56 protein-coding genes, 5 tRNA genes and 1 pseudogene (2 of these 62 cut by a window edge) are annotated in these 57671 nt (G+C 51.4%); 34 read left to right on the forward strand and 28 right to left on the reverse strand.

Annotated features, from left to right (window positions below; translation table 11 throughout):
• Nucleotides 1-1221, reverse strand: partial view of an ABC transporter permease gene (locus tag BZG72_RS02065; protein WP_077665970.1) — the 5' end (the start) only. It extends 1221 nt beyond the left edge of the window; 1221 of the gene's 2442 nt are visible here — the first part of the coding sequence; its start codon is at nt 1219-1221; the stop codon falls past the left edge of the window.
• Nucleotides 1211-1897 (reverse strand): ABC transporter ATP-binding protein, encoded by a 687-nt coding sequence (locus tag BZG72_RS02070; protein ID WP_074213144.1) that lies wholly within the window; start codon nt 1895-1897, stop codon nt 1211-1213. The genes BZG72_RS02065 and BZG72_RS02070 overlap by 11 nt, the downstream gene beginning before the upstream one ends.
• On the opposite strand from BZG72_RS02070, the gene tesA reads away from it, so the two are divergent.
• The 3 genes from tesA (at nt 1896) to BZG72_RS02085 (ending at nt 4652) form a co-directional block, all read left to right on the forward strand.
• A complete protein-coding gene (gene tesA / locus BZG72_RS02075; protein ID WP_077456891.1) occupies nt 1896-2510 on the forward strand; it encodes a multifunctional acyl-CoA thioesterase I/protease I/lysophospholipase L1 in 615 nt (204 codons plus the stop codon). The genes BZG72_RS02070 and tesA overlap by 2 nt on opposite strands.
• Nucleotides 2511-2539: 29 nt before the next feature.
• Complete coding sequence (locus BZG72_RS02080; protein WP_077666013.1) at nt 2540-3367, forward strand: SDR family oxidoreductase; 828 nt, start codon at nt 2540-2542, stop codon at nt 3365-3367.
• A gap of 430 nt (nt 3368-3797) precedes the next feature.
• Nucleotides 3798-4652, forward strand: a complete 855-nt coding sequence (locus tag BZG72_RS02085) for a co-chaperone YbbN (protein ID WP_077665971.1) — start codon at nt 3798-3800, stop codon at nt 4650-4652.
• 3 nt (nt 4653-4655) lie between these two features.
• On the opposite strand, the gene cueR is transcribed toward BZG72_RS02085, so the two are convergent.
• Complete coding sequence (gene cueR, locus BZG72_RS02090; RefSeq protein ID WP_077665972.1) at nt 4656-5117, reverse strand: Cu(I)-responsive transcriptional regulator; 462 nt, start codon at nt 5115-5117, stop codon at nt 4656-4658.
• 103 nt (nt 5118-5220) lie between these two features.
• On the opposite strand from cueR, the gene BZG72_RS02095 reads away from it, so the two are divergent.
• Together BZG72_RS02095 and BZG72_RS02100 are read left to right on the forward strand one after the other, a co-directional pair.
• Nucleotides 5221-8034 (forward strand): cation transporter, encoded by a 2814-nt coding sequence (locus BZG72_RS02095; RefSeq protein ID WP_077665973.1) that lies wholly within the window; start codon nt 5221-5223, stop codon nt 8032-8034.
• Between the two features lie 12 nt (nt 8035-8046).
• Nucleotides 8047-8484 carry a DUF411 domain-containing protein gene (locus BZG72_RS02100; RefSeq protein WP_077665974.1) on the forward strand — a complete coding sequence of 146 codons (438 nt, stop codon included), beginning with the start codon at nt 8047-8049 and terminating at the stop codon, nt 8482-8484.
• A 247-nt stretch (nt 8485-8731) separates the two neighbouring features.
• Here BZG72_RS02100 and BZG72_RS02105 read toward each other — a convergent pair.
• Nucleotides 8732-8808 (reverse strand) — tRNA-Pro (locus BZG72_RS02105).
• A 141-nt stretch (nt 8809-8949) separates the two neighbouring features.
• Nucleotides 8950-9026, reverse strand: a tRNA-Pro gene (locus BZG72_RS02110).
• A 308-nt stretch (nt 9027-9334) separates the two neighbouring features.
• On the opposite strand from BZG72_RS02110, the gene BZG72_RS02115 reads away from it, so the two are divergent.
• A complete protein-coding gene (locus BZG72_RS02115) occupies nt 9335-9472 on the forward strand; it encodes a DUF3149 domain-containing protein (RefSeq protein WP_046073685.1) in 138 nt (45 codons plus the stop codon).
• A 145-nt stretch (nt 9473-9617) separates the two neighbouring features.
• On the forward strand, nt 9618-10202 hold the full coding sequence (smrA, locus tag BZG72_RS02120; protein WP_077578581.1) for a DNA endonuclease SmrA: 585 nt from the start codon (nt 9618-9620) through the stop codon (nt 10200-10202).
• A 69-nt stretch (nt 10203-10271) separates the two neighbouring features.
• Here smrA and BZG72_RS02125 read toward each other — a convergent pair whose 3' ends face one another.
• From BZG72_RS02125 to hemA, 10 genes are all read right to left on the reverse strand, one after another.
• Entirely contained in the window at nt 10272-10889 is a 618-nt protein-coding gene (locus tag BZG72_RS02125) for a LysE family translocator (RefSeq protein ID WP_046073686.1), read from the reverse strand.
• Between the two features lie 17 nt (nt 10890-10906).
• Entirely contained in the window at nt 10907-11380 is a 474-nt protein-coding gene (gene ybaK, locus BZG72_RS02130; RefSeq protein WP_077658817.1) for a Cys-tRNA(Pro) deacylase, read from the reverse strand.
• Nucleotides 11381-11478: 98 nt separating this feature from the next.
• Nucleotides 11479-13152: a bifunctional UDP-sugar hydrolase/5'-nucleotidase UshA gene (gene ushA, locus BZG72_RS02135; protein ID WP_046073860.1), complete on the reverse strand. Its 1674-nt coding sequence runs from the start codon at nt 13150-13152 to the stop codon at nt 11479-11481.
• A gap of 272 nt (nt 13153-13424) precedes the next feature.
• A complete protein-coding gene (locus BZG72_RS02140; RefSeq protein WP_077665975.1) occupies nt 13425-14771 on the reverse strand; it encodes a Na+/H+ antiporter NhaC family protein in 1347 nt (448 codons plus the stop codon).
• Between the two features lie 256 nt (nt 14772-15027).
• The gene (gene kdsA / locus BZG72_RS02145) at nt 15028-15879 is read right to left on the reverse strand and encodes a 3-deoxy-8-phosphooctulonate synthase (RefSeq protein WP_077665976.1); all 852 of its coding nucleotides are present in this window, start codon (nt 15877-15879) and stop codon (nt 15028-15030) included.
• Nucleotides 15880-15910: 31 nt separating this feature from the next.
• Nucleotides 15911-16720, reverse strand: a complete 810-nt coding sequence (locus BZG72_RS02150) for a SirB1 family protein (protein WP_046073690.1) — start codon at nt 16718-16720, stop codon at nt 15911-15913.
• Between the two features lie 2 nt (nt 16721-16722).
• A complete protein-coding gene (locus BZG72_RS02155) occupies nt 16723-17106 on the reverse strand; it encodes a SirB2 family protein (RefSeq protein ID WP_046073861.1) in 384 nt (127 codons plus the stop codon).
• A gap of 31 nt (nt 17107-17137) precedes the next feature.
• Nucleotides 17138-17983, reverse strand: a complete 846-nt coding sequence (prmC, locus tag BZG72_RS02160; protein ID WP_077578584.1) for a peptide chain release factor N(5)-glutamine methyltransferase — start codon at nt 17981-17983, stop codon at nt 17138-17140.
• Nucleotides 17983-19071, reverse strand: coding sequence for a peptide chain release factor 1 (gene prfA, locus BZG72_RS02165; protein ID WP_046073692.1), 1089 nt, complete (start codon nt 19069-19071; stop codon nt 17983-17985). Before prfA ends, prmC begins: the two co-directional genes overlap by 1 nt.
• Nucleotides 19072-19082: 11 nt before the next feature.
• Complete coding sequence (hemA, locus tag BZG72_RS02170) at nt 19083-20342, reverse strand: glutamyl-tRNA reductase (protein ID WP_046073693.1); 1260 nt, start codon at nt 20340-20342, stop codon at nt 19083-19085.
• Between the two features lie 318 nt (nt 20343-20660).
• Between hemA and lolB the strand changes: the two genes are divergently transcribed.
• From lolB to BZG72_RS02220, 9 genes and pseudogenes are all read left to right on the forward strand, one after another.
• Nucleotides 20661-21251: a lipoprotein insertase outer membrane protein LolB gene (gene lolB, locus BZG72_RS02175; protein ID WP_158075434.1), complete on the forward strand. Its 591-nt coding sequence runs from the start codon at nt 20661-20663 to the stop codon at nt 21249-21251.
• Nucleotides 21244-22101, forward strand: coding sequence for a 4-(cytidine 5'-diphospho)-2-C-methyl-D-erythritol kinase (ispE, locus tag BZG72_RS02180; RefSeq protein WP_046073695.1), 858 nt, complete (start codon nt 21244-21246; stop codon nt 22099-22101). The genes lolB and ispE overlap by 8 nt, the downstream gene beginning before the upstream one ends.
• A 32-nt stretch (nt 22102-22133) precedes the next feature.
• Entirely contained in the window at nt 22134-23081 is a 948-nt protein-coding gene (locus BZG72_RS02185) for a ribose-phosphate pyrophosphokinase (RefSeq protein WP_046073862.1), read from the forward strand.
• A 193-nt stretch (nt 23082-23274) separates the two neighbouring features.
• A complete protein-coding gene (gene pth, locus BZG72_RS02190) occupies nt 23275-23865 on the forward strand; it encodes an aminoacyl-tRNA hydrolase (protein WP_077665978.1) in 591 nt (196 codons plus the stop codon).
• Nucleotides 23866-23889: 24 nt separating this feature from the next.
• Nucleotides 23890-24981: a redox-regulated ATPase YchF gene (ychF, locus tag BZG72_RS02195; RefSeq protein WP_077665979.1), complete on the forward strand. Its 1092-nt coding sequence runs from the start codon at nt 23890-23892 to the stop codon at nt 24979-24981.
• 269 nt (nt 24982-25250) lie between these two features.
• Nucleotides 25251-25327: transfer RNA gene (locus BZG72_RS02205), tRNA-Met, on the forward strand.
• A gap of 51 nt (nt 25328-25378) precedes the next feature.
• A tRNA-Leu gene (locus BZG72_RS02210) sits at nt 25379-25465 on the forward strand.
• A 17-nt stretch (nt 25466-25482) separates the two neighbouring features.
• Nucleotides 25483-25557: transfer RNA gene (locus BZG72_RS02215), tRNA-Gln, on the forward strand.
• 283 nt (nt 25558-25840) lie between these two features.
• A pseudogene (locus tag BZG72_RS02220) lies at nt 25841-26883 on the forward strand (IS256 family transposase).
• 75 nt (nt 26884-26958) lie between these two features.
• On the opposite strand, the gene BZG72_RS02225 reads toward BZG72_RS02220, so the two are convergent.
• From BZG72_RS02225 to BZG72_RS02240, 4 genes are all read right to left on the reverse strand, one after another.
• Nucleotides 26959-27843, reverse strand: a complete 885-nt coding sequence (locus BZG72_RS02225; RefSeq protein ID WP_077665980.1) for a DNA adenine methylase — start codon at nt 27841-27843, stop codon at nt 26959-26961.
• Entirely contained in the window at nt 27844-29379 is a 1536-nt protein-coding gene (locus BZG72_RS02230) for a ParB N-terminal domain-containing protein (protein WP_108743009.1), read from the reverse strand.
• Between the two features lie 1198 nt (nt 29380-30577).
• Nucleotides 30578-31189 carry an HAD family hydrolase gene (locus BZG72_RS02235; RefSeq protein WP_077665982.1) on the reverse strand — a complete coding sequence of 204 codons (612 nt, stop codon included), beginning with the start codon at nt 31187-31189 and terminating at the stop codon, nt 30578-30580.
• Between the two features lie 21 nt (nt 31190-31210).
• Nucleotides 31211-32371, reverse strand: a complete 1161-nt coding sequence (locus tag BZG72_RS02240; RefSeq protein WP_077665983.1) for a 2-octaprenyl-3-methyl-6-methoxy-1,4-benzoquinol hydroxylase — start codon at nt 32369-32371, stop codon at nt 31211-31213.
• 283 nt (nt 32372-32654) lie between these two features.
• Here BZG72_RS02240 and miaB point away from each other — a divergent pair, with 283 nt between their 5' ends.
• From miaB to BZG72_RS02270, 6 genes are all read left to right on the forward strand, one after another.
• Complete coding sequence (miaB, locus tag BZG72_RS02245) at nt 32655-34079, forward strand: tRNA (N6-isopentenyl adenosine(37)-C2)-methylthiotransferase MiaB (RefSeq protein WP_077599575.1); 1425 nt, start codon at nt 32655-32657, stop codon at nt 34077-34079.
• A gap of 54 nt (nt 34080-34133) precedes the next feature.
• Nucleotides 34134-35219, forward strand: a complete 1086-nt coding sequence (locus tag BZG72_RS02250) for a PhoH family protein (protein WP_077578592.1) — start codon at nt 34134-34136, stop codon at nt 35217-35219.
• On the forward strand, nt 35216-35686 hold the full coding sequence (gene ybeY / locus BZG72_RS02255; RefSeq protein ID WP_046073702.1) for an rRNA maturation RNase YbeY: 471 nt from the start codon (nt 35216-35218) through the stop codon (nt 35684-35686). Before BZG72_RS02250 ends, ybeY begins: the two co-directional genes overlap by 4 nt.
• Nucleotides 35687-35704: 18 nt before the next feature.
• The gene (corC, locus tag BZG72_RS02260; RefSeq protein WP_046073703.1) at nt 35705-36577 is read left to right on the forward strand and encodes a CNNM family magnesium/cobalt transport protein CorC; all 873 of its coding nucleotides are present in this window, start codon (nt 35705-35707) and stop codon (nt 36575-36577) included.
• Nucleotides 36564-38129 (forward strand): apolipoprotein N-acyltransferase, encoded by a 1566-nt coding sequence (gene lnt / locus BZG72_RS02265; protein WP_077665984.1) that lies wholly within the window; start codon nt 36564-36566, stop codon nt 38127-38129. The genes corC and lnt overlap by 14 nt, the downstream gene beginning before the upstream one ends.
• A gap of 74 nt (nt 38130-38203) precedes the next feature.
• Complete coding sequence (locus tag BZG72_RS02270) at nt 38204-38782, forward strand: YSC84-related protein (RefSeq protein ID WP_077578595.1); 579 nt, start codon at nt 38204-38206, stop codon at nt 38780-38782.
• Between the two features lie 95 nt (nt 38783-38877).
• Here the strand turns inward: BZG72_RS02270 and BZG72_RS02275 are convergent, their stop codons facing one another.
• The gene (locus tag BZG72_RS02275; protein WP_077665985.1) at nt 38878-40047 is read right to left on the reverse strand and encodes a DUF2066 domain-containing protein; all 1170 of its coding nucleotides are present in this window, start codon (nt 40045-40047) and stop codon (nt 38878-38880) included.
• A gap of 260 nt (nt 40048-40307) precedes the next feature.
• On the opposite strand from BZG72_RS02275, the gene BZG72_RS02280 reads away from it, so the two are divergent.
• Entirely contained in the window at nt 40308-41558 is a 1251-nt protein-coding gene (locus BZG72_RS02280) for a uracil-xanthine permease family protein (RefSeq protein WP_046073706.1), read from the forward strand.
• A gap of 71 nt (nt 41559-41629) precedes the next feature.
• On the opposite strand, the gene gltX is transcribed toward BZG72_RS02280, so the two are convergent.
• The 3 genes from gltX to zipA form a co-directional block, all read right to left on the reverse strand.
• The gene (gene gltX, locus BZG72_RS02285) at nt 41630-43054 is read right to left on the reverse strand and encodes a glutamate--tRNA ligase (RefSeq protein WP_046073707.1); all 1425 of its coding nucleotides are present in this window, start codon (nt 43052-43054) and stop codon (nt 41630-41632) included.
• A 168-nt stretch (nt 43055-43222) separates the two neighbouring features.
• The gene (ligA, locus tag BZG72_RS02290) at nt 43223-45238 is read right to left on the reverse strand and encodes an NAD-dependent DNA ligase LigA (RefSeq protein WP_077665986.1); all 2016 of its coding nucleotides are present in this window, start codon (nt 45236-45238) and stop codon (nt 43223-43225) included.
• Between the two features lie 111 nt (nt 45239-45349).
• Nucleotides 45350-46312 carry a cell division protein ZipA gene (zipA, locus tag BZG72_RS02295; RefSeq protein ID WP_077605828.1) on the reverse strand — a complete coding sequence of 321 codons (963 nt, stop codon included), beginning with the start codon at nt 46310-46312 and terminating at the stop codon, nt 45350-45352.
• Nucleotides 46313-46621: 309 nt separating this feature from the next.
• Between zipA and cysZ the strand changes: the two genes are divergently transcribed.
• From cysZ to crr, 5 genes are all read left to right on the forward strand, one after another.
• Entirely contained in the window at nt 46622-47380 is a 759-nt protein-coding gene (cysZ, locus tag BZG72_RS02300; RefSeq protein ID WP_077605827.1) for a sulfate transporter CysZ, read from the forward strand.
• Between the two features lie 171 nt (nt 47381-47551).
• Nucleotides 47552-48520 (forward strand): cysteine synthase A, encoded by a 969-nt coding sequence (cysK, locus tag BZG72_RS02305; RefSeq protein ID WP_077578599.1) that lies wholly within the window; start codon nt 47552-47554, stop codon nt 48518-48520.
• Between the two features lie 317 nt (nt 48521-48837).
• Entirely contained in the window at nt 48838-49095 is a 258-nt protein-coding gene (gene ptsH, locus BZG72_RS02310; protein WP_046073712.1) for a phosphocarrier protein Hpr, read from the forward strand.
• Between the two features lie 50 nt (nt 49096-49145).
• Nucleotides 49146-50873: a phosphoenolpyruvate-protein phosphotransferase PtsI gene (ptsI, locus tag BZG72_RS02315; RefSeq protein WP_077578600.1), complete on the forward strand. Its 1728-nt coding sequence runs from the start codon at nt 49146-49148 to the stop codon at nt 50871-50873.
• 39 nt (nt 50874-50912) lie between these two features.
• The gene (gene crr / locus BZG72_RS02320) at nt 50913-51422 is read left to right on the forward strand and encodes a PTS glucose transporter subunit IIA (RefSeq protein ID WP_046073714.1); all 510 of its coding nucleotides are present in this window, start codon (nt 50913-50915) and stop codon (nt 51420-51422) included.
• 68 nt (nt 51423-51490) lie between these two features.
• On the opposite strand, the gene BZG72_RS02325 is transcribed toward crr, so the two are convergent.
• A complete protein-coding gene (locus BZG72_RS02325; protein WP_158010026.1) occupies nt 51491-51940 on the reverse strand; it encodes a DUF2919 family protein in 450 nt (149 codons plus the stop codon).
• A 121-nt stretch (nt 51941-52061) separates the two neighbouring features.
• On the opposite strand from BZG72_RS02325, the gene BZG72_RS02330 reads away from it, so the two are divergent.
• Together BZG72_RS02330 and BZG72_RS02335 are read left to right on the forward strand one after the other, a co-directional pair.
• A complete protein-coding gene (locus BZG72_RS02330; RefSeq protein WP_046073715.1) occupies nt 52062-52412 on the forward strand; it encodes a DUF2956 domain-containing protein in 351 nt (116 codons plus the stop codon).
• A gap of 65 nt (nt 52413-52477) precedes the next feature.
• Complete coding sequence (locus BZG72_RS02335) at nt 52478-52858, forward strand: DUF1499 domain-containing protein (protein WP_158010027.1); 381 nt, start codon at nt 52478-52480, stop codon at nt 52856-52858.
• Here the strand turns inward: BZG72_RS02335 and BZG72_RS02340 are convergent.
• Nucleotides 52855-53133: a winged helix-turn-helix domain-containing protein gene (locus tag BZG72_RS02340; protein ID WP_025740011.1), complete on the reverse strand. Its 279-nt coding sequence runs from the start codon at nt 53131-53133 to the stop codon at nt 52855-52857. The two genes, BZG72_RS02335 and BZG72_RS02340, sit on opposite strands and share 4 nt — an antisense overlap.
• Before the next feature lie 224 nt (nt 53134-53357).
• On the opposite strand from BZG72_RS02340, the gene BZG72_RS02345 reads away from it, so the two are divergent.
• The 4 genes from BZG72_RS02345 to BZG72_RS02360 are packed head-to-tail and all read left to right on the forward strand — an operon-like array spanning nt 53358 to nt 55751.
• Nucleotides 53358-53702, forward strand: coding sequence for an ArsC family reductase (locus tag BZG72_RS02345; protein ID WP_046073717.1), 345 nt, complete (start codon nt 53358-53360; stop codon nt 53700-53702).
• A gap of 38 nt (nt 53703-53740) precedes the next feature.
• Nucleotides 53741-54874: a succinyl-diaminopimelate desuccinylase gene (dapE, locus tag BZG72_RS02350; protein ID WP_046073718.1), complete on the forward strand. Its 1134-nt coding sequence runs from the start codon at nt 53741-53743 to the stop codon at nt 54872-54874.
• Nucleotides 54802-55569: a M15 family metallopeptidase gene (locus BZG72_RS02355; RefSeq protein ID WP_046073719.1), complete on the forward strand. Its 768-nt coding sequence runs from the start codon at nt 54802-54804 to the stop codon at nt 55567-55569. Before dapE ends, BZG72_RS02355 begins: the two co-directional genes overlap by 73 nt.
• Entirely contained in the window at nt 55557-55751 is a 195-nt protein-coding gene (locus BZG72_RS02360; protein ID WP_077599589.1) for a DUF2897 family protein, read from the forward strand. Before BZG72_RS02355 ends, BZG72_RS02360 begins: the two co-directional genes overlap by 13 nt.
• A 68-nt stretch (nt 55752-55819) precedes the next feature.
• Here the strand turns inward: BZG72_RS02360 and purC are convergent, their stop codons facing one another.
• The 3 genes in view from purC to dapA are tightly spaced (at most 58 nt apart) and all read right to left on the reverse strand, a layout consistent with a single transcriptional unit that may run on beyond the window.
• On the reverse strand, nt 55820-56533 hold the full coding sequence (gene purC / locus BZG72_RS02365; RefSeq protein WP_046073721.1) for a phosphoribosylaminoimidazolesuccinocarboxamide synthase: 714 nt from the start codon (nt 56531-56533) through the stop codon (nt 55820-55822).
• A 58-nt stretch (nt 56534-56591) separates the two neighbouring features.
• A complete protein-coding gene (bamC, locus tag BZG72_RS02370; protein WP_046073722.1) occupies nt 56592-57620 on the reverse strand; it encodes an outer membrane protein assembly factor BamC in 1029 nt (342 codons plus the stop codon).
• Between the two features lie 15 nt (nt 57621-57635).
• On the reverse strand, nt 57636-57671 hold the 3' portion of the coding sequence (dapA, locus tag BZG72_RS02375; protein ID WP_046073723.1) for a 4-hydroxy-tetrahydrodipicolinate synthase. 843 nt of this gene lie beyond the right edge of the window; only the last 36 of its 879 coding nucleotides appear in the window; its start codon lies off the right edge, out of view; the stop codon is at nt 57636-57638.

Raw genomic sequence — 57671 nt, forward strand, 5'->3', positions numbered from 1 at the left:
AAACGCCCACAGCGCAAGCGCCCCCACCGGTATCGCAATCAAAACAGCCGCGGTGCCACGACGGCGACGTCCGATGGCAGCCTGCGATTGCACGGCGGCCAACGCGGGCGCATCCAGCAGTTTAAGCAGCGGCACCCCCAAGGCTGGCAGCGCCACCAACAGCGCGACACCGGGCGCAAGCACCCAAGGCACCCAGCCATAGCTTGGTAATGGCGAGGGCAGCACATCGGTCAGCGGCAACCGCAAGAGCACTTCGAGGGTGTAACCCGCCGCTAACCCCACGGCGGTGGCAAGGACAAACAATAAGGTTAACTGCCGAGCCAACCAGCGCCGCACCCATTGCTGGCTAGCGCCGAGGCTTTTTAGCATCGCCACCAAGTCCGCACGGCTTTTGGCATAGTGCTGACAAGTTAAGGTTAACGTCGCCGCGGCCATCACAATCACCAGCACCACGGTTAATGACAAGTACTGACGGCTGCGATCCAGCATATCGCCGGTGCGATCGGAGGTATTTTCATCCACCCAGCGCTCGCCATCTTGCAGCGTATAGCTGGCTTTAGCCGCACTTAGGCTGGGCTCGTCACCGGTTAAAAAGTAGCGATAACGCACGCGACTGCCTTCGCGCACCACGCCCGCAGCCGGCACATCGGCACGGTGCATCATTACCGCGGGCATTTGGCTAAAGGGGTTAAACGAGAGTTCCGGCTCGGCGGCCAAAGTGCCGCTCACATTTAAATCGAGGTTACCAATCGACACGGTGTCACCGGGTTTGACGCTCAACAAGCTAAACACCCGCTCAGACAGCCATAGCTCACCAGGTTGAATGCGTCGGTCACCGCCAATCGCTTGGCCGTTTTGCTCCAGCACCAAGTCGCCACGCAGCGGATAAAGGCTATCCACCGCTTTCACGCTCACCAGCTGCATTTTTTGCTCGCTAAACGCCATGGTGCCAAAGCGGGTTTGGGCAGATACCGTGGCGCCGGCTTGTTTAAACGCATCAATTTGTTCGGTGTTAAGCGGCTGGCGAGTGCGCAACACGGTGTCGGCGGCAATCAGGTTACGCCCTTGCTGGGTGAGCACATTTTCAATGCGGTCGGCCAATGCCGACAACGCAAACACACAGGTGATGATCAGTGCCAGCGCCACCGCCACTGGCCAAATTTGCCCGTGTAACAGTTCGCGCCACGCCCAGCGGTTGAGTAGTCCGTTTTTACTCGCCATTCACTCGCTCCTGTAGTTTGCCGCTGTCCATCATCAAGGTACGCTGACAACGCTTTGCCAGCGCCGGGTCGTGAGTGACCAACACCAAGGTGGTGCCATGCTTTTCGTTCAGCTCAAACAATAGGTCGATGATGGTCGCCGCGGTTTTTTGGTCGAGGTTGCCGGTCGGCTCATCGGCAAACAGCACGTGCGGACGAATAATAAATGCACGCGCCAGCGCTACCCGTTGTTGCTCCCCGCCAGAGAGTTGCGATGGCAAATGGCTTTCGCGTCCTTGCAAGCCCACCGAGGCCAGCAGTTGCTTGGCGCGGGTTTCATCTTCTTCCTCACCGCGAATGGTGAGCGGCAGCATCACGTTCTCAAGCGCGTTCAGTGACGGCACCAGTAAAAAACTTTGGAACACAAACCCCACCGATTCGGCACGAAGCGCCGCACGCGCATCTTCATCCAAGGTGGAAAGCTTGTGGCCGAGCAGATCGACCTCGCCTTCACTGGGCGTATCTAATCCTGCAAGCAAGGTCATTAAGGTGGATTTTCCTGCGCCGGACACGCCCATTAATGCAATCGACTCGCCTGCCTCGATTTGTAGCGAGACATCCTGCAGAATGGTAAGCGGCTGTTCGCGTGTCACGACATGTTTTGCAATTTTTTCGGCTCGAATAACAGGAGAGGCCATGTTACGCATCCTTACTTTGTTGTGTTTTTTGTGGGTGAGCAGTGCCAGTGCACAAACGCTCCTTGTCCTTGGTGACAGCTTAAGCGCTGGCTACCAAATGGCGGCTGAACAAGCCTGGCCTGCCAAGCTGCCGCGCGCGCTCAACGACCACGATGTCGAGGTTGAGGTGATTAACGCCAGCATTTCCGGTGACACCACCGCCAATGGCCTGCAGCGTCTGCCGCAATTATTAGAACGCCACCAGCCCGAATGGGTGCTGATTGAACTCGGCGGCAACGATGGCCTACGCGGTTGGCCATTTAATCGTATACGAGACAACCTTAAGCAATTGATCACTCAAACCCGCGCCGCCGATGCCACGCCTTTGTTGGTGCAAATCCAAATCCCGCCTAATTATGGTCAGCGCTATGCACAAGGATTTGCTGATATTTATCCTACACTGGCAGAGCAAACACAAACCCCCTTGCTGCCCTTTTTTATGGAGACTGTGATCCAAAAGCCTGAATGGATGCGTGATGATGGCATTCACCCGATGCCGGCCGCACAACCTTGGATTGCCGATTTTATGGCAGAAAAACTCGCGCCTTACTTGTCTGACGCAACCGAATCATGAATGAGGATCTTATGGACACTGCCTCACCGCTGAATAACGCCATTTTAATCACCGGCTGTTCTACCGGCATCGGCTATGCCTGCGCCAAAGCCTTGCATGAGCAAGGACACACGGTGATCGCCAGTTGCCGAAAGGCTGACGATGTCAGCCGTTTACAGCAAGAAGGCCTAACTTGTATTCAGTTAGATGTGTCAGACACGGCCAGCATCAACCAAGCGGTCGACACCGTCGAGCAAATGACAGGCGGCAAACTCTTTGCACTGTTTAATAACGGCGCTTACGGCCAACCGGGCGCGCTGGAAGATTTGCCCACCGACGCCTTACGCGCTCAGTTTGAGACCAATGTGTTTGGCTGGCACCATTTAACCCAAGCCTTGTTGCCGATGCTGCTTAATTATGGCGAGGGACGCATTGTGCAAAATAGCTCGGTGCTGGGTATCGTGGCATTGAAATACCGCGGCGCGTATAACGCCAGCAAATTTGCCCTCGAAGGCTGGACCGATACCTTGCGTCTAGAGCTCAGCGACACGCCGATTAAGGTGAGCTTGATTGAGCCCGGCCCGATTGAAACCGCGTTTCGTGCCAATGCACTCAGCGCCTTTAAACATTGGGTAGACCCTAATAAAAGCCGCCATCACCAGGCCTACCAAGCCCAACTTGATCGCCTTGCGGCAGACGAAGGTGGCAACAAATATACGTTGCCCGCTGACGCGCTTGTCGCACCACTGACGCATGCCTTGTTCTCACCTCGCCCCAAAATACGTTATCGCGTGACTCAACCGACAGTGTGGATGGCAATCCTCAAACGGCTCCTTCCCAGCCGCTGGCTGGATCGGGTCTTGCTCAAAGGCGGTTGATGCAACAGCGAAAAAAACGCCAAAAAAGCGTGGTTGCTGTCGCATTTGTCATACGTTTGTCATAGACGAGCGCTAATCTGACCGTCACTGGTGGAAAACGTCCGTTAGAACATTATCCGCCAATAACGCAACACCCTCGATAACAATCATAAAGGAGCCGGCTGATGACCTTGCATCAATTGAACTGGCTCTGCTTGAGCGTCGCTTTGTGCGTGGTGCTCGTGTTGTAACTCGCACTTGTTTTGTAATGACTTCGCTTGCAGACCGACGAAATGAGCCACCCTCCGGTGGCTTTTTCGTTTTTTCTCTTTTTAATCCCTTTCGCCTTTGGTCAGAACCGTAATAACACGCCCAAATACACGCCCAGTTGCTTGAATTTCTGCACGTTTGCCCCCACCCTTAAAGCAAATCCACTTGGTCAGGATCCATGATGAACGCAAACTATATCGTCGAATTAACCGAGCATAATTTTCAGCAGATTCTCGAGTCGTCGTCTCGCACGCCGGTGCTGGTGTACTTTTGGGCAAGCATGATGCCCGAAAGCGTGGAGCTTAAACCCACGGTTGAACAAATTGCTCACGACAGTCACGGCAACTTCACACTGGCGACCATCGATTGCGAAGCGCAGCAGCTGATTGCCGCGCAATTTGGCGTGCGTGCGCTGCCAACCCTGGCGCTGTTTAAAGACGGTCAACCTGTGGATGGCCTCGCTGGCCCGCAAAATGAAGAAACCGTACGCGAGATGCTGAACAAGCACCTTCCAAGCCCAGAAGATCAAGCGTTCGAGCAAGCGCGTCAGCTTATGGCCGAAGGCAATTACACCGATGCTTTGGTGATTTTAAAGCCGCTGGAAACCAGTCACGGCGATAAGGGTGAGTACAAACTGGCGATGGCGGAATGCTTGGTCGAGACTCATCAGTTTGATGCGGCGCAAGCGCTGCTGGATACCGTGCTGATGCAAGATCAAGATGCCACCTACAAAAGCTTGGTCGCCAAGATTGAGCTGCATAACCAAGCGATTGATGCGCCTGAAATCCGCCGTCTTCAAGCTCAACTCGAAGAAAACCCAGACGACGCCAGCGTCGCCTATGAGCTGGCAGTGCAGTTCAATCAGATTAATCGCAGTGAAGAAGCGCTGGAGCTACTGATGAACATTCTTCGCCGCGACATGAATCATGCCGAGGGTGAAGCTAAGAAAACCCTGATGGACATCCTTACCGCGCTCGGCCAAGGCAATGAGGTGGCGTCGCGTTATCGTCGTCAGCTCTATTCGCTGCTTTACTAAATGTTAGTTTGTCACGGGCGATTCATCCCCTGATGCACAACAACTTGAGGGGCTGGCGTCCAACTCGCCTAGCTCACTGTCACCGCGCAGTGCTTCGATAATCGGGCACTGCGCGTCACTATCGCCCGGACAAGCCTGCGTTAAGGCGTGCAGTGTGGTTTTCATTGCCGCCAGTTCTGCCATTTTCTCATCAATCTCTACCAATTTTGTCTCGGCGCGCGCTTTGACATCGGCACTGCGTAACGACGGATCGCGCGACAACGCTAACAAATCCGCACTTTCTTCTAAGGTAAACCCCACCAGTCGCGCCCGACGGATCATTTTCAGCTCACTCACGTGCTGCGCGCGATAGTCCCGATAGCCATTCTCCGCCCGATGCGGCGGGGTGATCAGCCCTTTTTGTTCGTAAAAGCGAATGGTTTTGCTAGTTAGGCCGGTTTTCTCTGCCACTTGTTGAATTTTCATTTTGCTCGCTTGACCTTCCAGTAGCTATAAGGTTTACAGTTTAGCCTAACGAAAATTGCGACAATCGCCAACATCGAATCATGTCAGGCGATAAGGAGAGGCAATGACTACCACCGACACTAATATCACCTACTACACATTGCCGCTTAGTGGTTTAAGCTGCCAAGGCTGTGTGAAAAAAGTGACAAAAGCACTTGAGGGTATCGACGGGATTCGTATTGAAGAGATTGACACCCAGTCAGTGTCGTTAGAGGCCCTGGGTGAAAGCACCGAGTACCCACTTCGCCAAGCGGTTACCGCGATTGAAGCGCTCGGCTATCAGGTCGGCGAGCATTATCACTTGGCCTTAAGTGGGCTAAACTGCGGCCGTTGTGTGGCCAAAGTCGAAGCAGCGCTGGACGAGCAGCCCACGGTGTTTTCTCATTCGGTGAGTAAAACTGAGGCTCATGTACACACCAGTTTAAGTGCTGATACGCTAATTAAGCTGGTTGACCAGCTCGGCTATCAGGCTGAGCTTGCCACCGACGATAACCAAAGCGCTCACACTGATCATGAAGCAACCTCAGACATGGACAGTGATACAGAGTCAGGGGCCGAGCCCAGTGACAGTGCACACAACGGCTCCGCCGCCTCTCACTCTGAACAAGCGCATTCATCCAGCGCTGACACCGCGAAAGCAACTTCCAACGTGAGCCGTCAGCAATACGTTTTATCGGGGATGACCTGTGCCAGCTGCGTAAGCAGTGTGGAAAACGCCATTAGTGGCGTTGATGGCGTGGCCAATGTGAGCGTTAATCTGGCCGAACGCAGTGCGATAGTAAAAGGCAATGCCTCACCTGATGCTATCGTTGACGCGGTGGAGAACGCTGGCTACGGCGCAGAAAAAGTCGAGGATGATAATGACCGCCGCGAGCGCCAGCAGCACCAACAAGCCGCCGAGTTAAAAAACTTTAAACGCAGTACGATAGCTGGCTTAGGTCTTGGTGGCCCAATTATGGCTTGGGGGATAGTCGGTGGCAGCATGACCATTCAATCCAGCCAAGATCAGTGGGCGTGGGGCGCGGTAGCCATCCTTACCCTCTTGCTTTTGGCTACGGGTGGCCGTCACTTCTTTGCCAATGCTTGGCAGGCACTGAAGCACAAACGTGCCACCATGGATACCTTGGTGGCACTCGGGACAGGCGCAGCATGGCTGTATTCTACCGCCGTCGTCGTGGCACCGGCATTATTCCCTGAACAAGCACGGCATGTGTATTTTGAAGCCTCAGCGATGATCATTGGTTTGATTAGCCTAGGCCATGCGATTGAGGCACGCGCACGTGCCAACACCTCCAAAGCGCTTGACCAGCTGCTTGATTTGCAGCCGCCCACGGCGCTGGTTATCGAGAACGGCCAGGAGACAGAGCGTCCGCTTGATGAAGTCAAACAAGGGATGACGCTTAGGGTAAAACCGGGGGCGAAAGTGCCGGTAGATGGCGAAGTGGTCGAAGGCAGCAGCTATATTGACGAGTCGATGCTCACAGGTGAGCCCGTGCCGGTCAGCAAACAGCAGGGAGACACGCTGCACGCGGGGACAGTCAACCAAAAAGGGAGCTTGACGTTTAAAGCCACCGGCGTCGGTAGCGATACCATGCTGGCGCGTATTATCGATTTGGTGCGCGAAGCCCAAAGCAGTAAACCTGAGCTGGCCAAGCTTGCCGATCGCATTTCCGCGGTGTTTGTGCCCATCGTAGTGGCCATTGCGCTGATCACGGCAGCTATCTGGTATGTTGTCGGCCCTGAGCCGTCGGTCAGCTATATGCTCGTCACCGCCACGACCGTGCTTATTATCGCGTGTCCGTGCGCGCTTGGTCTCGCCACGCCTTTATCGGTGACTGCTGCGGTGGGTCGCGCCGCCGAGGTCGGGGTATTAATTCGTGATGCGGACGCGCTACAAACCGCCGCCAAACTCCACACGATAGTGTTTGATAAAACCGGAACATTGACACGCGGCCAACCCGAAGTCACCCATGTAAAAGCGATTAACGGTGACCAAGAACGTTTAATGGCAATCGCCGCCTCGCTGGAGCAGCATTCTGAGCACCCGCTGGCGCAGGCTATTGTTAATTATGCCAAGGCACAAGATCTCTCACTGCCAACATCAAACGACTTTAATAGCGAATCTGGCAAAGGGATCCAGGCGCAGATCGATGGGGCGCGCTACTTCATTGGTAACCAGGCGTGGATGGACGCACAAGGGATCGAGACTGCCTCCCATCAAAGCGACATCGACGCCATGACCCAACGTGGCGAGACCGCCATCTATCTTGCCAATACAGACAGCGTGCAAGCGCTGATTGGCGTCAGTGACCCTATTCGTGACGATGCCATTGAGGCCGTTGCCAACCTGCAAGCGCAAGGGCTCGAAGTGATCATGCTCTCTGGTGACCATCCTGATACCGCCAATGCCATTGGTCGTCAGCTAGGCATTGATCATGTGATTGCAGGTGTGCTTCCCGATGGTAAGTCCGAGCAAATTCAAGCGCTACAACAGCAAGGCAAGCGTGTGGCGATGGTCGGCGATGGCATTAACGATGCCCCTGCACTCGCACAAGCCGATGTGGGTGTCGCCATGGGCAGTGGCAGTGATATTGCCATAGAAAGTGCGCAAATCACCTTGATGCACCAGCACCTGGGGGCATTGGCCAACGCGATTGCTTTGTCTCAAGCCGCCGTGCGCAATATGAAGCAGAACCTCTTTGGGGCCTTTATTTATAACACCTTAGGGATCCCAGTCGCGGCCGGCATCCTCTATCCCTTCACTGGCATGTTGCTCAGCCCAGTTATCGCAGGGGGCGCGATGGCGCTGTCTTCGATTACGGTTGTCACCAACGCCAATCGACTACGTTTTTTCAAAATAAAATCAGACGATAAGTAACAAGGAGCGATAATGAAGCGTTTACAATTACTTGCAGCAACCGTGGGCCTGATGAGTGCCTCAGCGATGGCCGCGAGCGGCGTGGTGTATAAATCGCCCAGCTGTGGCTGTTGCGACGATTGGGTTGAGCACATGGAGCAAGCCGGCTTTGAGCTGGAGGTTAAACCGCACAACAATATGGCGGCCATCAAACAAGAGATGGGCGTGCCTGCCGACATGCAATCATGTCACACTGCACGCATCAACGGCTACGTGATTGAGGGCCATGTCCCCGCGCAAGAAGTGAAAAAGCTCCTTGCCACCCATACAGGCTATGAAGGTCTCGCTGTCGCCGGCATGCCGATCGGCTCGCCGGGTATGGAATATGGCGATCGTCACCAGCCATATACGGTGATGGCATTTGACGAAACAGGTCATACTAAGGCTTTCCAGCACTATCCTAAGCCTTAAGCACTCACCTGCAATAAAACGAAAAAACCCCAGCCAAAAGGCTGGGGCTTCTTGTTGGTCGGTGAAGAGGGATTCGATTGGACCGGCTTCCGGCCCCCGACTAAATGCGCTCTCCACTACCCGAATAGTGGTCGGTGAAGAGGGATTTGATGCGACCGGGCTTCCGGACCCCGACCCTCTGCAAGCATAACTCCGATGCTCCATTTTGAAATGAAAAAACCCCAGCCAAAAGGCTGGGGTTTTGCGTTGGTCGGTGAAGAGGGATTCGAACCCCCGACCCTCTGGTCCCAAACCAGATGCGCTACCAAACTGCGCTATTCACCGTTAATGCTTTTTACGTCAACCAAGTAACCTTGGATCACTCAGTTTTAAAATAGTGGTCGGTGAAGAGGGCTTTGATGGGGCGGCCCCCGCGCGACCGGGCTTCCGGCCCCCGACCAAACGCGCTCTCCACTACCTAAATAGTGGTCGGTGAAGAGGGATTCGAACCCCCGACCCTCTGGTCCCAAACCAGATGCGCTACCAAACTGCGCTATTCACCGACATCTCTGACAAGTTTTACGAATAGGTACCAAACTTGTCAAGCAGCTTAGTATGCGTTTAAGTGCATCCTGCCTGCTGAGGTCGCCTATCATACTCAAGCACCGAGAAACCTCAAGCCCTCGCCGTGTATTTTTTCACTTAAGCGCATTAAACGGTGAAACTCGCATCAGTTGCGCGCAGTTTGTGATCGGATCGTTGTTAACAAATGTTGATAATTTGTTCGACATTTCTCTTGATCCTGATCAGTATTCAACCCGCTTCCTATTGGCATCCTGACCCTACATTAACGGACACGAGGGTACAGACTATGGACTTTTGGCTTGATCTACTTTTCGGCAACGCCGTGGGCTTGTCATCCATGATTGTCATCATCTGTACATTTGGCCTGATCAGCTTTTTCGGCGGCTATTTTGTCTACAAAGTGATGACTTCCAAACCTCAATAACCTGTTTTATTGCCTACCTATCTTTAAGCATAATTGCTTAACCTGGAGTTGCATGGTTGGTCACAGAGTGTGGCTCTAGGTTTCTTTTTTTATTTTCGTTTATACTGTCCCCAAATGACTCCACGACGCACATGGCACTGTAGTGATGAGTGATAAAAACGAGTTTGAGCTGTTTCGAGAAATGATGTCAGATGTGGCGCCCATCAAGCAGGACAAGGTTGAGGAGCAAACAGGCTCGCATCAGCCCACTGAGGCCCAGCTTGCACGCCAACAGGCCGCACAGAAACTGGCAAACAGCGATCCTGAATACCTGTCACTCGAGTACGCCCAGATGGTGAAGCCCGACGAGGTGATGGCTTACAAACGCGATGGCGTACAGGATGGCGTGTTTCGTAAACTAAGACTGGGAAAATATGACGTCAACGCAAGGCTCGACCTGCATAAGATGTCATTGGAAAAAGCCCGAGATGAAATTTTACGTTTTTTAAAACAATGCCAGCGTATGGATGTGCGCACCGTGATTATTGTGCATGGAAAAGGCGAGCGCAGTAACCCACAGGCAATGATGAAAAGCTATGTCTGTCAGTGGCTACAACAAATTTCAGATGTGCTCTGCTATCACTCGGCACTCCGTCATCAAGGCGGCACCGGTGCGTTATATGTGATGCTCAAAAAAAGCCAAGAGAAAAAGCTAGAGACCCGCGAACGTCACTTAAGCCACCGCCCTTAAAAGCAAAAAGACTGGCCACTTGCCAGTCTTTTTATTAACGCGTCCGTTTGTTGCTTCTGGCTCGCCTCACTATTGCAGCGTAACCACCACACGCACTGCCAGCGCAATCAATACCACACCTGACAGCTTATCGACCCACGCGCCGTGGTGACGTAGCTTGTCGACAATGGCAGGGCTGGATAACAAAAAGGCTATCAAGGTGTACCAAAGCCCATCAATCAATAATGGCGTCAGCACAATCACACTACGACTAAATAAGTCCGTGCCCACCGCAACAAACTGGCTAAACAAGGCAATAAAAAATAGTGCCAGCTTTGGGTTGAGCATCGAGATCATCGCCCCATCGCGTGCCGCCTCGCCTAAACTGGCGGGTTGTCCCGCTTCTAATTTAGCTGCCACCCCGCCTTTACTGAGCAATGATTTCACTCCTAGCCAAGCGAGATAGCCAGCGCCTGCGTAGGCAATGACGGTAAAAAGCAACGGGGATTGTTTAAAGATAACCGCCAACCCTAACATCGTAATTAGCGCGTAGAGGCCAACCCCCAAGGCATGCGCCCATGAAGCCACAATGCCATGTAAGCGACTATTGGCAAGGCTATGCTTTGCCATTACCACCAAGCTCGGCCCGGGCGACATCGCCCCAAGCATGCAAACCAACGCGAGCGACGCCCAAATGGTAAGAGTCATCTGTGTCTCCTTCTTATTTATTCGCCAATCGCGGCATATTGCCCCGCCGTCAAAGACAGCAGATCGTCCGGTGAGAGTTCGATTTCCAATCCACGCCGCCCAGCACTGACACAAATAGTCTCAAACTGCTGCGCGGAGCTGTCGACAAGCGTCGGTAGCCGCTTTTTCTGGCCTAGGGGGCTGATCCCTCCGACCAGGTAGCCTGTTGTGCGCTGGGCCACTTGCGGATCGGCCATGGTTGCTTTCTTGCCACCCGCGGCTTTGGCAGCGGCTTTTAGGTTGAGGCTACCTTTGACGGGGACAACCGCCACCGCCAGCTGCTTGCTGTCACCATTAATACAAAACAATAATGTTTTGAATACCCGAGCGGGGTCTTGCCCTAACGCTTGGACAGCTTCTTCACCAAAGTTAAGGTTATTGGGATCGTGCTGGTACTGGTGAACTTCAAACGCAATGCTTTGTTTTTCTGCTAATTTGATTGCAGGCGTCATCGTTTTTGCCACTTATTTGTAAACCCGTCACTAATGATTACATAAAAAAAGCGGCACCGCATCGGTACCGCTTTTTCTTCTGGCAATCTTACATCCGTTTATTTGTAAACGATCTCACCTTGTGGCGCATAGTCGTTGACATCGATTGGGCTGTTGTCTTCCAGATAGTCTTTCAATACTTCTGCATCAACAAAGCCAGTATTGACGTTACCAGGGTGGTTAGTCAGTTTTGGATAACCGTCGCCGCCCGCAGCGTTAAAGCTTGGCACGGTGAAGCGATAGGTTTTATCCATATCAATAGGCTCACCGCCAATCTTCACGTCATGGACTTTACCGTCTTCAACGACCATCGACAGACCCGCGAATTGCGCGTAGGCACCCGAATCAACTGGCTTGGTTCCCACCACATTGAGGTAATCCATCACTTCTTTACCGCTCATGTCGGTATAGGTGACCATATTGCCAAACGGCTGCACTTTGAGCACGTCTTTATAGGTGATGTCACCGGCAATGATAGAGTCACGCACACCGCCTGAGTTCATGACCGCAAAGTCTGCTTTGGCGCGCTCCATGTGAGCGGTGGCAATCAGACGGCCTAGGTTGGTCTGCTGGAAGCGCACAATGTTGCGGTCGCCCACTAGCTTGCCGTTGCTTTCGGCAATTTTGACGCTCAGCTTCTCTTGGCCTTTGTCCTGGTAAGGCTTCAAGAAATCATACAGCGCTTGGTCTTTTTCAATTTCATCTTGAATAAAGACGCGTTTTTTCTCGCCATCAACCTTAATTTTCTTCTTCAGGTTCACCGGGATTAGGTCATAGCTAACAAGGCTAAGGTCGCCGTTTTGGAATTCAAATTCCGCTTTACCTACGTACTTACCCCATTCATGGGCTTGCATAATCCACGCGCCATTTTGTTGGTCTGGTGTACATGCATCCCCAGGCTCGAAGCTCTTGTTATACATGTTCGGGCCTTCCATACACACAGGCTCTTGTGAGTGGCCGCCGATGATAAGGTCGAGATCACCGTCATCCATGTAACGTGCTAGCGCCACATCGCCTGGGGCATTCACGCCGCTCTTACCGTCGGCATAGTGACCCATATGGGTCGCGGCGATGATGATGTCAGGCTTCTCGGTTTCTTTCAGCTTGGCGATCACTTTTTTCGCTTCGGCTTTCGGGTCACGGAAGTCGAGCGAGCCAATGTATTCTGGATTACCAATTTTGGCAGTATCTTCGGTAGTCAGGCCCACAACCGCAATTTTCAGACCATTGCGCTCAAACATCTCGTAAGCCTGATACTTACGCTCACCGGTTTCTTTGTCGTAAATGTTGGCAGAGAGCATCGGGAAGTCAGCCCACTGCATTTGCTGTTCAAGCACGCTAAGCGGGTTATCGAACTCGTGGTTACCAATGGCCATCGCATCGTAACCAATTTGGGTCATCCCTTTAAAATCAGGCTCCGCTTGCAGCAAATCTGACTCTGGTACCCCGGTGTTGATGTCACCGCCCGACAGTAGCAGCACTTCGCTGCCTTCCGCTTTGGCTTCTGCGCGCAGATCATCAATTAGGGTTTTACGTGCTGCCATGCCGTATTCGCCATAGCGGTTGTGCCAGAAACGACCGTGATGATCGTTGGTATGAAGAATGGTGAGTTTATAAGTGGTATCTGGCGCCCAACCTTGCTCTTGTGTCTCTGAACCAGAGTTGGCACAGCCTGCCAATGATGCAATTAATGCAGCGCTGACCGCTGCCTTTAAACAAAGACGTTCCTTCATGATCATAGACCTTTTTAGCGATGGATAAACCACCATCGACATCATTGTCGGTGGTTATAAAACGCTATCTAGTCTAAAAGAATTGATGCTATGGTGCTGAGTGATTTCATATTTTTGTTGCTACGATCACCTTACAACGCCTAGATAAGGCGACTTTGGTGATCGAGACAAAATTTCTAGAGCCTGCACTCTAGACAGATCAAAAACGGCGCAGCCTTTGCTTACCTATCTAGACAAGAAAAGACAGCGCCGTGATGTGTCAACCGTCGCGATTAAGCGCGACGCGCTTGCCACCATCGGCGGCTAATCACCGCAATCAATGCAGACGCGGCGAGGAAGAAACAATAGTAAGAATGGCTAACAATCACCAAAGGCGACAAGCCAAAGCTCGCGCCGAGGAGCAGGATTTGTGCGCCATAAGGGATCAGGCCTTGTACCACGCAGGAAAAGATATCCAGCAAGCTGGCACTGCGTTTCGCCGGCACCGAGTGCTCGCTGGCAATGTTTTTCGCCACTTGCCCTGAGACCACAATGGCGACCGTGTTGTTAGCGGTGCACAGGTTAGAAAAAGACACCAGCAAGGCAATGCCAAACTCGCTTGCACGAGAGTGATGCGCGCCGCGGTTTTTCTCAAACCGGGCGATCACACGGTTGACGGCCTGGGTTAAAAAGCTCAGCCCACCCTGACAACGCATTAGCTCCGCTATCCCGCCAATCATTAGCGACAGGACAAAGATTTCTTGCATACTGGCAAAGCCCGCTTTGACCTCTTGGCTGAAGGTCATCACGGTGAAATCTGGGGTGCTCATTAAGCCCACACACAACGCCAATGCAATCCCTGCGGTGAGCACCACAAACACGTTTAATCCCGCTAGCGCCAACACAATGATCGACAAATAGGGTAATACCGCCAAATAGTTAATACTCTCTGGTTCGTCGACGGGTGCGCTTTGGTTGTTAAACACAAACAGAATAATCGCGGCGATTGCGGCGGGAATGGCTATCCCCACGTTCTCTTTGAACTTGTCACGCATGCTACAGCCTTGTGAGCGCGTCGCAGCGATGGTGGTGTCAGAGATAAAAGAAAGGTTATCACCAAACATTGCGCCACTTAGCAGTACTCCGGCCATCACGGCTGGTGCCTGCCCCGTGGCTGTCGCCATATTCAATGCAAACGGTGCCAACGCGGCAATGGTGCCCATCGAGGTGCCCATTGCCGTTGAGATAAACGCCGCAATCACAAACAACCCAGGCAAAATTAAGCTCTCTGGAATAAGGGCCAATCCTAGGTTTACCGTGGCGTCGACCCCGCCCGTCGCATCGGCCACCGCGGAAAACGCGCCGGCGAGCAAATAAATTAAGCACATGGCGATGATGTCACCGTGTCCCATACCACGAATAAACTGTTCGATGGCGGTGTTCAAACGTTCACGGCTCAAGCCAATGGCAAGCATCACGGCCGGCAGAATCGCCACATGCGCGGGGAGTTGATAAAACGCGTAGTCCGCGCCTTCTAAAGTGAAATAAACGCCCGCCCCAATAAAAAGGGTTAAGAATAATAGTAGGGGGAGGAGTGCAAGCGCAGAGGGCTGCGGTGTGGTGTTTGCTGATGTTGTCATGGCAGTTTTTGTAATACCTCTTTTAAAACTGTGATCAAGGTTACAGACCTCTAGCCGTCCAGTCAACAAATGGACGTCTAAACATCTAAATATCTTGATTGCTTGTCTAGATTGCYGACTCATTACTCAGCAACTGCTGACCTCCCCTTTTATCCTAGGGACCGCGCCCGTCACTGGCTGACCTATTATGTTTCAATACAGACAAAAAAAAGCTGCCATTTCGGCAGCTTTCTTATCGGTATCGATCGACCGCTAATTAGCGGATATCAATCTCTGCAAAGTGTTTAATCACATCATCCAGCGCTTTCATTTGTGCCAGGAAAGGCTCAAGCTTGTCCAGTGGTAGCGCTGACGGCCCGTCACAACGGGCATTGTCTGGGTCTGGGTGCGCTTCGATAAACAAACCAGCAATTTTGGTCCCTAAACCTGCACGGGCCAAATCAACCGTTTGCTGACGACGTCCACCAGAGGCGGCACCTTGTGGATCACGGCATTGCAACGCGTGGGTGACATCAAAAATAATCGGGCTGCCGTTTGAGGCTTTTTTCATCACGTCAAAGCCGAGCATATCCACCACCAAGTTATCATAGCCATGGCAGCTACCACGTTCACACAAGATCACTTTCTCGTTGCCACACTCGGCAAATTTGTCGACGATGTTACCCACTTGTCCAGGGCTCATAAACTGAGGTTTTTTAACGTTAATAACCGCATCGGTTTTTGCCATGGCTTCAACCAAGTCGGTTTGGCGCGCTAAGAAGGCGGGCAATTGAATGACATCCGCCACTTCCGCCACCGGTGCCGCTTGATATTGCTCGTGGATGTCAGTAATCACTTTTACGCCGAAGGTGCTTTTTAGCTCTTCAAAGATCTTGAGCCCCTCTTCCATGCCCGGGCCACGGTAAGAATGCACTGATGAGCGGTTCGCCTTGTCAAATGAGGCTTTGAAAACAAACGGGATGCCAAGCTTGTCGGTCACCTTGACGTAATGCTCACAAATTTGCATGGCCAAATCGCGTGATTCCAGCACGTTCATGCCGGCAAACAAAGTAAACGGGCGATCGTTGGCAACAGGGGTGTCACCAATGTGGACGGTTTTTTGCGTCATACAGGTATCCTTAGTCATGCGTGATCACGCATTAATGTAACGTTGGTTGCTCTTCGTTAAGCGCCTTTACTTGCATTTTTAGCAGTTCTGCCGCCGGATCGTCCGGGCATTGCTCAATAAAATACTCGTAGTCAGTCGCCGCCACACGATCGCAATCCAATTGTTGGAAAATATAGCCACGGTCGCGAATCTCGTAAGGATCATCAGGGCTAAAGGTTAGCGCCAGTTCACTACAACGCAGCGCCATGGCGTATTTTTCTTCCCGTAATAGCGCACTTTTCGCCACGGTGAGCCAACGCCCGATAATCGTGGGGTTGTCACTTGGCTGCAAGTGCGACGATTCAAGCTCGGCAAGTGGGCCTTGGCTCCCTTTTAGCCAGCCACGCAAAATACGTTCATTAACCCGTTCACCGTTAAACGGGTTGATGAAAACCGGCGCGTCTTCCAACTCATCAATACGCAGTACCAGCTGACTAGGAAACGCCATTGGCTTAACCGGCAGCGACAAGCGCTCGCACAGATATAAAAAGACAGCGCCCAATGAGGCTGGGATCCCAGTTTTTCGCTCTAATACTTTATTAATAAAGACGTTATCCGATGAAAAATACTGCTCGATGTCGCCTTTGAATTGCCACTGGTGATAAAACAGACGGCACAGGCCATCCAGACGTAATGCCATATCGGGCTCGGCACCAAGCTGGTGCTCCGCTTCGTCGGCAAGGCGATCCAGTGACGCTTTAACCTGATGCACATCGACTGACGAGTCGATGGCATGGTTCAGGGTCGCCGCCCCTTCTGCCAATGTCAGCGCGTCTAATTGTTGATCGGTTAATGGCATCATGTTTATCCCATTACGTGAGGAACTTTGAGTAGTGCAAGGTTAGCCGCGGCATAGGCCCACCCTAATGCGCCTAAAAAGGCTACCGTTCGGAATAATTTACCTCGGCTGTAGTGCAAGGCCACAAAGCCCAAGGCAATGTAAGCCAAGACACAGGTCAGCTTTTCCGTGAGCCACGCGCCAGATTCGGTGAAGGGAATAAACCCGGTCACAAAAATCAGCGCCACACCGGTGCTCAATAATAGGGTATCGACCACATGCGGCGTGACCTTGACCCATTTTTTATTCATCATCTCACTGTCGCGCATTACCCAGACAAACCGGATCACAAATAATGAGAGACTTAAAACCACGGTCAGTAAGTGGGTGTGCTTCAGGGCCATGTAGATCATAACGATTCCTGCTTCCTATCAGTGTCAGTTAAAGTCGCTGTGCCAAGGTGATTCTATCGAGCCCAGCGTAATCTTGTTGGGTTTTGGCATCAGGCCAGCCCGCCTCTTTCCATGCAGACCGCACCGCTTCGCCTTGGTTGTAGCCATGTTCGACCATCAGCCAGCCCCCATCGACCAAATACGTGGCCGCGGTTTGGCCGATGTGACGAATCGCGGCCAAGCCACTTTCTTCCGCCACCAAGGCGCTGGCCGGCTCAAAGCGGACATCGCCTTGCTGAAGGTGCGGGTCAGCGCTGTCGATATACGGCGGATTACTCACAATCACCTCAAACGGGTTCATATCGCTGAGCGCGTCGAACCAGTCACTTTGAATAAAGTGGGCATTGGGAAGGCGGTTGTCGTGGGCATTACGGCTTGCCAAGGCCACGGCTTCTGGCATCAAATCGACCCCTACGACGGTAACATCAGGCCGCTCGCTGGCAATGGCTAAGGCGACAGCCCCCGTCCCTGTGCCTAAATCCAGCACACGACAAGGCGTGGCAGGCAGCACGGCCAGCGCTTGTTCCACCAGCAGCTCGGTTTCAGGACGCGGGATTAAGGTTGCGGATGAGACACTGAGTCGTAGCGTCCAAAAATCGCGGTAACCCAAAATATACGCCACGGGTTCGCCTTGTAGACGACGGGCAAACAGCTGGCGAAATTGCGCCAATTGTGCCGCGGTGAGTTTGCGCTCAGGCCAGGTGTAGAGGTAACTGCTTGGCTGCCCTAATACGTGACAGAGTAAGGCCCTCACGTCGACAGCCGCAGCGCCGCCCGATAAAGCGGTCAGCTCTGTGGTGCTATCGGCCAGTAGTGCGCTAATCGTTGCTGTCATTACTGCTGCTCAGACAGGGCCGCAAGTTGGTCTGCTTGGTGTTCTTGAATCACCGGGTCGACCAAGCTATTAAGATCGCCTTGCATCACATCATCCAAACGGTACAGCGTCAGATTGATTCGATGGTCTGACACCCGACCTTGTGGGTAGTTATAGGTACGAATCCGGTCTGAGCGGTCGCCCGAACCCAGCAGATTACGACGGGTTGATGCCTCTTCTGCGGCGCGCTTTTCTTCTTCCGCTTTAATCAAGCGTGCTGCCAATACCGACATCGCTTTGGCGCGGTTTTTGTGCTGTGAGCGCTCATCCTGACATTCCACCACAGTGCCAGTCGGCAAGTGAGTAATACGAATCGCAGAGTCTGTGGTGTTGACGTGCTGACCACCGGCACCGGATGCACGGAAGGTGTCCACTTTCAGATCAGCTGGATTAATCTCTGGGGCTTCCGCTTCTGGAATTTCTGGCAAAATCGCCACGGTACACGCCGAGGTATGCACGCGCCCTTGTGACTCTGTTGCGGGCACGCGCTGAACGCGGTGACCACCAGACTCAAACTTAAGCACACCATACGCGCCTTCACCGGCAACGCGGGCAATCACTTCTTTAAAGCCGCCGTGCTCCCCTTCACTGGCACTAATAATTTCCAGTTTCCAGCCACGCTGCTCAGCATAACGGCTATACATGCGGAATAAATCCCCGGCAAAAATCCCGGCTTCATCCCCACCGGCACCGGCGCGAATTTCTAGGAAGCAATTGCGGTCATCGTTCGGGTCTTTCGGCAGCAGCAAAATCTGGAGCTGATCGGTCAGTGATGCAATGGTTTGTTCAGCCTGCGCGACTTCTTCTTGCGCCATTTCACGCATCTCTGCGTCGTCTTCGTTGGCCATCTCTTTTGCGGCAGCTAAGTCTTCTTGCGCTTGCTTGAACTCACTGAAGCACTTGATCACCTCTTCCAGCTGCGAATACTCTTTCGACAACGCGCGGAATTTGTTCTGATCATTAATGATGTCTGGGGTGCCGAGCAGGTGCTGAACTTCTTCGTAACGCTCAGATAGCGACTCTAGCTTGGCTAATATTGATGCTTTCATATGTCTCTTCGTTAGTTGTCACTGTCCAGCCCCAGACAAACGCGCATCACCGCCAGTTTATCCGGCTCACCATTTTGCGCCGCTTGCTGCATCGCCTGCGTGGGGGGATGGATCAGTTTATTGGTCAGACGGTTACTCAGCTGGCGTAATACGCTTTCTGCGTCAGCGCCATTGGCTAGAGCCTGAATACTTTGCTCCAATTCCGCCTGTTTAATGTGTTCAGACTGTGTACGGTACTGCTTGATACTGTCTACCGCTTCGCGTGAGCGTAACCAGCGCATAAAATCAGCACTTTCTTCGGTCACAATCGCTTCGGCTTGAATCGCCGCGAGCTTTCGCTGCTCGCGGTTGTGCTCCACAATCGACTGTAAGTCATCCACGCTGTAGAGATACGCGTCCGCGAGACTGCCCACGTTTTCATCAATGTCACGCGGGACGGCAATATCAATCAGCAACATGGGTTGGTGACGCCGCTGTTTCAAGGCTTTTTCTACCATCGCCTTTTCAATCAATGGCATAGGCGCCGCCGTCGAGCTAATCACAATATCAGCGTGGCAGAGTTGCTCTTCAAGGGCATCGAGCCCCGACACTTTCGCGTCAAATTGCTCGGCAAGTGCCTGCGCGCGTGATTGTGTGCGGTTAGCAAAAATAATCTGACTGCATTGGTGCTCTTTTAAATGCCTGGCCACCAGTTCAATGGTCTCGCCAGCGCCCACGAGCAAGGTGGTTACGTCGGATAACGACTCAAAAATCTGGCGCGCCAATGTGCAAGCAGCAAAGGCCACTGACACCGCATTGCCGCCAATCTCGGTCTCGGTACGGATCCGCTTCGCCACCGCAAAGGCTTTATGAAACAATTTCTCCAATGAGCCAGAAATCATTCCCGCGTCACCGGCACTGGCGTACGCTTGCTTAACTTGCCCCAGTATTTGCGGCTCGCCTAACACCAAGGAGTCTAACCCGCACGCCACCCGCATCAAGTGCTTCACCGCAGATTGCTCTTCATGGTAATAAATGCTGGCCATTAGGCTGTCGCTACTGAGCTGATGAAAGCGCGTTAGCCATTCCACCAATACCCCCACACCCGGCTGGTTGAGCTCAGCATAAATCTCAGTACGGTTGCAGGTTGAAACGATCACGCAACTGCGCACCTGCGGATGCTCGGAAAGCTGCCCTAACGCCTGCTCAAGTTGTTGCGGCGAAAAGGCGACCTTTTCCCGCAGCTCGACGGGGGCCGTTTTGTGATTAATTCCGAGAACTAACAGGCTCATGAAGCGTTGTTACCGACAGCACCAGTAAGGATTGGAGCGGAGGATTTTACTTGATGCCCCCCGCGAATTAAAGCGAACATTGTATCGCAGCATTTTCGTGGCACGGAAATGTGAAGCCTCACGAGATCGATGTAAAGGTGTACAACCACAAACATTCCTTTCTTTCCTCCACACAACCAAGCGCTTGACTGGCTTCTCTCATTCCGGCGCTTGTGGCAAAGTAGCGTTACACAGCGATTGATGTCGTCTGACCCAAACCCATGGTCGGCTGACGAAACCCATGCTCGGTTGACCAAAACAAAAAGGATATTCGGTTTGATGTTCTCCTCTTTACGCGTGAGCGTCTTGGCGTTGTTTTTAGCGCTACTCGCGGGGTGTGCCACTGCCCCAGCCCCCACGACTGAGTGGCAGAGCCATCGCGACGCCTTAGCATCGGTGAATAGTTACACCGCACGGGGTAAGGTCGCGTTTATTGCCCCCAGCACGCGTTTTTCTGCCAATTTGTACTGGCGGCACTCGCCCGCCCAATCTCAACTGCGGCTCACCAACTTTCTCGGCACCACCTTGCTGTCGCTAACCATGAATGCCCAAGGCGCGACCGTGATTGATGACCAAGGTGAGACCTATCAAGACCCTAATCCTGCGCGTCTGATGGCCTACTTAACTGGCGCGCCATTGCCTGTTGATGCCCTTGCCCCTTGGCTCATTGGCCTACCGCGCGCGCAAGACACCTTTTTGCTTGGGCCAGATAACCGTGTCGCGACCCTCAAAGGAGCGCAGGGCTGGGACATTGATTATCAAGACTACAGCGCTGACACGCAGCCTGCGCTACCCACGCGTATTACCCTTACCAAAGGCCAGCAAACCATTAAGTTAATGATTTCTGATTGGACGCTCGATAATGACTAAAGCCACCTTTTGGCCCGCGCCTGCCAAGCTTAACTTGTTTCTCTACATCACCGGTCGTCGCGACAATGGCTATCATGAGCTGCAAACCCTGTTTCAGTTTCTCGACCATGGCGACACACTAGCTATTACGCCGAACGCGAGTGGCACGATCAGCCTCAGTCCCGCGATAGAGGGGGTCAGTGAAAACGACAACTTGATTGTCAAAGCCGCGAAAGCGTTGCAGCAATATACGGGATGCCAACAAGGCGCACATATTGACGTGGAAAAACGCCTTCCTATGGGCGGCGGCCTTGGCGGTGGGTCATCCGATGCGGCCACCACGCTGGTCGCACTCAATCATCTGTGGCAAACCCAAGTCAGCCAACAAGCGCTGGCGCAACTTGGCCTGACGCTGGGTGCCGATGTGCCGATTTTCATTTATGGCCAGGCGGCAGTAGCAGAAGGCATTGGAGAGGTGTTTACGCCCGTCGCGCCGCGCGAGAAATACTACTTGGTGGTAAAGCCTGACGTGTCTATCTCAACCGCTGCAATTTTCACTCACCCTCAGTTGCAACGAAACACGCCAAAGCGCACAGTTTCTGCGCTAATGGCACAAAAATACGAAAACGATTGCGAAAAGATAGCCCGTAAACAATTCCCCGAGGTTGATAAGGCTGTTTCGTGGCTGCTAGAATACGCGCCGTCTAGGATGACTGGGACAGGCGCGTGCGTGTTTGCCGAGTTTGACACTGCACAAGATGCCCAGGCCACACTCGACACTATGCCTAACTGGCTGACAGGGTTTGTTGCACGTGGGTTGAATCGTTCACCCCTACTTGATGTGCTGCAGCAACAAACCGTCGGTCAGTGACTACTAAATGGATGCAACCCGAGGTTTCCACCGTGCCTGATATGAAGCTGTTCGCTGGTAACGCGACACCCGTTCTCGCCCAACGTATCGCAAACCGTCTTTACATGTCACTGGGTGACGCCACTGTAGGCCGTTTTTCTGACGGTGAAGTGTGCGTTCAGATTAACGAGAATGTGCGCGGTAGTGACGTGTTCGTCCTCCAGTCCACCTGCGCCCCGACCAATGACAACTTAATGGAACTGGTCGTGATGATAGACGCGTTTCGACGTGCATCGGCTGGCCGCATAACCGCTGTGATCCCTTACTTTGGTTATGCCCGTCAAGACCGCCGCGTCCGCTCCTCTCGTGTTCCTATCACCGCAAAAGTCATTGCAGATTTCCTTTCTAACGTGGGTGTTGACCGCGTCCTTACGGTGGATCTTCACGCTGAACAAATCCAAGGCTTCTTCGACGTACCGGTCGATAACATCTTTGGTACCCCTGTTCTGCTTGAAGACATGCTGGCGAAGAACCTGGAAGACCCTGTGGTTGTGTCTCCTGATATTGGCGGCGTGGTTCGCGCGCGTGCAACCGCGAAGCTGCTGGATGACACTGACATCGCCATTATCGATAAGCGTCGTCCACGTGCCAACGTCTCACAAGTGATGCACTTGATTGGCGACGTTGAAGGGCGTGACTGCATCATCGTTGATGACATGATTGATACCGGTGGCACCCTGTGTAAAGCCGCCGAAGCGTTGAAAAACCGCGGGGCTAAGCGCGTCTTCGCTTACGCCACTCACCCGGTTTTCTCTGGCGATGCCCCGAAAAATATCGCTGAGTCTGTGATTGATGAAATCGTGGTGACGGACTCCACCCCATTGAGCGCTGAAATCCAGGCCACTGGCCGCGTATCGCAATTAACGCTCTCTGGCATGCTCGCTGAGGCGATTCGCCGCATCAGCAACGAAGAGTCTATCTCTGCGATGTTTAACTCGTAAGTTAGCCATCGTCACTGAGTTAACCTCAGCAACAGCCCCCAAAGCGCCCTGCCCTTGTGCGGGGTGTTTTTTTATCTGCCATTTGTCGGTGCTGGCTCGACCCTTTAGTCACAACAATGGTAGGATATGTCGCCTTTTTGCGTGGGCGCGATGCTCACCGGCTACGATAAGTAGACAAATAGCGAGAAACGTTGTGAGTAATCAGATCCGCTTACTAGTTGGATTGGCCAATCCAGGGCCAGAATATGCCCAAACACGCCACAACGCGGGCGCTTGGGTCGTGCAAGAGCTTGCGCGGATCCACAATGCACCGTTAAAAGAAGAAAAAAAATTCTTTGGTTTGACGGGCCGTATCAATGTCCACGGGCAAGATCTGCGTTTGTTGATCCCAACCACGTACATGAATTTGTCCGGGAAGGCCGTGCAAGCACTCGCCAACTTTTACAATATTCCCGTCGACGCCATCATGGTGGCGCATGACGAACTAGACTTACCACCCGGTGTGGCCAAGTTTAAACAAGGTGGTGGGCACGGTGGCCATAATGGGCTACGTGACATCATCAGCAAACTGGCAAATGATAAATCATTTTATCGACTCCGGATTGGTGTTGGCCATCCGGGTCACAAGGATAAGGTGGCGGGATATGTGCTTACCAAAGCCCCCGCCAATGAGCAGAGTCTGTTAGAACAGGCCACTGATGAGGCGGTTCGCAGCCTTGAAATACTGCTCAAAGACGATCTTGCTAGAGCGCAAAATCGTTTACATACCTTCAAAGCACAGTAATTTTGATTAAAGGGTTACCATCTCATGGGTTTTAAATGTGGCATCGTGGGCCTACCAAACGTAGGTAAATCCACACTATTTAACGCACTGACCAAAGCGGGCATTGACGCCGCTAACTTTCCATTTTGTACCATCGAGCCAAACACGGGCGTGGTGCCTGTGCCTGACTTGCGCTTGGATGCGTTAGCCAAAATTGTGAACCCACAAAAAGTGCTACCGACCACCATGGAGTTTGTCGATATCGCCGGCTTGGTCGCGGGTGCATCACGCGGTGAAGGCCTGGGTAACAAATTCCTGGCCAACATCCGTGAAACCGACGCCATTGGCCATGTGGTGCGCTGTTTTGAAAATGACAATATTGTCCATGTGTCGGGCAAAGTCGATCCTGCTGATGACATTGCCGTGATTAACACCGAATTGGCGCTCGCCGACCTAGAAAGCTGTGAGCGCGCGATGCAGCGCAACGCTAAAAAAGCCAAAGGTGGCGATAAAGACGCCAAGTTTGAGCTGACGGTATTGGAAAAACTGCTGCCTGTGCTAGAAGAAGGCAACATGTTGCGCTCAGTCGAACTGAGCAAAGAAGAAGCCGCTGCGGTGCAATATCTTAACTTCTTGACGCTCAAGCCCACCATGTACATTGCCAACGTTAACGACGATGGCTTTGAAAATAACCCATATTTGGATCAAGTGCGCGACATCGCCGCCCAAGAAGGCGCGACCGTGGTGGCTGTGTGCGCCGAAATTGAAGGCGAAATTGCCGAGCTGGACGCCGAAGAAGCGGCCGCGTTCTTAGATGAAATGGGGCTGGAAGAGCCAGGCCTTAATCGCGTTATTCGCGCCGGTTACGAGCTGCTTACCTTGCATACCTATTTCACCGCAGGGGTGAAAGAAGTGCGCGCCTGGACAGTACCGATTGGCTCTACCGCGCCACAAGCGGCAGGTAAAATCCACACTGACTTTGAAAAAGGCTTTATCCGCGCCGAAGTCGTTGGCTATGATGATTACATTGCTAAAAATGGCGAAAGCGGTGCCAAAGATGCGGGTAAGTGGCGTCTTGAAGGCAAAGAGTACATTGTTAAAGACGGCGATGTCATTCACTTCCGTTTCAACGTTTAACGCGCAAGCGTTAAGCGCCATGGGTGTGTTGTCGAGACCCCACCCTGATGATCTTGAGCCAGCCTACGGGCTGGCTTTTTTTGTCTTACAGCTGACCTCACCACTGTCCAGAGCAAGCCTTGTACGCATACTGTTGGCAAAATCAGCACAAACTGGTGAATATTGCAGCCAACGAGATGAAAATCATAAAAAAATGGGTAGCCATACTTGACGCTCAGGCTCTCGATCCGCATAATCCGTTCCGTCTTAAGGCTTTTGCCTTATAGCGTGGCTACGTAGCTCAGTTGGTTAGAGCACATCACTCATAATGATGGGGTCACAGGTTCGAATCCCGTCGTAGCCACCATGTATTTTTGTAATTTGGCAGCGTTTTTTATTGCCGAGTTACCCACCTTTTGCGGAGGTGGCGGAATTGGTAGACGCGCTAGCTTCAGGTGCTAGTGTCCGAAAGGACGTGAGGGTTCAAGTCCCTCTCTCCGCACCAAGTTAGGCAACGCCTACTGGGGTATCGCCAAGCGGTAAGGCAACGGGTTTTGATCTCGTCATTCCCAGGTTCGAATCCTGGTACCCCAGCCATATTAAAAAGCCCACATCATGTGGGCTTTTTTGCGTTTAAAGGCTCATGTTGACCGCATCCACTACACCACGATCCCCATCTTGGCCAGTTCTGCGCGACCTTGCTGTGCATCGGTAAAGGGGATGCCCGCCATGCCGAATGCTTTCGCGCCTTCGACGTTCGCAACCCTGTCATCCAAAAACACACATGAAACCGGGTCAAGGTGATAATCATCCAAACAAGGGTAGTGTTCAAAATCTGTGTTACTCCTATAGTTAACCCTCAACAGGGAGTGATACATCAATGTCCGACAAATACGAAATTGATATTCAAGGTTTTGCTAAGGCACTGCAATCTGGACAAGATCTCAACGGAAAAGATGGACTGCTAACGCCGTTGATTAAACAGATCACCGAAGCTGCTTTGGCCGCTGAGATGGAGCGTAATATCATCTCATTATTTGCACTTGGGAATAGCTACAAAAGCATTCGTGAGTACCTTCTTGAGATGTATGGGACAGAGGTGTCCAATGGCACGATAAACGCCATTACAGACCGTTTGGTGCCTGAGCTACGCGCCTGGCAAGAGCGCGAATTGGAAGCGGTTTACCCCTTCGTCTGGTTAGATGCTATCCATTACAAAATCAAAGAAAATGGCCGCTTCGTCTCTAAAGCCCTGTACACAATCTTAGGGCTGAATATCGAGGGCAAAAAGGAATTACTTGGCCTTTATCTCTCAGAAAGTGAAGGTGCCCGTTACTGGTTAAATGTACTGACAGACCTACAAAGCCGTGGCGTCAAAGACATCCTTTTGCCTCGGTCGATGGATTAAAGGGCTTCCCTGAAGCCATTGAAACTGTCTATCCCAAGACGGAGGTTCAGCTCTGCATCATCCATCAGATCCGCAACAGCGTGAAGTACGTGGCCAGCAAGAATCAGAAAGTCTTTATGTCCGATCTGAAGTACGTTTACCGAGCGACGACCCAAAACGCCGCAGAGCAAGCGTTAGATGAACTGGAAAGCAAATGGGGTGCTCAATATCCACTGGTCATAAAGTCGTGGCGCAGCAAATGGGAAAATCTATCGGTGTACTTCAAGTACCCAGAGCAGGTCCGCAAAGCGATTTACACGACCAATGCCGTTGAGGCTGTTTATCATCGCCAATTCCGCAAACTAACGAAGACCAAGGGTGGCTTTGCCAACGAGAACGCATTGCTCAAGTTGCTGTATGCAGGTATGTTGAAGGCGTCAGAGAAGTGGACGCATCCGGTGCAGAATTGGAACCTGACATTGTCCCAACTGAGCATCCACTTCGAAGGACGGCTCGACGACTACGTAGATCTTTAAACGTTAGGTGACACAGAACTATGAACACCCTCCCAACAAGCGGTGATAAATAGCAGGTTCGGGTTTCACACACCCTTACTTCAACTCTCTACCGAGTCTTTTTAACTTCTTAAGCTCTTCAAAGGAAATATCTGGCTTAAAGAGCACTTTGTTTATGTTTGGGCTATGAACTATCAACTCAGATCCCTTTCTTTTAGTTTGCGCGGTATAGGTTAGGCCAAAAGGCTGTGGCTCAAACTCGGAATAAATACCGCAAATCTCTGGAGTGTCATCGTATGTGACTATCCAAGGGTGCTTAATTCTCCTTACACTCTCATATAGATGATAGTGATCATCATGCTCATAGAAGTTTTTGTAAAGTCCTTTGCCCTTGACGTAATAGGGAGGATCAATATTTACTAGGCATTTCCCGTCAATACTTGGAATGTATTCATCAATAAAATGAGTTGCATCGAGATTTGTCAAATTAACATCGACAGCTCGAGCGCTAATTGCCCGAACCTTTTCAATTAGAGACGCTTTGTGATAACGACAATCAAGAAGATAATTCCCTTTCTGCTCTAATCCACCGATAACACCAGCTTTCAATATTCCGGAACGGTTAGTCCTATTAAGGAAGAACGTTGCAAAACCAAGTTTTAAAACGTCTGACTCCTCAGAAAAAATTCGCTTTTGACGGTGCCACTCTTCAATAGTTACATCTGTCTCATCTATCAGTTCACATAGCTCATCAGTTCTGTACAAAACACTGTACCAGAATGAGTGGACTGCATTATCGAGGTCGTTGATCCAGACCTTTTCAACATATCCTTCTAGTAGAAGGTACCAAGCGATAGCACATCCGCCAGCGAACGGCTCCACATATGTCCCTCCCTCTAAGTTATTTAACTTAAGAGTTTCAACCATATAGGCTGTTAGTTTTGACTTCCCGCCAGGGTATCTTAGGGGGGAGTAGAACATTTACTTTTCCTTCAGGTCTATCAGGTCTGACAACAAAGGCGAGAGCATATCCCAAAAGCCATTGATGAATCTATGATGTGTTTTGTGGGTTTGTGTCCCATGCACATAATCATTCAAAGTATTTAAGCTGAACTCGTTACTGGGAGTTAACAGCTCTTTTATTACTTTGTTTGCATGTTTTGATTTAATATGAGCATTTGCAATAAACTGTAGTCGTTTTTGCAAGGTTACTTCGTGATACCCTTTAGACTCTTGCTTTGCAAGTTCATTTTCTAAATGGTTCGCTTTGAAAAACTCATCAACTGATAAGTCTAAGAACACTCTCAAGCTCGCAGTGGAGATATTCCTGTACTTCTTGACAGGGAGCACTTGAAACTCTTTGAATAACGCCTTTAACTTATAGCTCGATACATTTACAGTTTGGTAAGGCGAAACCATCTGATTCCTATCTGGGTTTGCTTTTAATATCTTTTTTGTTTTAGGTTCAGCATTACTTTCGTCACCTCTCTCAGCTTTTCCATTATTGCTGTTACTGGTATTTTTTAAGCTGTCTGACTGTTCTTTAGCCTTTCTCTCCTTCTCTGGATCAAACTTCTCCGGCTTTACCGTTGTAGAAGGAGTATCGTCAGAAAAAGTCACTTCAGGTAGTGCTTTGAAGATCTCATCGAATCTCCCATCAATAGTACGAGTATTGATTGAGAATCCCAACTCATTGTCTATAGGGCTCAGCATTAGCTTTAAGAATTTTCCATAAGCTTTATAAAAGCTGTCTACATTCGAATGAATCACAACATCCATACCATCAAACTCGACGCCCCACTTCTCTCGAACTAATTTTTTCCCAAACCAACGCTCAAGGATAGTCATACTAATTTTATGACTATAGACCGCGTCTTTTTCTTCTTGAGTAAGTAAAGAAGTGATTTCAATTCTGGTCGCAATATTCCGCAAGCAAACGTAGCGCAAGGCCTCCATTATCTCTCCGCGCTTAAGACCCGTGACCTCAGCAGTCGCCTCTACATCTTGCCCCTGCTCTTCATAGGCATTGAGGATGAAGCGCTGTTGTTGAAGACGTTGCCAACGCTTTAATAACGACCCTGTTGAGTGCCTCTGCAATATGTACCATCTAGTTTCTTTATATGATGGAGCCACACATACCCTAATTTTTTCAATTTCGTCCCGATCGATCCTCTTTGACTGCTCTCGGATAAATTTCCGTATTTCTTTGGGCGCATTTTCAGGTCTGCGAAGAAGTTTCAATGCGAGAACTCGCCGATTCCCCTCTGCCACTACAAAGCGTCCCCTATCGTCCTTCCAGACTACGATAGGGTCAAAGGAGGTAAAACCTCTTTCGGATATCGATTTAACCAAATCAATAAACTCATCTCTCTCTGATTGGTCCGAAATCAAATCTTCAACAAAGTCTTTCAATGTTTCGTGAGACTCAACGGGATCAAGTCTTGGATTATCCACCCACAGTTTCAGGTTGTCTACTGAGCGTGGCGTTCTATTCTCCCACCAGTTAAGCTTTTCCATCACTACATCCACCTAGAATTGATGCCCTTAATTTATTAAATAACCTGTGCAATGTTAAGTATTGCATGCCATGAGTAAGGCACTCCCTCGAAACATTTAGGCAACCAACTCATCCCATAAAACCTCTATTAAGTTGCACCACTACTGGGCAACAAAAGTTTACTTGGTTTGCTGCTTCTCTACCTGCTTCGAAAAGCTCTCATCGTTCACTTTGCAGTTCTACACTGATTTTTACGTACCTCATAGTGGTTTGGATACCCTAGTGATTCAGCATCACTATTACCGCTTTGTTGTCGGCTCCGGTTTGGTCCACACAAGATATCAATAAGATCGCCACACAATACCGAGCTGTATGCTGTCCACTGGTGTTGTTGGTCACATAAGGCCTATATGGCACAGATTGTTTAGTGCAGGCTGATGAGCAGACATACGGCCTTCTTCATGACTTGACCACCAGTGTAGACTTCACCAACGTGACCATTTTAACTACGAGGGGTTAATTGGAGACTCAGTGATTACTTATAAAGCCAATGCCTAGTTCTCTGACAATAACGACAGAGGTCTATCGATTTCCCTCTGCTTTATCTCCCTCGTTTAAGCGCCTTGACGCCTCGTTTGTGGAGGTATCCTTTCTACCTGTAAGCCAATTTTTTCTTGGCAGGGTGGTGAGCTTACAGCTTTTACTACACCGTACATCGTAACACGTGATAGTGTTGTAAACACCATCTGTCGAACCCGATGCAACTTACGCTAAGCTCGTCTCTTTTCTGGACTGTATTTTGGGATTTCCACTCGTCTTCCCAGTACAATGAAGTCCAGTTGCATAGACCACTAGGTAGCTGCTATCCCTTTAAACATACACCAATAATAGACAGTGACTGTCTAAACACGTTTGCGGATACAGCTTTAATCGGGAGCTGATAAAGCCCTCTTTACTACAGAGCTGTGAGTTTAATACCTCTCTCATTTTCATGGTCGTATTACTCACCCGTGCCGTCCATGATGGACTTGGCATGTGCAGTGCTTGATGGTGTCTTCATCCAGCTAAAATATTAGTTAGCTTCGACTGACTCATGCTTGATTGAACGACCCTCTGTTCACACTTATAGGTTGGACTTATCCCATTTCACCGCTTGCTTAGGTTTAAGCGAGATCAGACCGTAAGTACAACGCATGGAAATATCGACAACTTGATCCACTACACCACGATCCCCAGCTTGGCCAGTTCTGCGCGACCTTGCTGTGCATCGGTAAAGGGGATGCCCGCCATGCCGAGTGCTTTCGCGCCCTCGACGTTCGCCGTCCTGTCATCCAAAAACACACATGAAACTGGGTCAAGGTGATAATCATCCAACAAGCGTTGATAAATAGCAGGTTCGGGTTTTAAGTACCCTACTTCGGCTGACACAATCGCACCATCAAACAGTGACCAAAACGCGTAGCGCTGTTTTAAGAACGCCACGATTTCGCGCACATTATCGGTTAACGCATAAACCCCGTATCCGGCCTCTTTGGCCGAGCGAAGCAAATCAACACTGCCGTAAAGACAAATTTGAGTCTGTTTGATGTAATAAAACAGCGCTTCAAGCTGCGCGGGGCTAAGCGCCGTGTCATCGGCAAAACGCTGCTTGGCTTGCGCCTCGGTGAGCGTGCCACGATTCAGCGCTTGCCAAGTGTCACTCTGAAACACTTGGTTGGCATAAACGTCCGTATCCGCTGCTTCCCCTAAGGTTAAGCGGATAATTTCTTCTGGTGACCAACGCACGATCACATTGCCAATATCAAAAATAATATTCTGGTAGCCAGTCATTTCACCTCCTTGTCGCGAAGACTAGAGCCCAAGTGCATATTTCAACACCTGCGTTTTCACCGGGCCACTGTGTTCAGCCAGTTTAAACACCGCGTTACGGGCTAATTTTAGCGGCGTAAACTGATTGCTGAACGCGGCATAAAACACATCCATCCCGGTTTGCATCATCATGTTATCGGTGCGGCGTGCTTTTTCGTATGCCGCTAACGTTGACGCCGCTTGCCATTGTGCGCCTGCATCCGCACACGCATCCAGCAATGCGGCGACGTCTTTAAAGCCTAAGTTCACGCCTTGCCCTGCCAGCGGGTTAATGGTGTGGGCGGCATCACCAATTACCACAACCCCATTGCGATGGTACTGCTGCGCATGACGGCGTGTCAGCGGGAATGCCCCCCAATTGATGGGAGTGACGTCGCCCACTTCCGGTGGGAAATGGCTCACGATCTCGGCTTTGAGCTGTTCGGCATTGAGCTGGCACAACTGTTGGATACGCGCTGGGCTGTCGTACCACACTAGCGAGGCATTGTGGCCACAAAGCGGCAACAGCGAGCGCGGCCCGGTGGGGAAAAACTGCTGCCAGGTAATGTCTTGTTGGGGCGCAGCGGTTTCGACATGGATGAGCATGCAATGCTGACGATAATCCCAGCTGGTAAGGCCGATTTGCGCGTAATCTCTCACTTTGGAGTGGGCACCGTCTGCGCCGATAAGCCAAGGAGCACTCAAGGTGTCACCACTCTCTAATTGGACTTGATGCAGATCGCCCGCCTGCGTCATACCCGTGATCGAGGCCGGTGAGACGAGGTGCAAATTGTCAAAACGAGCAAACTGCTGCCACAGGCCGAGTTGAATCAAGCGGTTCTCGACCATATATCCTAATTGTGGCAAGTCGAGTTGGTCGGCACTGAAACATACTCGGCTGTCTTCCGCTTCCCAGGTTTCTAGGCGGCGGTAGGGGCAAACACGCATGGCTTCAACACTCGCCCACGCACCGAGATCCTTGAGCAGGCTCACCGATGCTTGAGAAATCGCGGACACTCGCAGGTCCATCGGTTGTGAAGGTTCAAAAGGCTCAGGGGGCTGGCGCTCGATTAACGCCACCTGGCGGCCTTGGCGAGCAAGCCCGAGTGCGGCCGCGGCGCCAACCATGCCACCACCGACTATAATAACTTCAAATTGATTCATGACCGTCTCTTTGTGCCGTTGATGCAAGCATTCTACTGAAGGTAAACGAGAATTCGATATCAATCCGATCAAAGTGAGGGCAAATTCGCTTTTCCGAGTTGGCCTTTGTCGCATCCGCTCAAACGTTTAGCCGGATCGACACGATTTCTCCGAGCCTGTGATCTGGTCAGCGATATTGGAAAGCAGTACAATACGCGGCTTGCCAAGCTGATTGACTGATTAAAAACCATACAGCTTGAAAGGGTAATGTCGTCCATAAGATTAACAATGAGCGTGAAGTTACATGGCTAAGAAACTGCTGATCAAAACCTGGGGTTGCCAAATGAATGAGTATGACTCATCCAAAATGGCAGATCTGCTCAATTCTGCCGGTGGCTATGAGCTGACCGAACAACCAGAAGACGCAGATGTTCTCCTTCTCAATACTTGCTCGATTCGAGAAAAGGCACAAGAAAAGGTATTCCATCAACTCGGGCGTTGGAAAACCCTCAAAGATAAAAACCCAGAGCTGGTGATCGGTGTCGGTGGCTGTGTGGCAACCCAAGAAGGCGATCATATTCGTGAGCGTGCGCCTTTTGTAGATGTGATTTTTGGCCCACAGACCTTGCACCGTCTGCCAGAGATGATCAAGCAGTCACGCTCGGATCATGCGCCAGTGATGGACATTACGTTCCCAGAGATCGAAAAATTCGATCGTCTGCCAGAGCCCCGCGCAGAAGGACCAACCGCCTTCGTCTCGATCATGGAAGGCTGTTCAAAATACTGTACGTTCTGCGTAGTCCCTTACACCCGTGGCGAAGAAGTCAGCCGCCCGCTGGATGACGTATTGTTCGAAATTGCACAGCTGGCAGAACAAGGTGTGCGTGAAGTTAACCTGTTGGGACAAAACGTGAACGCCTACCGTGGCGACACCCATGACGGTGATGTATGCACGTTTGCGGAGCTGCTGCGTTATGTCGCGGCCATTGATGGTATTGACCGTATCCGTTACACCACCAGCCATCCGGTTGAATTTACCGATGATATTATTGAGGTGTATCGTGATACCCCTGAGGTTGCAAGCTTCTTGCACCTGCCGGTACAAAGCGGCTCAGATCGGATTTTGACCATGATGAAACGCCCGCACACGGCGATTGAGTACAAATCAAAAATCCGTAAGTTGCGTCAGGCGCGTCCTGATATCACTATCAGTTCTGACTTTATCGTCGGCTTTCCTGGCGAAACCGAGCAAGATTTTGAAGCGACCATGAAATTGATTAAAGATGTCGATTTCGATATGAGCTTTAGCTTTGTTTACTCATCTCGTCCAGGCACACCAGCTGCCGATATGCCTGACGATACGCCAGAGCAAGTGAAAAAAGAGCGCTTGTACCGCTTGCAACAACAAGTGAATAGCCAAGCCATGCGCTACTCGCGCATGATGCTAGATACCGAACAACGTATCTTGGTTGAAGGCCCATCACGCAAAAACCTGATGGAGTTGCGTGGTCGTACCGAGAACAACCGAGTGGTCAACTTTGAAGGCTCTGTCGATTTGATTGGCCAATTTGTTGACGTCAAAATAACTGAAGTGATGCCAAACTCGCTGCGCGGCGAGCTGGTTCGTACCGAAAAAGATATGGACTTGCGGGTCGCCGTCTCGCCAACCGAAATCATGGCGAAGACGCGCAATGAAAACGAGCTTGGTGTTGGTGTTTTCACGCCATAACGCGTTCATCAATTCAACGGCGCCGGATAGCCGGCGCCGAAAGCGAGGATAATCTTGTCTAAAATCATCTCTCTTGACCTGAACCTAGAACCTGCCGACAACACCCGTCTTGCCAACTTATGTGGCCCGTTTGACGATAATATCAAACAGCTTGAGCGCCGCTTGGGGGTGGAAATTAGTCACCGCCATAATGCATTTACTGTGATGGGTAAGCCCCATACAGCCAATGCCGCGGTTGATATTTTAAAACGCTTATACGTTGACACCGCCCCGGTGCGAGGCAGCTCTCCAGACATTGAGCCAGAAGCGATTCATTTGGCGATCAAAGAGTCGGGGGTGTTGGAGCAAAACACCGAGTCGAGCATTCCTTACGGTAAAGAAATCAACATTAAGACCAAAAAAGGGGTGATAAAACCGCGCACGCCCAACCAAGCGCAGTACATCGCCAATATGGTCAATCATGATATCACCTTTGGTATTGGCCCAGCGGGGACGGGTAAAACCTATCTTGCTGTCGCCGCCGCGGTGGATGCACTTGAGCGTCAAGAGATCCGTCGTATCTTGCTCACGCGCCCGGCTGTTGAAGCCGGCGAAAAGCTGGGCTTTTTGCCCGGTGATTTAAGCCAAAAGGTCGACCCCTATTTACGTCCACTTTACGATGCACTGTTTGAAATGCTCGGCTTTGAGCGGGTCGAGAAACTGATCGATCGTAACGTGATCGAGGTGGCACCTCTGGCTTATATGCGTGGCCGAACCTTGAACGATGCCTTTATTATCTTGGATGAGAGCCAGAACACCACGGTCGAGCAGATGAAAATGTTCTTGACGCGGATTGGCTTTAATTCACGGGCCGTGATCACCGGTGACGTGACCCAGGTCGACTTACCGAGAAATGCACGCTCAGGCCTGCGCCATGCGATTGAGGTGCTCGCCGACGTTAACGAAATTAGCTTCCACTTTTTCCAAGCGGATGATGTCGTCCGCCACCATGTGGTGACGCGTATCGTCCAAGCCTATGATAAGTGGGAAGCGGAAGACGCCAAAGCGCGAAAAGAAGCAGAGGCTCGTCGTCGAGAAGCACGTGAAGCCCAGCAAGTTGCAGCGCAACCTGCCGTGCCAGGCTCACAGGAGCCGTCATGAGCTACTATGTCGATGTCCAAATTGCCTGTGAGAACGAACAAGGCTTGCCCAGTGACGATCAGCTCCAAGCTTGGTTTGAGCAGGCAGTGCGTGCCGCTCGCCCTCAAGCGGAAGTGACGATTCGTATTGTCGACGAAGGTGAGAGCCAAAGCCTAAATCGCGACTATCGCGGCAAAGATAAGCCTACAAACGTGTTATCTTTTCCGTTTGATGCCCCTCCTGGGGTGGAAATTGATTTGCTTGGTGATCTCATCGTGTGCCGTCAAGTTGTTGAACAAGAAGCCCAACAACAAGGCAAAGCACTGATGGATCATTGGGCACATATGGTTGTTCATGGTAGCTTACACTTACTGGGTTACGACCATATTGAGGATGATGAAGCCGAGCAAATGGAGGCATTGGAGCGAGAGCTTCTCGCCGCCATGGGGGTCAGTGACCCTTATGCTAACGACTTCATCGAGCGTTAACTAACTGAATGAAACTGAATGAACGACGATAATTCGCAAAACTCAGACGGTCCGAGTAGGAAGACCTTCTTCGAGCGGCTGGGTCAGTTTTTCCAAGCTGATCCAAAAGACAGACAAGAGCTGGTGGACGTGTTCCGAGACTCAGAGCAAAACGCCCTGATCGATCACGACACACGGGACATGCTGGAAGGTGTGATGCAAATCTCTGACATGCGTGTGAGAGATATCATGATACCCCGCTCGCAGATGGTAATCGTTGAACGATCGCAGTCATTGGAAGCGATCATTAATATTATTATTGATGCCCAACACTCTCGTTATCCTGTGATCAGTGATGACAAAGACCATGTTGAGGGCATTTTGCTTGCGAAAGATTTGTTGCGCTACCTGCGCCCAGATGCCGAAGACTTTGACATCGAAAAAGTGTTACGCCCTGTTGTGGTGGTACCTGAGAGTAAACGGGTTGACCGTCTACTCAAAGAGTTCCAAGAAGAGCGCTACCACATGGCGATTGTCATTGACGAGTTCGGGGGCGTGTCAGGGGTAGTGACCATTGAAGATATCTTAGAAGAGATCGTCGGTGAAATCGAAGACGAGTACGACGACGAAGAGGAGCAGGAAATCCGCCAGCTCAGCCGTCATACGTTCTCGGTCAAAGCCCTGACGACCTTGGAAGACTTTAATGAACACTTTGGCGCTCAGTTCCAAGACGATGTGGTCGATACCATCGGTGGTCTGGTAATGACCAGCTTTGGCCATCTCCCTGATCGCGGTGAAGAAGTCGATATTGGTGATTATCACTTTAAAGTGACGGCCGCCGATAGTCGTCGTATCATTCAGCTACAAGTCACCGTCCCAGACAGTAGCGAAACAAACAGTGAAAACGCCTAACCGTTTACGCCAAAGCGGGCAGTCATTACTGGCTGCCGCTTTTGGTGCCAGCGCCACCCTCGCCTTTTCTCCCTTCTCGTACTGGCCATTGATGCTGGTTGCCTTGTGGGGCTTATTCACCCTGCTACAAAACGCCTCGCCCAAGCGCAGTGCGTGGTTGGGATTTTGCTGGGGGCTGGGCCAATTTACTACCGGCGTTAGCTGGGTTTACGTGAGCATTGACCATTTTGGTGGCATGCCGGCCATTGCTGGCTTGTCATTAATGGGCCTGCTGATTGCCTATCTCTCCCTCTATCCGGTATTGTTCGGCGCATTGGTCAACAAACTGCCCAGTCGCCAGCCGGGTATTAAGTGGTTAATCCTCGCACCCGCCTTATGGCTTGTGATTGATTGGCTTAGAGGCTGGGTATTTACCGGCTTTCCTTGGCTTTGGCCTGGCTACAGCCAAATCGACAGTCCACTGGCTGGCATTGCCCCTGTGCTCGGCGTGCAGGGGATCACGCTTGTCTTGGCTATACTGGCTGGCCTACTCGCGCTCATCACACCTCGCTGGGGCCAGTGGCAAGGACAAGCACGCTATGGTGCCGTCGCCGCCGGGTTAGGGCTTATCGCGGTTAGCTATGGCCTCGGTACGATTCAATGGGTCACAAAAACCGACCAACAGCAGCAGATTTCGTTAATTCAAGGCAATGTGCCGCAAGCGCTGAAATGGCGTCCCGATCAGCGCTGGCCAACGCTGATGAAGTACCTAGATTTAACCCGCCAGCATTGGGACAGTGATGTCATTATTTGGCCAGAAGCCGCCGTCCCGGCCCTGGAGCGCGAACTGCCCCGCTTTTTCTCTCAGCTTGATCAAGCCGCCAAGCATAACCAAACCACGGTGATCACAGGCGCGCTCGACCAAAATGAACAGGGCGCGTATTTTAACAATGTACTGGCACTGGGTGCAGGGACACCCGAGTATCGCTATCCGGCCCCCACCCAGTACAGCAAACATCATTTACTACCGTTTGGCGAGTTTGTGCCATTTGAGGCATTATTACGCCCGCTCGCCCCGCTGTTTAACCTGCCGATGTCGTCATTTTCACCGGGCGAGCCGGTTCAACCTGCCCTGCCCGCCAACGGCTGGGACTATATCACCGCGCTTTGCTATGAAATTGCCTTTCCCGCGCAGATCCGCGACAACTTGAATGCCGACAGTGACGCCATCATTACACTGTCGAATGACGCATGGTTTGGTCGCTCGATTGGCCCTTGGCAACACCTTGAAATTGCACGCATGCGCGCACTCGAGTTTGGCTTGCCAGTGATACGCGCGACCAATAACGGTGTGACAGCCTTGATGGACGAGCACGGCCAGATTCAAACTACCCTGCCGCAATTTGAAACCCAGGTGCTCACCACGCAAGTCACCCGCACCCGAGGGGAAACGCCTTACCGCCAATGGGGCAATGCTCCGCTATGGCTTTGGATACTGATAAGCGGGTGTATCGGTTTCATTGCGTGGCGTCGCGATCCCAGCCGGCAAGCGAAAATATCGACAAACCTCTGACATTATCCGCGAGAAACTGACGTAATCTGATTGCGCTTTTGGTCATTTTCATTGACGCCATAAGGAGATCAAACATGTTACGTCTTTCTCATCGCTGGTTAGCGTTGGTCATTGTCGCATTGACGGCATTAACCGGTTGTGCGGCTAGCTCGCAGCAAGATCAGGTTCGTCAAGCCAACCTCGCGCGCGAACAATTTAAGCAGTACCCACAAACACAACCCTTTTTTGATAACGCCTACGGCTATGCCGTCTTCCCTTCTGTCGGCAAAGGGGGTTTTTGGGTAGGCGGTGCCTATGGTAAGGGCGTCGTTTATCGTCAAGGCTCCCCAGTGAGTGCCGCGGAGCTCAAACAGGTATCGGTCGGGCTGACCTTTGGTGGTCAAGCGTTCAGTGAAATTGTTTTCTTTAAAGACAAAACAGCGTATGACCGCTTTATGCAAGGACAAGTGGAGCTAGGCGCGCAAGCGTCTGCCACCGCATTGACCGAGGGGGCATCGGCGCAAACAGGTACCTCTGGCACCTCAGCCTCCGCCAGTAACCGTCAGTCGAAAGCTTATTACGTCAATGGCCTGACTGTCTTTACCCATGCAAAGGGAGGACTGATGGTAGAAGCTGCCCTCGCCGGTCAACAATTTAGTCCTGCCAACTGGTAGTCATTGACGCGTACAGAGCGTAAACGCCTCATCTGCCCATCAAAAAGGCTAGCCGTGTTGGCTAGCCTTTTTTAAATTGGGTTGTCACTGCACCGTTACGGCTGCCAAACAAACCACAGGCGCTTTTCCGCCGACGGTTGTGGGTCGGGAACAAGCGTTTGTGTGCTATCGCTCTCCCCCTGTTCGCCCGCCTTCTCACCTTGCTCCAGCTCAACAGCCGGCTGTGTGGTATGTTGCGCATCGCTGGCAGTTGGCGATGTGTTCGCCGTATAAGCCTCTTGCTCCTGAGAAGTCATTAAACGCACTTCTCGGTTGGCGGTTAGCTCTTTAATCAGTGCTTGCTGTGACGCGGCCAACTGCGCATCAAATACCAGGGTGTCATCATTAAGCTTGCGTAAATGTACACCTTGTACCGCATTTAAGTTTGCCAGTGTTTTCTCGAGTGCGACATAATCATTGCCGTTATTAATACCACCGACCGCGATCACGACAGACGCACTGTCATCGTTTTGATCGAGGATCACACCGGTTTGCTGCGCGTAATAATCAGCAAGTGAGTGAATCATTGCGGCTGCGTCACGCGCCTGACCACGGGTTTGATTGGTTTGCATTTGGTTTGCTTCAGGGAAAAGCCGCCAACGAATGCCTTGGTCAGTCAGTTTGGCAATCACGATACCGTCTGGCTGGTAACGCTCACTGGCCTCTTCAACGGGCTGAATAAACCCGCCCCACAAATCACTGCTCGAAATCGCCATCAGATCATCAAAATCGCCCACAGGGATCAGAACAGGCAACCCGCGCAATGCCGCCGCTTGGCGCAGCTTATCAATCACGGGACGCTCACTTTGCTCCCAAATAATTTGTCGCTCAAGGCCGCGGTCATCCACCAGCCACACCAGTACCGACGGGCGTGGGCTTCCCCACAAAGGTAGCCCCGCTTGACGCAATATTTCCCGTACTTGTTGACTGTCAAACCCAACTTCTAACGTACGCGTCGGTGCCCCACCTGCCGTATCACTCTCGCCGTACCCAAGCTGGGTAATCAAGCTATCTACCTCTTGTAGCGCTTGTTTAACTGCCGGATTGTCGGACAGATTCCGCTGACCGGATACCTTGGTCAGTACCGCGCTTAACCCTTGTTTTTTGGCTGCTTGTTGCGAGGTTTGCGCGCCATTCTCGAGCGGAATGCTGGCGTGATAAAGATCGTTTGCCAGCGCACTGGGCAACCATAGACAGGCAATTAAGGCCAACACAAATCGATTCATAGTCTTTCCACATGGATAAATGGGCGTGGAGCGATCATAAGCTGACAGCTCTAGGTTCAGCAATCCTCATTTGTAAAAAAGATAGGGCAAACGCGATAAAGTGATAGTCGTCGCTGCAAAAAGGCGTATTTCACAATTACCCCTTGCCAATGAAATCCGTTACATCATTTATTTGCTACCGGTCTCACATTTAAAAACATGACAGGAATCACAGAAACGCTTTGTGCTAGCATTGCGCGATTTTTTTTGGAGGTGAGATCATGATGCAAGTTTTACAAGGGGCACAAATGCTGTTCGTCGCATTTGGAGCCTTGGTGTTGGTGCCGCTGTTAACCGGGCTTGACCCCAACGTCGCCCTCTTCGGGGCCGGGATAGGTACGCTAATCTTTCAAGTTATTACCCGCCGCTCTGTTCCTATTTTTCTCGCCTCTTCGTTTGCCTTCATTGCCCCCATTCTATACGGCGTTAACAATTTCGGTATTCCTGCCACCATGGGTGGACTGATGGCCGCCGGGGTTATCTACCTCATTATGGGAGGCATTATTCGCCTCAAAGGCGTCGACATTATTCACAAGCTACTTCCACCCGTGGTGGTTGGCCCTGTGATTATGGTGATTGGGCTTGGTTTGGCCCCCACCGCCGTCAATATGGCGCTAGGTAAAAGTGGCGACGGCAGTGAGCAACTCATCGCCGGTGATATCGCTATCTGGATTTCCCTGCTTTCATTACTGACCACCATCGCGGTCAGCGTCTTCGCCAAAGGCTTTTTCAAGCTGGTTCCGATTATGGCTGGCATTGCAATTGGCTATGTGGCGAGCCTAGTGATGGGGATTGTCGACTTTACTCAGGTGACAAATGCCAGCTGGTTGATGATGCCCGCCTTTACCTTGCCAGAATTTAACATTAACGCCATTTTATTTATGATCCCCGTGGCGATAGCGCCCGCGGTGGAGCATGTGGGCGATATGCTGGCCATTTCCAACGTCACTCGCAAAGACTACCTTAAAAAGCCCGGCCTTCATCGCACCATGGCAGGTGACGGCGCGGCCACTATCGCCGCATCAATGTTTGGAGCCCCGCCCAATACCACCTACAGTGAGGTCACCGGGGCGGTGATGCTTACCAAAGCATTTAATCCTAAGATTATGACCTACGCGGCGATCACTGCCATCGTGCTCGCCTTTGTGGGTAAACTGGGGGCACTGCTATTAACCATTCCTTTGCCGGTGATGGGCGGTATCATGATCCTACTGTTTGGTTCTATCGCCACCGTGGGCCTCAATACCTTGATTCGCAATCAAGTTGATCTCCACGACTCGCGCAACCTAGCGATTGTCGGCGTCACCTTGGTCTTTGGGATTGGCGGGATGGCCTTCGGCATTGGTGATTTCAGCTTACAAGGCATCAGCTTGTGTGGTTTAGTGGCCATCGTGCTCAATCTTGTCCTACCGCGAAAAATGGGCGAGAACCACATTGTTGATAGTGCGCAGATGGAAGAAGAGTCACATTAAGACAGGCGATGACAAACTAAAAAAGGGCGCCGCAGCGCCCTTTTTTGATTGTGCCGCGGTGTCGCAACTTTTTAGCTTTGTGCGGCTCGAGCTTCAACCACTTTGATAGCTTGATCGATACGCGCCACCACACGGTCTTTACCAATCAGGTGCATCACCGCATCCACCGACGGAGATTGACCGCCGCCTGTAACCGCAACACGCAATGGCATCCCGACTTTGCCCATGCCCACGTCTAGCTCTGCACAGGTATCCGCAATCACCGCTTTCAGAGCATCAACCGTCCACTCGTCCAGCGCTTCAATCTTGCCTTTTGCCACTTGCAGTGGTTCAAGCGCCACTGGGCGAAGGTGTTTCTTGGCGGCGGTTGCCTCAATCTCATCAAAGTCTTGATAGAAATAACGGCTTTGCTCGGCCAGCTCAACCAGGGTGTCACAACGCTCACCCACCAGCTGGATAACCTGGGTCAAAGCAGGTCCTGTCGAGGCATCAATGCCTTGCTGATCCAGGTGCCATTGCAAGTGTGACGCGACCTCAGCTGGATCACCGTTTTTGATGTAATGGTTGTTCAGCCAACGCAACTTCTCCGTATTGAAGGCAGAGGCTGATTTACTGATCGCCTCTAGGGAGAAGAAATCAATCATTTCTTCCATCGAGAAGATTTCTTGGTCGCCGTGAGACCAGCCCAAGCGCACTAAGTAGTTACGCAGTGCTTGTGGCAAGAAACCTTGATCGCGATATTGCATCACACTCACCGCACCATGACGCTTAGACAGCTTGGCACCATCGTCGCCAAGGATCATCGAGCAGTGAGCAAACTCAGGCACAGGCGCGCCCAAGGCTTCATAAATATTGATTTGACGCGGGGTGTTGTTAATGTGGTCTTCCCCACGCACAACTTGGGTGATCCCCATATCCCAATCATCAACCACCACACAGAAGTTGTAGGTTGGGCTACCGTCAGTGCGGCGGATGATCAAATCATCCAGTTCGCTGTTGGCGATTTCAATCCGACCGCGGATCTTATCGTCAAACACCACCTTGCCCTCTTTGGGGTTACGGAAACGAATGACGTGTGGGTCGTCAGCGTTTGCTTGGCTGTTGGCCGCAATCACCTTGGGGTGATTGGCATCATAACGTGCTTTTAGGCCATTCGCTTTCTGCTCTTCGCGAATCTCCTCTAGCAGCTCTTTGGGGGCATAACACTTGTAGGCTTTGTCTTCTGCCAACAGCTGATCGACTAGCGCGTTGTAGCGGTCAAAGCGTTTCGTTTGGTAGTACGGCCCTTCATCCCAATTAAGGCCCAGCCATTCCATGCCTTCTAAAATGGCATCAATCGCTTCTTGGGTTGAACGTTCAATATCTGTATCTTCAATACGCAATACAAATTGTCCACCTTGGCTGCGTGCTGCAAGCCAAGAATAAAGTGCTGTACGCGCGCCACCAACATGCAAAAAGCCGGTTGGGCTGGGGGCAAAGCGGGTTTTAATCGTCATTAGGATCCCTATCCCAGTGCTGAGAATAATATGTAACGGTTAGTTTACCAGTACAGGTAAATTCCACAATCAGGCCATGCCCAGACACGGTACATGGCCATGTAAACTATTGCGCCTGTGCGCGGTTATTCGCTTACACGGCGAAGCGCACAGCGTGATGGGTACAAGCTACTGATTGAGCATGGCAATCATCTGATCTTCATCGAGCACAGTAACGCCCAAATCTTGCGCTTTGGTCAGTTTGGAGCCTGCCGCCTCTCCCGCCACTAACATGTCGGTTTTTGCCGAGACACTGCCGGTTACTTTTGCGCCCAACGCCTGTAGCGCCGCTTTGGCATCACTGCGAGACATTTGCGATAAGGTGCCAGTCAGGACAATGGTTTTACCGGCTAACGGTTGCGCATCTGGCTCAGAAGGCGCACTGATTTCCGGCCAGTGGATCCCAGTATCCAGCAAGGCTTCTAGCACACTCTGGTTGTGCGGCTCGGCAAAGAAGCGGACGATGTGACCCGCGACGATCGCACCGACATCCGGCACGTTAATGAGTGCGTCTTCATCGGCCGCGCGCAACGCCTCAAGGGTGTGAAAATGCAAAGCGAGATTTTGCGCGGTTGCCTCGCCTACCTCACGAATCCCCAAGGCATAAATAAAGCGTGGCAAGGTGGTGGCTTTGGCTTTTTCCAATGCATCAACCAAGTTTTGGGCTGACTTTGGCCCCATTCTGTCTAGCAGCGTCACCCGACCTGGCGTCAAGGTAAAGAGATCGGCCGGGGTTTCTATCAGCTCTTTTTCGATTAGCTGCTCGACGATTTTATCGCCCAAGCCGTCAATATCCATTGCCTTACGTGACGCAAAGTGTTTGATCGCTTCTTTGCGCTGCGCCAGACAAATCAAACCACCGGTGCACCGTGCCACTGCTTCTCCCTCGATGCGAGTGACCGCTGAATCACAAACGGGGCACGCATCGGGAAACACAATTGGTTTCGCCTGCTCAGGGCGTCGGCTTTCCACCACACCCACCACTTGCGGGATCACATCACCGGCACGGCGGATCACCACGGTGTCACCAATATGAACGCCTAACCGTTCGATTTCATCACCGTTGTGCAAGGTGGCATTACTGACCGTCACGCCGCCTACAAATACAGGCTCAAGCTTGGCAACGGGCGTAATCGCCCCGGTACGGCCCACTTGGAATTCCACATCGTTAAGGGTGGTGATTTCTTCTTGCGCCGGGAATTTGTAAGCAATGGCCCAACGCGGTGCCCGCGCCACAAAACCTAATCGTTCTTGGCTGGCAATGCTATCAACCTTGATCACCACCCCATCAATTTCGTAGGGCAGCGCATCACGACGCGCCATAATGTCTTGGTAATAGGCTTTCACGCCGTCTAGCCCTTCCACCCGTTTCACTTCCGGGCTGAGCGCTAGGCCCCATTTTTTCAGCTTTTGTAAGCGCTCACTTTGCCCTTGGCCAAACGGGGTCGACATGACACCCACCGCATAGGCATAGAAACTCAATGGTCGGTTGGCGGCAATTTTGGGGTCAAGTTGACGCAGGCTGCCTGCCGCCGCATTGCGCGGATTGGCAAAGGTTTTATCGCCTCGTTTCAATGCCGCTTCGTTGAGTGCTTCAAAGCCCGCTTTCGGCATGAAGACTTCACCGCGCACTTCGAGCCGCGTTGGCCAATCCCCTTTTTGTAGCGTGAGGGGAACATTGCGAATGGTTTTGACGTTGTGGGTGATGTTCTCGCCGGTAGTGCCATCTCCCCGCGTCGCCGCTTGCACCAGCTCACCGTTTTCATAAATCAGGCTCACCGCTAAGCCATCGAGCTTGGGTTCACAGGTGTAGGTCACCGCTTGCTCAGCGTCTAGCGATAGGCGCTCTTTCAAACGACGTTCAAACGCATCCAAATCAGCGGGTTCAAAGGCATTATCAAGTGACAGCATCGCCAGCTCGTGAGTCACGGTTTCAAATGCACTCAGGGGCGCGCCCCCTACCCGTTGGCTTGGCGAGTCACTGGTTACCCATTCGGGATGCTCGGCCTCGATGGCCAATAGGGTTTGCATCAGGCGGTCGTATTCAGCGTCGGGCAGCTCTGGGCTGTCTTCTACATAGTAGCGATAGGCATGATAGTTGAGCTGATGCTTTAAATCATCGAGTTGTTGTTTGGTGTAAGCCATGTTTGATTCGTCGTCTGAGCAGAGTCGGTTGCGGGCAAGTATATCTATAAATCACATACAGCGGGAGCCATGTCCCGCTGTATGCTTAAACCGTGGTCGCGTTAGCGCAGGCTATTTGGCCATGAAGGCTTTGACGCGCTCGCGATATTCATCCAATCGTGATGGCGTCATCATCGTGCGTGAGTCATCCAGCACTAATCCACCTAACTCATCCGCGATTTGCTGGGCCGTTTGCAGCATAAGCTTAAAATTTTGCTCTGGCTCACCGTAACACGGCAGCGTCATAAAAAAGCTAATGCCAGGCGTTTCAAAGCTTTCGCTATGACTGACATCGAACGTACCGGGTTTGACCATATTGGCCACACTGAACAAGACTTTTCCGCTCCCCGATAGATCAGAGTGACGGTGATAAATGCCCATATCACCAAAACGGAGGCCATATTGCTCAAGGGTCGGGATCAGCTCAAGACCACTGAACACGTCGCTATTGTTCGCATGCACATGCAACACAAGTACTTCGGTCTCATCCGCGGGTTCATCTGCCTTTGGTGGTTCATCACTGGGTTGCGGTTCGCCCTGTTCAGCCGTCTCTGTATCACCTTGATGCACGCTTGGCGCAGGGTCTGATGGCTCATCATCGGCCACCGTAGCGTGTGCCTGCGGCGCCTCTGGTTCTTCGTGAGCTTGACCGGTTACGTGCGGAGTGGCGGCTGAAAGCGACGGCTCATCATCAGTCGCAGACATTGAAGGATACAGGGTCTGTTCAGATTCAGACACGGTGCCAGTTTGCCCTGCGAACAAGGGATCCACATCAGGTTTATCACCAAAGTTCATCGCGGGCTCTTGGCGCGCAGGCTTATCGCTCTCGCTTTTAGCGCGACTGACAACTCTGACGGCACCAATACCATCTTGGTCAAACTTTTGTTCGTCACTGTCGTCATCCAGTTTTCCCAACGGCTTTTCACCAAACTTGGTCGTCTTTTCTTTCTTGTTTGTCCAGAGGCCATGCAAAAGCAAAGCTGCGATTGCTAGTGCTCCCAACACAATCAGTACAAGGCGCAATTCCTGCATCATCGATTCTCAAATCTATCTATGTTCAGCGTTTTGATTCGCTTATGTCACAACGCCAACCAGTTTGCAAAGGTTTGTGTGATCATAAGCGGGGCCCGTTGGCTGACGCAATGCGTTAATGGTCAACTTAGTTAACTGTATCAAAAGTTGGGGAGAATTTAACGAATCAAGACACACAAATCGTTAAACTTTCCCATTATTGGGTCGTTGTCATCGCAAGGATTCCCCCCGTAATATAGCGCACAACGTTATTTTTGTATCGACCGCATGCATGCGGATTGTTGTGACCTACATTGTTCTCAAGGAGATATCATGGCGAATAATGCTCGCCCTCGTCCCCAAAGTGGTGCTGGCTACCTGTTCCAAGGCTTTTCTCTGATGATGGCCCCCGGCTTACGCCGGTTTGTGATCATTCCTATTTTGATCAATGTGTTGCTGCTTGGCGGCGCGTTCATCTATTTGCTTTCACAAGTTGGTGACTGGATCGATCATTGGATGGCCAGCTTACCTGAGTGGTTGTCCTGGCTCTCTTTTTTGATTTGGCCTTTGGTGGTGGTTGCTATCTTGGTCGTGTTCTCCTATGTGTTCAGCACATTGGCCAACTGGATAGCGGCGCCGTTCAATGGTCTATTGGCCGAACACGTGGAGGCAAAGCTGTCGGGAACGCGTGCGCCTGATGATGGCTTGGCTGGCATCCTTAAAGATATCCCGCGGGTGATGAAACGAGAATGGCAAAAGCTCGCTTACTACATCCCCAGAGCAATAGGTTTTTTGTTACTGCTGTGGATACCAGCGGTCGGACAAACTGTGGGGCCAGTGATCTGGTTTTTGTTTAGCGCGTGGATGATGGCGATTCAATACTGTGATTACCCGTTTGACAATCACAAGGTGTCGTTTCCCGCCATGCGCCAGACCTTAAATCAACAGCGGGGCGCATCGCTTGGCTTTGGCGCCGTGGTGATGCTATTTACCATGACCCCTTTTCTCAATCTACTGGTGATGCCTGCGGCCGTATGCGGCGCGACTGCCATGTGGGTGGATAAGCACAAAGCGTCATTGGGACGCAATTAGTCTGTGATCGTCTACGCGAACGCTCACATCATCGGTGTGGGCTTTTTTCGGTTAACCAATCAGTTATTGGTTAATGTCACAATAAGATATAACCAACCGATCCTTTCAAAACCAAGCAGCAGAGATATGCTTGGAGTGTGATTAAAATCGGTGTCATGAAGGAACGATACAATGGGCAAGATTTACGAAGACAATACACAAACCATCGGAAACACACCGCTAGTTCGCCTAAACCGCGTGGCAAAGCCAAACGTGTTAGCCAAAGTTGAAGCACGCAACCCAAGCTTCAGCGTCAAGTGCCGTATCGGCGCCAATATGATCTGGGATGCAGAGAAAAAAGGCACCCTCAAACCCGGTATCGAATTGATTGAGCCAACCAGTGGTAACACGGGGATCGCACTCGCCTATGTCGCGGCGGCACGTGGTTATAAGCTGACCCTTACCATGCCGGAGTCAATGAGCCTTGAGCGCCGTAAACTGCTTAAAGCCATGGGCGCCAAGCTGGTGCTCACCGAAGCGCCAAAAGGCATGAAAGGGGCGATTGCCAAAGCCGAAGAAATCATGGCAGCAGAGCCAGGCAAATACCTGATGCTGCAACAGTTTGATAACCCCGCCAACCCTGAGATCCATGAAAAAACCACAGGGCCTGAAATCTGGGAAGACACCGACGGTGAAATCGATGTATTTGTTGCCGGTGTTGGCACAGGTGGCACCCTAACCGGTGTTAGCCGCTACATCAAAAACACCAAAGGCAAAGCCATCACCACGGTCGCGGTCGAACCTGCTGAATCACCAGTGATTGCACAAACGATCGCGGGCCAAGACGTGCAGCCTGCCCCTCACAAAATTCAAGGTATTGGCGCGGGCTTTGTGCCAAAAAACTTGGATGTCAGGCTTGTTGACCAGGTGGTCTCTGTCAGCTCAGACGAAGCCATTGCGATGGCTCGCCGTTTGATGGAAGAAGAAGGCATCTTGGGCGGGATTTCTTCAGGTGCAGCCGTGGTTGCGGCAAACAAAATTGCCGAGCTTCCCGAGTTCGCAAATAAGAAGATCGTCACAATTTTGCCAAGTGCAGCAGAGCGTTATCTCAGCTCGCCACTGTTTGCTGGAATGTTCACCGAGCTGGAAACCGAGCAGTAACAGCAGGTTAGCCAACCAGCCTCCATAACCCCCTATTCGCAAAGGCCCAAATTGGGCCTTTTTTGTTTGATTTTTATATTAAGCTTTAGTAAAACACGTCTGCCTTTTTATTTTCCGCATCAAAATAAAAGCCCTCGCGCCTAATGAGTGGAAGGTCAAAAATGGCAAAAAGATGACACGAAATTGACATGGATTAAGCTATCGGGTCGATTTCTTGGTTAGGTTAGCGTCAACGGATAGCGAAGTCGCCCGTTAGCGGTTAAGCTAACCTTATATTTAATACATAGATTTAAAAAAATAGAGAAACGGGGTGAATCATGTATCAGAAGCAAGTTGAGATTACTGCAGAAAACGGCCTACACACTCGTCCAGCGGCGCAGTTCGTCAAAGAAGCGAAAAGCTACGACGCTGACATCACTGTTGAATCTAACGGTAAGAGCGCGAGCGCAAAAAGCCTATTTAAACTTCAAACCCTTGGCTTGACCAAAGGCACTAAGGTGACTATCTCTGCTGAAGGTGCGCAAGCACAACAGGCCGTTGATCACCTAGTAAAACTGATGGACGAGCTGGAGTAATCCGGCTCTTTTTCTATCGGTTTTAAGTTGGATAAACGTAAGGTAAAGCTATGATTTCAGGCATCCTGGCATCACCTGGTATTGCTTTTGGTAAAGCACTGCTGCTGCAAGAAGAAGACGTTGTCATCAATAAAGATAAGATTGCTGCGTCTCAAATCGACAAAGAAATTCAGCGCGTATTGGATGCTCGCGAACAGTCTAAGACGCAACTTGAAGCGATCAAAGACAAAGCAAGGGAGACCTTTGGCGAAGAGAAAGAAGCTATCTTCGAAGGTCACATCATGCTGCTTGAAGATGAAGAGCTCGAAGAAGAGATCGTCAGCTTCATTAAGTCAAACCTAGCAACCGCTGATCACGCAATCTACAGCGTTATCGAAGAACAAGCGGTGACGCTTGAGTCACTCGACGACGATTATCTGAAAGAGCGTGCCGCGGATATCCGTGATATCGGTTCACGCTTCGTCAAAAACGCACTTGGCATCAACATGGTGTCGTTGAGCGCTATCAACGAAGAAGTGATCCTGGTTGCAAACGATCTGACGCCTTCAGAAACAGCACAGGTTGACCTGAATTATGTGCTTGGTTTCATCACCGACATTGGTGGTCGCACTTCACACTCTTCAATCATGGCGCGCTCGCTTGAGCTACCAGCGATTGTAGGCACCAATGATGCAACCAGCAAAGTAAAAAACGGCGACATGCTGGTGCTTGATGCGATTAACAACCAAATCGTTATCAACCCATCAGACCAAGAGCTCAGCAAGTTCAAAGCGATTCGCGATCAACATATCGCCGAAAAAGCGGAACTGGCTAAGCTTAAAGATCTGCCAGCCATCACGCTGGACGGTCACCAAGTCGAAGTGTGCGGTAACGTAGGTACAGTCAAAGACTGTGACGGCGTGAACCGTAACGGCGGTGAAGGTGTCGGTCTTTATCGCACCGAATTCCTGTTTATGGATCGCGACTCGCTTCCTACCGAAGAAGAGCAATACCAAGCTTATAAAGCGGTAGCGAAAGCGATTGATGGTCACCCAGTGATCATCCGCACCATGGATATCGGCGGTGACAAAGATCTGCCTTATATGGACTTGCCGGAAGAAATGAACCCATTCTTGGGTTGGCGTGCAGTCCGTATTAGCCTCGATCGTCGCGAAATTCTCCGCGATCAGCTTCGTGCCATTCTTCGCGCATCGGCACACGGTAAAATCCGTGTGATGTTCCCGATGATTATTTCTGTGGAAGAAATCCGAGAGCTGAAAGAAGCGATCGAGACCTATAAAGCAGAATTGCGCCAAGAAGGTCACGACTTCGACGCTGATCTGGAAATCGGTGTGATGGTTGAGACGCCAGCCGCGGCTGCGATCGCTCACCACCTCGCAAAAGAAGTGGAATTCTTCAGCATTGGCACCAACGATTTGACCCAGTACACCTTGGCGGTCGATCGTGGTAACGAGCTGATTTCGCACCTGTATAACCCACTGTCTCCTGCTGTATTGACAGTTATCAAGCAAGTGATTGATGCCTCACATGCGGAAGGTAAATGGACGGGTATGTGCGGAGAGCTTGCAGGTGACGAGAAAGCAACGTTACTATTGATGGGAATGGGTTTGGATGAGTTTAGTATGAGTGCCATCTCTATCCCTCGCATCAAGAAGATTATCCGTAATGCCAACTTTGCTGATGTGAAAGCGATGGCCGACAAAGCACTCACTCTGCCAACTGCGGCAGAAATCGAGGCCTATGTCGAAAAATTTATTGCGGAAAAAACCGCTTGCTAATATACAATCAGCAAAGAATCACTGCTTAGGAGCAACACTATGGGTCTGTTCGACAAACTGAAGAAGTTGGTGTCTGAAGACAGCAACGACGCTAGTGCCATTGAAATTATCGCCCCATTGTCGGGTGAGATCGTCAACATCGAAGACGTGCCTGACGTTGTGTTTGCTGAGAAAATCGTCGGTGATGGTGTTGCGATTAAACCATCGGGCGACAAGATGGTTGCGCCAGTTAACGGCACAATCGGTAAGATTTTCGAAACCAACCACGCTTTTTCAATTGAGTCTGATGACGGCGTAGAGCTGTTCGTGCACTTTGGCATCGACACTGTCGAGCTAAAAGGCGAAGGCTTTAAGCGCATTGCGGAAGAAGGTCAAACGGTGAAAGCCGGTGATACCGTGATCGAATTTGATTTAGGCATGCTCGAAGAGAAAGCCAAATCAACGCTAACGCCGGTTGTTATCTCTAACATGGACGAAATCAAAGAGCTGACTAAGCTCTCTGGTGCCGTCACTGTGGGTGAAACATCTGTATTGCGCGTTACTAAGTAATTAGGTTTACTTAGTGAGGAAAAAACGCAGCCTCGTGCTGCGTTTTTTTATGCCCGGCGTTGCCCAGTCTATGTGAACTGATAAAAAAAGCGCTTTACGCGCTGGCTTCTCAGCCAATAAAGGCTCGCCCACACTAACCAAAGCCCGTGCAAGGCAAGCAACCAATCAAACCGTCCCCCCGTCATCGTGAGCGTATGCACCACTTGATAGGCTTCCCACGTCCACAATAGCCACACCCACCAATAACCTAAGTGCCAATGCTGTGTTAACCATTCAGGCGCCTTGTCGCAGCTCCCCACCAACAGTAATAGCCCAAGCGGCACCAGGCCAATCCCTAAACTGAGATAAAACGCAGCGGTGTCCGGATAAACCAGCGCAAGCAGCTCGCTGCCCTGCTCTCGGCTGACACCGGCCATCGCCAGTAGCCACCATGCGCGACTTAACAGTAGCAGGCACAGTACGGCGATCTGGGGGGCCTTGATATACCCTTTGTCGTCGAAATGATGAAACGTGTCCATAAGATTTTTGATTGAGAAGTCACGCATTTACCATGGCGACATGCGATAAAAACTGCAAGCGCAAAAGCAAAATTTGTTATCCTAGGGACGAGCCATTTATTTAGCGTTACATGGAGCCCTCATGGCCAAAACAAAAGCCAAAGCAACGATTTCGCCAGAGACGCAACAAGACGCCATGCGCGTTGCCAAAGCCACGCAAAAGCCTGGACAAACCAAGGCTCAGACGAAACTGATCGCTCAAGGGATTGAGAAAGGGATTGCGCAGTACAAAAAAGAACAAAAAGCAAAGGCGCGGGCGCAGGACAAAGCGCGCAAAAAACAGCAAAAACCGACACCGGCTGTCGACCAACTCAGCGAGCCTGCCTCTTCACCGCAGCCTACTGCACAAGATAAAGGGCACAGCCGTTTACCTTGGCTTTTACTCGTCGTAAGCTGGATAGGGTTTATTGGTTACACGCTCGTGGGGGCATAATGGGAAAAAATCTGCTCGGCCTCATTGTACTTTTTACACTGTTCGGCTGCTCGAAAGGAGGCCCCATGGCAAAACAACCGCCTGTCACTGCCTGTGGTGACAGCCCTAATTGTGTTTCAACAGAAGACACGCGCGCGACATTTCAGTTAGCGCCCTTACCGCTGGCTAACACCGATGTTGCCTTGGCGACCATTGTTGAGAAAGTTGCCTCAATGCCAGGTGCTCAAGTGGTTTCAGCCCAAGAAAACTACGCACACTTGCGCTTCACCACCCGGGTGCTGCGCTTTGTCGATGATGTTGAAGTCTCACTCAGTGATAACCAGCTCGCGCTTCGCTCTGCCTCTCGTATTGGCTATTACGACTTTGGCGCAAACCGTCGGCGTGCTGATGCCATTCGACGCACACTGGTCGAGGCGAAACTGGTCCGTCCCTTAGGCGATCACTAGTTGATATACGAGCGAATGTCTCGCTTTTTATCCTCGACCCAATCGCGACGAAACGGGCCCCAGTCTTTTAGCTGGTAATAACCATCGTTGTGGCGCTTGCCATCTTGGATAAATGTCATATCAATGCCTAGCCCTGACAAAGATTTGAGCACATCCTGGATAGTGCGACGCGGCCAGCCTGTTGCCTCAATCAAACGCGGAACATTTGGGCGCTCCATCTCTTCTACCAGTGCGGCGAGATACAAGCGCCGAGCGAATACCGGGTTGAGTTCCATACGAACCTCCAACAATTACGAATGATCCCATTATTCATGGCGCCTGCTAAGAGGTTTTGCGTTTGATCAAAACGCCATCAAATCGACGTGCTGCAGGCGCATTTACCCACGCATTTCACACGGTTTTGCGCCATCACATGGCGTACATCCCTGCCGCGCCAAGTATTGCGTTCATTAACCAGTGGTGTCACTCTTAAACCTTTGCCAACAATCACGATAAGACCATGACAACTGTATTTGGGATTAAAAACTGCGACACCCTAAAAAAAGCCCTAAAGTGGTTGGATAACCAAGGTATCGACTACCAATATCACGACTACCGGAAAGATGGCTTAGACGCACAAATGCTGCAAACTTTCGTTGCCGAACTGGGCTGGGAAGCGTTAATCAACAAACGTGGCACCACCTACCGCCAACTAAGCGATGAGCAAAAAGCCCATTTAGACCAAGCCAGCGCTATCGCAATCATGCTCGACAACCCAGCGATCATTAAACGCCCATTGCTCGTACACAAAGGTAGCTATTACCTCGGCTTTAAAGAGAACCAATACGCTGATATTTTCGCGTAATGTGATAGTCGATTCATTTTTGTTGTAAGGAAACCCCGATGACTGACTCTGCCACGCTGGCTTTAGCGAAAGATCTGATAAACCGAGAATCGGTCACGCCGGAAGATGCCGGCTGCCAAGATCAAATGATTGCGCGGTTAGAAGCCTTGGGCTTCACCATTGAGACCATGGTGTTTGAAGATACCACTAACCTTTGGGCCAGGCGGGGGACGGAAGGCCCTCTGTTTGCTTTTGCCGGCCACACTGACGTGGTTCCCTCAGGGCCGCGCGAACAATGGCATACACCGCCGTTTGAAGCGACAGTGATTGACGATCACCTCCATGGACGTGGCGCCGCGGATATGAAAGGCTCATTGGCCGCCATGGTTGTCGCGGTTGAGCGTTTTATTGCCCAGCACCCTGACCACTCTGGCTCTCTCGCGTTTTTAATCACCTCAGATGAAGAAGGCCCGTTTATTAACGGCACTACCCGCGTCGTCGATACCCTAATGTCGCGCGGCGAGAAGATCGATATGTGTATTGTTGGCGAACCGTCTAGCACACACCATGTCGGTGATGTGGTGAAAAACGGCCGTCGCGGATCCATCACCGGGGATCTCTACGTCAAAGGGACACAAGGCCATGTCGCCTATCCGCATCTTGCCAACAACCCAGTGCATCAGGCGATGCCAGCGCTCACCGAGCTTGCGCAAACACTCTGGGACAAAGGCAATGCGTTTTTCCCCCCCACAAGCTTCCAAATCCCCAATATCGAGGCTGGCACAGGCGCGGCCAATGTCATCCCAGGGGAATGCCATGCGCAGTTTAACTTCCGCTTCAGCACCGAGCTGGACAGTGAAACCATCAAAAAGCGGGTTTACTCTATTTTAGACGCCCATGGGCTCGACTATACCCTTGAGTGGACGCACAGTGGTGACCCTTTCTTAACCGATAAAGGTACGTTGCTGGACGCGGTGGTGGCGGCGGTGGAAGAGGTGAATCATCAAACACCGGAACTGCTGACCACTGGCGGCACCTCCGACGGACGTTTTATTGCGCAAATGGGTGCGCAAGTGATTGAGCTGGGCCCGGTGAATGCCACTATCCACAAGGTGAATGAATGTGTCAGTATCCCGGATTTAGAAAAGCTGACGGACATGTATCAAAAGGTGTTGGAGAAAGCACTCCCTTGACCCCAACGTCCGCACAGCTCACTGGCCAAGACGGCTCAGTGCTCGCACCGATCAACAACCAACCTAATGCACCATGCTTGCATCAGGCTGTACTGGCTGATTTTGCCGCCTTACAACAGGCGGCATCACAAGCGGGCTTTACCCTAATGGTCGCCAGCGGCTATCGCTCGTTTGCCCGTCAGTTGGCTATCTGGAATGGTAAATTTAATGGCGAAAAACCGGTGCTAGATGCCGACAGCCAGCCACTGGATATCACGCAACTGTCTGATGATGCGCGCGTCAAGGCAATATTGCGTTGGTCAGCTTTGCCTGGGGCAAGCCGCCATCATTGGGGAACAGATTTAGACGTGTATGACAAGCGTGCACTGGCTCCACATCAAAGGTTGGCGCTCACCCCACCGGAATATGATGATGGCCCTCAGGCCGCGTTTTCTCAGTGGCTTAAAACCCACGCCCCGCAATGGGGGTTCTTCCTTCCTTATGCCGAGGATAAGGGCGGTGTTGCGAGGGAGCCTTGGCATATCAGCCATATCGCCACCAGCGCCACCCTTTTGTCAGCATTTAGCCAAGACATGCTTGCCAACGCGATCGGCAATGCGCCTATTTGTGGTAAGCGTACTATTCTTGACCAATTGGATTGGATATATTCAACCTACGTCACCAATCTCTGCGAGGTGGAACAATGGAATGGCTAACCAACCCTTATGTCATTATTGCCATCGTGGTTGCCGTGGTGGTCAGTAATATCATGGCACTCAAGTACACCGCCAACGCAAAGTTTGGCCTTAAGTACAAAGATAAGCCGGATAAACAGTCGTCATCCAAAGAAAGCGATGCGGGGAATGATCAAGCGCAATCAGACGAGCATAAAGAGTAAATAGCGCCATATTGATGGCGCTATTTTTCGCGCGCAAAAAGCAAACGTTTGCTTTTTAAAACCAAAAATTACAAGGTAAGGCCGATACGCTTTGCCACCTCGATGTAAGCATCCACAACACCACCTAGGCCTTGACGGAAACGGTCTTTATCCAGTTTTTCTCGGGTATTGGCATCCCACAATCGGCAACCGTCAGGACTAAACTCGTCACCCAGAACAATATTACCTTGATGATCAACACCAAACTCAAGTTTATAATCGACCAACAACAGCTCTCCTTCCGCAAACAGCGCTTTGAGGACATCGTTCACCTTGTAGGTCAGTGATTTCATCGTCGCCAATTGCGCTTGCGTGGCGTAGCCCAAAGACTCACACAAGGATTCATTGACCATGGGATCGTGCAGCGCGTCGTTTTTTAAAAACAACTCAAAGGTGGGCGGCGTCAGTGCCGTCCCTTCCTCGACGCCAAGGCGACGGCAAAGTGAACCGGCTGCAATATTGCGCACCACACACTCTACAGGGATCATATCTAGCTTTTTCACCACACACTCGGTATCGGACAACAATTGGTCCATTTGGGTGGGGATGCCCGCCTGCTCAAGCTTTTGCATGATGAAGTGATTAAATTTGTTATTCACTTCGCCTTTTCGCTCAAGCTGCTCAACACGCTCGCCATCAAAAGCCGACGTGTCATTGCGAAAGTGCAGAACAAAGCGGTGCTCATCATCTGTGGCATAGACAGATTTTGCCTTACCGCGATACAACTCAGCACGTTTTTCCATTACCTATACTCTCCATTAGGCGCTAAAAGTAAGGGACGCTCACCGCGTCCCTATAAAATTACTCTGATGCTTGGTTCACTTGGGCAATGACCGCTTTGAGCGCTGGGCTCAGCGCTTCTAACGTCGCCTCATCGACAGGCTTACCATCGCTGTTGGTCACGTTAAGTGACGTGCGGTTGCCTAGATCGCCCAGCAACAAGGTATAGCTGTTGTCCGGGAACGAAATCGGATCAACACCAAGGGATTGCCAACGCTCATCATTTGGCGCGACGTGACGGGTTTTCACCGTGCCTTGCGACTGGTTACGACTTTCTACCGTGAACCCTAAAGGCTTGATGATAGCAGGCAGCTTTTCCCAAACCACATCATAAGGGGCGCGCGCGATGATGACCGGCAACCCACTGCGATCGGTACCAAAGCTAATCGGAATATCAGACTGGCGCTGCTCCGCCAAACGGCGCGCTTCGGCACGCAATGCCGCATCGTGACTCACCGTGATAAGGTTAGTCATCAGGGTGTTGTAGCGCTCACGCAACGCAGGGGTGAGCGGTTCATCGCTGGCTTTCGCACGCGAGTCAATCATATTCACCCCTAACGCAAAGCGGCGACCTTGCTCAAGGCGCGATAGACGGAAGCGTGCTTGATGGGCGCTGTCTTCTTTTTCCCAAGCAATCCAACCGGTTTCTACTTGGTCTGCCGTTTGCGACGACACTGGAATGGTCTGCTCGCTGACCAAACGCTCTACCGTTTGCCATACTTTATCGAGTTGCTTTTCATTGGCAACGGCAAGGGTGACGCCACGGCTATCACGTTGTATCCGTGCGCCCGGGATCAGGTCCAGCACTTGGCGCGGTGGACGAATATCAACGTTCTGACCGACTTCACCATTAAAATCTTGTGTCGGGATCTGATAATTGGTGGAAAAATACGGCGCTTGATCCGGCAAGGTTTGCCATGGCGACAACGGGGTTGTTTGCAAATAGTCAAAGTCATCTTTGGCTTGACGGCGCTGCTCGACGCCACCACTGCAGGCCACCACACTGGTGGCCATGATGGCACATAGGCCGAGCTTAAATACTGGTTTCATTGACACTCCAACGGCTTAAACAGCACCTGCGACACGCAGTGCCTCACGAAC

The organism is Salinivibrio sp. PR6 (genome assembly GCF_001995955.1).
In the GTDB taxonomy this organism is placed as follows: domain Bacteria; phylum Pseudomonadota; class Gammaproteobacteria; order Enterobacterales; family Vibrionaceae; genus Salinivibrio; species Salinivibrio siamensis.

Coding starts and splice junctions, on each gene's coding strand:
- tesA (WP_077456891.1), top strand. CDS start 1,896: ATGTTACGCATCCTTACTTTGTTGTGTTTTTTGTGGGTGAGCAGTGCC.
- BZG72_RS02070 (WP_074213144.1), bottom strand. CDS start 1,897: ATGGCCTCTCCTGTTATTCGAGCCGAAAAAATTGCAAAACATGTCGTG.
- BZG72_RS02085 (WP_077665971.1), top strand. CDS start 3,798: ATGAACGCAAACTATATCGTCGAATTAACCGAGCATAATTTTCAGCAG.
- cueR (WP_077665972.1), bottom strand. CDS start 5,117: ATGAAAATTCAACAAGTGGCAGAGAAAACCGGCCTAACTAGCAAAACC.
- BZG72_RS02095 (WP_077665973.1), top strand. CDS start 5,221: ATGACTACCACCGACACTAATATCACCTACTACACATTGCCGCTTAGT.
- BZG72_RS02100 (WP_077665974.1), top strand. CDS start 8,047: ATGAAGCGTTTACAATTACTTGCAGCAACCGTGGGCCTGATGAGTGCC.
- BZG72_RS02115 (WP_046073685.1), top strand. CDS start 9,335: ATGGACTTTTGGCTTGATCTACTTTTCGGCAACGCCGTGGGCTTGTCA.
- smrA (WP_077578581.1), top strand. CDS start 9,618: ATGAGTGATAAAAACGAGTTTGAGCTGTTTCGAGAAATGATGTCAGAT.
- BZG72_RS02125 (WP_046073686.1), bottom strand. CDS start 10,889: ATGACTCTTACCATTTGGGCGTCGCTCGCGTTGGTTTGCATGCTTGGG.
- ybaK (WP_077658817.1), bottom strand. CDS start 11,380: ATGACGCCTGCAATCAAATTAGCAGAAAAACAAAGCATTGCGTTTGAA.
- ushA (WP_046073860.1), bottom strand. CDS start 13,152: ATGAAGGAACGTCTTTGTTTAAAGGCAGCGGTCAGCGCTGCATTAATT.
- BZG72_RS02140 (WP_077665975.1), bottom strand. CDS start 14,771: ATGACAACATCAGCAAACACCACACCGCAGCCCTCTGCGCTTGCACTC.
- kdsA (WP_077665976.1), bottom strand. CDS start 15,879: ATGACGCAAAAAACCGTCCACATTGGTGACACCCCTGTTGCCAACGAT.
- BZG72_RS02150 (WP_046073690.1), bottom strand. CDS start 16,720: ATGATGCCATTAACCGATCAACAATTAGACGCGCTGACATTGGCAGAA.
- prmC (WP_077578584.1), bottom strand. CDS start 17,983: ATGACAGCAACGATTAGCGCACTACTGGCCGATAGCACCACAGAGCTG.
- prfA (WP_046073692.1), bottom strand. CDS start 19,071: ATGAAAGCATCAATATTAGCCAAGCTAGAGTCGCTATCTGAGCGTTAC.
- hemA (WP_046073693.1), bottom strand. CDS start 20,342: ATGAGCCTGTTAGTTCTCGGAATTAATCACAAAACGGCCCCCGTCGAG.
- lolB (WP_158075434.1), top strand. CDS start 20,661: ATGTTCTCCTCTTTACGCGTGAGCGTCTTGGCGTTGTTTTTAGCGCTA.
- ispE (WP_046073695.1), top strand. CDS start 21,244: ATGACTAAAGCCACCTTTTGGCCCGCGCCTGCCAAGCTTAACTTGTTT.
- ychF (WP_077665979.1), top strand. CDS start 23,890: ATGGGTTTTAAATGTGGCATCGTGGGCCTACCAAACGTAGGTAAATCC.
- BZG72_RS02225 (WP_077665980.1), bottom strand. CDS start 27,843: ATGTTCTACTCCCCCCTAAGATACCCTGGCGGGAAGTCAAAACTAACA.
- BZG72_RS02230 (WP_108743009.1), bottom strand. CDS start 29,379: ATGGAAAAGCTTAACTGGTGGGAGAATAGAACGCCACGCTCAGTAGAC.
- BZG72_RS02235 (WP_077665982.1), bottom strand. CDS start 31,189: ATGACTGGCTACCAGAATATTATTTTTGATATTGGCAATGTGATCGTG.
- BZG72_RS02240 (WP_077665983.1), bottom strand. CDS start 32,371: ATGAATCAATTTGAAGTTATTATAGTCGGTGGTGGCATGGTTGGCGCC.
- miaB (WP_077599575.1), top strand. CDS start 32,655: ATGGCTAAGAAACTGCTGATCAAAACCTGGGGTTGCCAAATGAATGAG.
- ybeY (WP_046073702.1), top strand. CDS start 35,216: ATGAGCTACTATGTCGATGTCCAAATTGCCTGTGAGAACGAACAAGGC.
- corC (WP_046073703.1), top strand. CDS start 35,705: ATGAACGACGATAATTCGCAAAACTCAGACGGTCCGAGTAGGAAGACC.
- BZG72_RS02270 (WP_077578595.1), top strand. CDS start 38,204: ATGTTACGTCTTTCTCATCGCTGGTTAGCGTTGGTCATTGTCGCATTG.
- BZG72_RS02275 (WP_077665985.1), bottom strand. CDS start 40,047: ATGAATCGATTTGTGTTGGCCTTAATTGCCTGTCTATGGTTGCCCAGT.
- BZG72_RS02280 (WP_046073706.1), top strand. CDS start 40,308: ATGATGCAAGTTTTACAAGGGGCACAAATGCTGTTCGTCGCATTTGGA.
- gltX (WP_046073707.1), bottom strand. CDS start 43,054: ATGACGATTAAAACCCGCTTTGCCCCCAGCCCAACCGGCTTTTTGCAT.
- ligA (WP_077665986.1), bottom strand. CDS start 45,238: ATGGCTTACACCAAACAACAACTCGATGATTTAAAGCATCAGCTCAAC.
- zipA (WP_077605828.1), bottom strand. CDS start 46,312: ATGATGCAGGAATTGCGCCTTGTACTGATTGTGTTGGGAGCACTAGCA.
- cysZ (WP_077605827.1), top strand. CDS start 46,622: ATGGCGAATAATGCTCGCCCTCGTCCCCAAAGTGGTGCTGGCTACCTG.
- cysK (WP_077578599.1), top strand. CDS start 47,552: ATGGGCAAGATTTACGAAGACAATACACAAACCATCGGAAACACACCG.
- ptsH (WP_046073712.1), top strand. CDS start 48,838: ATGTATCAGAAGCAAGTTGAGATTACTGCAGAAAACGGCCTACACACT.
- ptsI (WP_077578600.1), top strand. CDS start 49,146: ATGATTTCAGGCATCCTGGCATCACCTGGTATTGCTTTTGGTAAAGCA.
- crr (WP_046073714.1), top strand. CDS start 50,913: ATGGGTCTGTTCGACAAACTGAAGAAGTTGGTGTCTGAAGACAGCAAC.
- BZG72_RS02325 (WP_158010026.1), bottom strand. CDS start 51,940: ATGGACACGTTTCATCATTTCGACGACAAAGGGTATATCAAGGCCCCC.
- BZG72_RS02330 (WP_046073715.1), top strand. CDS start 52,062: ATGGCCAAAACAAAAGCCAAAGCAACGATTTCGCCAGAGACGCAACAA.
- BZG72_RS02335 (WP_158010027.1), top strand. CDS start 52,478: ATGGCAAAACAACCGCCTGTCACTGCCTGTGGTGACAGCCCTAATTGT.
- BZG72_RS02340 (WP_025740011.1), bottom strand. CDS start 53,133: ATGGAACTCAACCCGGTATTCGCTCGGCGCTTGTATCTCGCCGCACTG.
- BZG72_RS02345 (WP_046073717.1), top strand. CDS start 53,358: ATGACAACTGTATTTGGGATTAAAAACTGCGACACCCTAAAAAAAGCC.
- dapE (WP_046073718.1), top strand. CDS start 53,741: ATGACTGACTCTGCCACGCTGGCTTTAGCGAAAGATCTGATAAACCGA.
- BZG72_RS02355 (WP_046073719.1), top strand. CDS start 54,802: ATGTGTCAGTATCCCGGATTTAGAAAAGCTGACGGACATGTATCAAAA.
- BZG72_RS02360 (WP_077599589.1), top strand. CDS start 55,557: ATGGAATGGCTAACCAACCCTTATGTCATTATTGCCATCGTGGTTGCC.
- purC (WP_046073721.1), bottom strand. CDS start 56,533: ATGGAAAAACGTGCTGAGTTGTATCGCGGTAAGGCAAAATCTGTCTAT.
- bamC (WP_046073722.1), bottom strand. CDS start 57,620: ATGAAACCAGTATTTAAGCTCGGCCTATGTGCCATCATGGCCACCAGT.